The 56,097-nt window shown below is 62.2% G+C and carries 51 protein-coding genes; 13 read left to right on the top strand and 38 right to left on the bottom strand.

Translation table 11 applies throughout. The features are described from left to right. Positions 1–88: 88 nt before the first annotated feature. From ACMI1Q_RS04755 to murD, 4 genes are read right to left on the bottom strand one after another with little or no spacing between them, the layout of a single operon-like run. On the bottom strand, positions 89–1,282 hold the full coding sequence (locus ACMI1Q_RS04755) for a YcxB family protein (protein ID WP_419502974.1): 1,194 nt from the start codon (positions 1,280–1,282) through the stop codon (positions 89–91). Between the two features lie 57 nt (positions 1,283–1,339). Then, positions 1,340–2,605, bottom strand: coding sequence for an aminotransferase class I/II-fold pyridoxal phosphate-dependent enzyme (locus ACMI1Q_RS04750; RefSeq protein WP_419502973.1), 1,266 nt, complete (start codon positions 2,603–2,605; stop codon positions 1,340–1,342). Between the two features lie 20 nt (positions 2,606–2,625). Further along, positions 2,626–3,411 carry a GNAT family N-acetyltransferase gene (locus tag ACMI1Q_RS04745; RefSeq protein WP_419502972.1) on the bottom strand — a complete coding sequence of 262 codons (786 nt, stop codon included), beginning with the start codon at positions 3,409–3,411 and terminating at the stop codon, positions 2,626–2,628. Continuing rightward, positions 3,411–4,802 carry a UDP-N-acetylmuramoyl-L-alanine--D-glutamate ligase gene (murD, locus tag ACMI1Q_RS04740; RefSeq protein ID WP_394978659.1) on the bottom strand — a complete coding sequence of 464 codons (1,392 nt, stop codon included), beginning with the start codon at positions 4,800–4,802 and terminating at the stop codon, positions 3,411–3,413. Before murD ends, ACMI1Q_RS04745 begins: the two co-directional genes overlap by 1 nt. 254 nt (positions 4,803–5,056) lie before the next feature. Here murD and ACMI1Q_RS04735 point away from each other — a divergent pair, with 254 nt between their 5' ends. Then, positions 5,057–6,700 (top strand): ABC transporter substrate-binding protein, encoded by a 1,644-nt coding sequence (locus tag ACMI1Q_RS04735; RefSeq protein WP_419502971.1) that lies wholly within the window; start codon positions 5,057–5,059, stop codon positions 6,698–6,700. A gap of 19 nt (positions 6,701–6,719) precedes the next feature. Further along, a complete protein-coding gene (locus ACMI1Q_RS04730; RefSeq protein ID WP_419502970.1) occupies positions 6,720–6,980 on the top strand; it encodes a metal-sensitive transcriptional regulator in 261 nt (86 codons plus the stop codon). 193 nt (positions 6,981–7,173) lie between these two features. On the opposite strand, the gene ACMI1Q_RS04725 is transcribed toward ACMI1Q_RS04730, so the two are convergent. Beyond that, positions 7,174–7,605: a hypothetical protein gene (locus ACMI1Q_RS04725; protein WP_419502969.1), complete on the bottom strand. Its 432-nt coding sequence runs from the start codon at positions 7,603–7,605 to the stop codon at positions 7,174–7,176. Positions 7,606–7,954: 349 nt separating this feature from the next. On the opposite strand from ACMI1Q_RS04725, the gene tnpA reads away from it, so the two are divergent. Then, on the top strand, positions 7,955–8,461 hold the full coding sequence (gene tnpA / locus ACMI1Q_RS04720) for an IS200/IS605 family transposase (RefSeq protein ID WP_087181272.1): 507 nt from the start codon (positions 7,955–7,957) through the stop codon (positions 8,459–8,461). A gap of 119 nt (positions 8,462–8,580) precedes the next feature. On the opposite strand, the gene gltX is transcribed toward tnpA, so the two are convergent. Continuing rightward, positions 8,581–10,032, bottom strand: coding sequence for a glutamate--tRNA ligase (gltX, locus tag ACMI1Q_RS04715; RefSeq protein ID WP_419503038.1), 1,452 nt, complete (start codon positions 10,030–10,032; stop codon positions 8,581–8,583). A 190-nt stretch (positions 10,033–10,222) separates the two neighbouring features. On the opposite strand from gltX, the gene ACMI1Q_RS04710 reads away from it, so the two are divergent. The 4 genes from ACMI1Q_RS04710 (at position 10,223) to ACMI1Q_RS04695 (ending at position 14,251) form a co-directional block, all read left to right on the top strand. Continuing rightward, positions 10,223–11,641 carry an MBOAT family O-acyltransferase gene (locus tag ACMI1Q_RS04710; RefSeq protein WP_419502968.1) on the top strand — a complete coding sequence of 473 codons (1,419 nt, stop codon included), beginning with the start codon at positions 10,223–10,225 and terminating at the stop codon, positions 11,639–11,641. A 15-nt stretch (positions 11,642–11,656) separates the two neighbouring features. Next, positions 11,657–12,754, top strand: coding sequence for a hypothetical protein (locus ACMI1Q_RS04705; RefSeq protein ID WP_330057132.1), 1,098 nt, complete (start codon positions 11,657–11,659; stop codon positions 12,752–12,754). A gap of 82 nt (positions 12,755–12,836) precedes the next feature. Continuing rightward, positions 12,837–13,844, top strand: a complete 1,008-nt coding sequence (gene trpS, locus ACMI1Q_RS04700) for a tryptophan--tRNA ligase (protein WP_419502967.1) — start codon at positions 12,837–12,839, stop codon at positions 13,842–13,844. Positions 13,845–14,008: 164 nt separating this feature from the next. Beyond that, on the top strand, positions 14,009–14,251 hold the full coding sequence (locus ACMI1Q_RS04695) for an AbrB/MazE/SpoVT family DNA-binding domain-containing protein (protein ID WP_330057129.1): 243 nt from the start codon (positions 14,009–14,011) through the stop codon (positions 14,249–14,251). Positions 14,252–14,346: 95 nt separating this feature from the next. Here ACMI1Q_RS04695 and ACMI1Q_RS04690 read toward each other — a convergent pair whose 3' ends face one another. Beyond that, complete coding sequence (locus tag ACMI1Q_RS04690; protein ID WP_419502966.1) at positions 14,347–15,033, bottom strand: helix-turn-helix domain-containing protein; 687 nt, start codon at positions 15,031–15,033, stop codon at positions 14,347–14,349. 348 nt (positions 15,034–15,381) lie between these two features. On the opposite strand from ACMI1Q_RS04690, the gene ACMI1Q_RS04685 reads away from it, so the two are divergent. Then, positions 15,382–16,029: a histidine phosphatase family protein gene (locus tag ACMI1Q_RS04685; protein ID WP_419502965.1), complete on the top strand. Its 648-nt coding sequence runs from the start codon at positions 15,382–15,384 to the stop codon at positions 16,027–16,029. Positions 16,030–16,088: 59 nt separating this feature from the next. Here ACMI1Q_RS04685 and ACMI1Q_RS04680 read toward each other — a convergent pair whose 3' ends face one another. Then, positions 16,089–16,976, bottom strand: coding sequence for an AEC family transporter (locus ACMI1Q_RS04680; RefSeq protein ID WP_419502964.1), 888 nt, complete (start codon positions 16,974–16,976; stop codon positions 16,089–16,091). Positions 16,977–17,192: 216 nt separating this feature from the next. On the opposite strand from ACMI1Q_RS04680, the gene ACMI1Q_RS04675 reads away from it, so the two are divergent. After that, the gene (locus ACMI1Q_RS04675) at positions 17,193–17,873 is read left to right on the top strand and encodes a GntR family transcriptional regulator (protein ID WP_330057120.1); all 681 of its coding nucleotides are present in this window, start codon (positions 17,193–17,195) and stop codon (positions 17,871–17,873) included. A 189-nt stretch (positions 17,874–18,062) separates the two neighbouring features. Here ACMI1Q_RS04675 and ACMI1Q_RS04670 read toward each other — a convergent pair whose 3' ends face one another. From ACMI1Q_RS04670 to ACMI1Q_RS04645, 6 genes are all read right to left on the bottom strand, one after another. Then, positions 18,063–19,487, bottom strand: a complete 1,425-nt coding sequence (locus tag ACMI1Q_RS04670) for a GntP family permease (protein WP_419502963.1) — start codon at positions 19,485–19,487, stop codon at positions 18,063–18,065. Between the two features lie 98 nt (positions 19,488–19,585). Further along, positions 19,586–20,749 (bottom strand): UxaA family hydrolase, encoded by a 1,164-nt coding sequence (locus tag ACMI1Q_RS04665; RefSeq protein ID WP_177521403.1) that lies wholly within the window; start codon positions 20,747–20,749, stop codon positions 19,586–19,588. 5 nt (positions 20,750–20,754) lie between these two features. Next, entirely contained in the window at positions 20,755–21,057 is a 303-nt protein-coding gene (locus ACMI1Q_RS04660; RefSeq protein WP_177521404.1) for a UxaA family hydrolase, read from the bottom strand. 21 nt (positions 21,058–21,078) lie between these two features. Beyond that, positions 21,079–22,356 (bottom strand): nickel-dependent lactate racemase, encoded by a 1,278-nt coding sequence (larA, locus tag ACMI1Q_RS04655; protein WP_419502962.1) that lies wholly within the window; start codon positions 22,354–22,356, stop codon positions 21,079–21,081. A 268-nt stretch (positions 22,357–22,624) separates the two neighbouring features. After that, a complete protein-coding gene (locus ACMI1Q_RS04650; RefSeq protein WP_419502961.1) occupies positions 22,625–23,866 on the bottom strand; it encodes a glycerate kinase type-2 family protein in 1,242 nt (413 codons plus the stop codon). A gap of 192 nt (positions 23,867–24,058) precedes the next feature. Then, positions 24,059–25,027, bottom strand: coding sequence for a DUF4349 domain-containing protein (locus ACMI1Q_RS04645; protein WP_419502960.1), 969 nt, complete (start codon positions 25,025–25,027; stop codon positions 24,059–24,061). Between the two features lie 172 nt (positions 25,028–25,199). Between ACMI1Q_RS04645 and ACMI1Q_RS04640 the strand changes: the two genes are divergently transcribed. Further along, a complete protein-coding gene (locus ACMI1Q_RS04640) occupies positions 25,200–26,423 on the top strand; it encodes a 6-phosphofructokinase (protein WP_419502959.1) in 1,224 nt (407 codons plus the stop codon). A gap of 63 nt (positions 26,424–26,486) precedes the next feature. Here ACMI1Q_RS04640 and ACMI1Q_RS04635 read toward each other — a convergent pair whose 3' ends face one another. From ACMI1Q_RS04635 to ACMI1Q_RS04555, 17 genes are all read right to left on the bottom strand, one after another. Continuing rightward, the gene (locus ACMI1Q_RS04635; protein WP_419502958.1) at positions 26,487–29,282 is read right to left on the bottom strand and encodes an AAA family ATPase; all 2,796 of its coding nucleotides are present in this window, start codon (positions 29,280–29,282) and stop codon (positions 26,487–26,489) included. Then, entirely contained in the window at positions 29,279–30,406 is a 1,128-nt protein-coding gene (locus ACMI1Q_RS04630) for an exonuclease SbcCD subunit D (RefSeq protein ID WP_419502957.1), read from the bottom strand. The genes ACMI1Q_RS04635 and ACMI1Q_RS04630 overlap by 4 nt, the downstream gene beginning before the upstream one ends. A 21-nt stretch (positions 30,407–30,427) precedes the next feature. After that, complete coding sequence (locus tag ACMI1Q_RS04625; RefSeq protein ID WP_419502956.1) at positions 30,428–33,394, bottom strand: phospholipid carrier-dependent glycosyltransferase; 2,967 nt, start codon at positions 33,392–33,394, stop codon at positions 30,428–30,430. A 102-nt stretch (positions 33,395–33,496) separates the two neighbouring features. Further along, positions 33,497–34,891, bottom strand: a complete 1,395-nt coding sequence (gene cysS, locus ACMI1Q_RS04620; RefSeq protein WP_177522248.1) for a cysteine--tRNA ligase — start codon at positions 34,889–34,891, stop codon at positions 33,497–33,499. A gap of 182 nt (positions 34,892–35,073) precedes the next feature. After that, positions 35,074–36,018, bottom strand: a complete 945-nt coding sequence (locus ACMI1Q_RS04615) for a magnesium transporter CorA family protein (RefSeq protein ID WP_419067117.1) — start codon at positions 36,016–36,018, stop codon at positions 35,074–35,076. Positions 36,019–36,334: 316 nt separating this feature from the next. Next, complete coding sequence (locus tag ACMI1Q_RS04610; RefSeq protein WP_394980921.1) at positions 36,335–37,378, bottom strand: 3D domain-containing protein; 1,044 nt, start codon at positions 37,376–37,378, stop codon at positions 36,335–36,337. Between the two features lie 420 nt (positions 37,379–37,798). Then, positions 37,799–38,614 carry a histidinol-phosphatase HisJ family protein gene (locus ACMI1Q_RS04605; RefSeq protein WP_419502955.1) on the bottom strand — a complete coding sequence of 272 codons (816 nt, stop codon included), beginning with the start codon at positions 38,612–38,614 and terminating at the stop codon, positions 37,799–37,801. Next, on the bottom strand, positions 38,611–39,261 hold the full coding sequence (hisIE, locus tag ACMI1Q_RS04600; RefSeq protein WP_419502954.1) for a bifunctional phosphoribosyl-AMP cyclohydrolase/phosphoribosyl-ATP diphosphatase HisIE: 651 nt from the start codon (positions 39,259–39,261) through the stop codon (positions 38,611–38,613). Before hisIE ends, ACMI1Q_RS04605 begins: the two co-directional genes overlap by 4 nt. A 20-nt stretch (positions 39,262–39,281) precedes the next feature. Then, complete coding sequence (gene hisF, locus ACMI1Q_RS04595) at positions 39,282–40,043, bottom strand: imidazole glycerol phosphate synthase subunit HisF (protein WP_419502953.1); 762 nt, start codon at positions 40,041–40,043, stop codon at positions 39,282–39,284. Beyond that, a complete protein-coding gene (gene hisA, locus ACMI1Q_RS04590; protein ID WP_419502952.1) occupies positions 40,040–40,756 on the bottom strand; it encodes a 1-(5-phosphoribosyl)-5-[(5-phosphoribosylamino)methylideneamino]imidazole-4-carboxamide isomerase in 717 nt (238 codons plus the stop codon). Before hisA ends, hisF begins: the two co-directional genes overlap by 4 nt. Continuing rightward, positions 40,753–41,382: an imidazole glycerol phosphate synthase subunit HisH gene (gene hisH / locus ACMI1Q_RS04585; protein ID WP_419502951.1), complete on the bottom strand. Its 630-nt coding sequence runs from the start codon at positions 41,380–41,382 to the stop codon at positions 40,753–40,755. Before hisH ends, hisA begins: the two co-directional genes overlap by 4 nt. Beyond that, the gene (gene hisB, locus ACMI1Q_RS04580) at positions 41,382–41,969 is read right to left on the bottom strand and encodes an imidazoleglycerol-phosphate dehydratase HisB (protein WP_177521969.1); all 588 of its coding nucleotides are present in this window, start codon (positions 41,967–41,969) and stop codon (positions 41,382–41,384) included. The genes hisH and hisB overlap by 1 nt, the downstream gene beginning before the upstream one ends. A 3-nt stretch (positions 41,970–41,972) precedes the next feature. Then, positions 41,973–43,037, bottom strand: coding sequence for a histidinol-phosphate transaminase (gene hisC / locus ACMI1Q_RS04575; RefSeq protein WP_419502950.1), 1,065 nt, complete (start codon positions 43,035–43,037; stop codon positions 41,973–41,975). A 16-nt stretch (positions 43,038–43,053) separates the two neighbouring features. Beyond that, the gene (hisD, locus tag ACMI1Q_RS04570; RefSeq protein WP_419502949.1) at positions 43,054–44,331 is read right to left on the bottom strand and encodes a histidinol dehydrogenase; all 1,278 of its coding nucleotides are present in this window, start codon (positions 44,329–44,331) and stop codon (positions 43,054–43,056) included. Next, a complete protein-coding gene (gene hisG / locus ACMI1Q_RS04565; protein WP_419502948.1) occupies positions 44,328–44,975 on the bottom strand; it encodes an ATP phosphoribosyltransferase in 648 nt (215 codons plus the stop codon). Before hisG ends, hisD begins: the two co-directional genes overlap by 4 nt. Beyond that, positions 44,972–46,069: an ATP phosphoribosyltransferase regulatory subunit gene (locus ACMI1Q_RS04560; RefSeq protein ID WP_419502947.1), complete on the bottom strand. Its 1,098-nt coding sequence runs from the start codon at positions 46,067–46,069 to the stop codon at positions 44,972–44,974. The genes hisG and ACMI1Q_RS04560 overlap by 4 nt, the downstream gene beginning before the upstream one ends. Before the next feature lie 150 nt (positions 46,070–46,219). Next, entirely contained in the window at positions 46,220–50,146 is a 3,927-nt protein-coding gene (locus tag ACMI1Q_RS04555; protein ID WP_419502946.1) for a suppressor of fused domain protein, read from the bottom strand. Between the two features lie 35 nt (positions 50,147–50,181). On the opposite strand from ACMI1Q_RS04555, the gene ACMI1Q_RS04550 reads away from it, so the two are divergent. Both ACMI1Q_RS04550 and ACMI1Q_RS04545 read left to right on the top strand, forming a co-directional pair. Continuing rightward, entirely contained in the window at positions 50,182–50,370 is a 189-nt protein-coding gene (locus ACMI1Q_RS04550; RefSeq protein ID WP_419502945.1) for a hypothetical protein, read from the top strand. A 264-nt stretch (positions 50,371–50,634) separates the two neighbouring features. Beyond that, entirely contained in the window at positions 50,635–51,024 is a 390-nt protein-coding gene (locus ACMI1Q_RS04545) for a TnpV protein (protein WP_419502944.1), read from the top strand. On the opposite strand, the gene ACMI1Q_RS04540 is transcribed toward ACMI1Q_RS04545, so the two are convergent. From ACMI1Q_RS04540 to ACMI1Q_RS04515, 6 genes are all read right to left on the bottom strand, one after another. Next, positions 50,984–51,445: an RNA polymerase subunit sigma-70 gene (locus ACMI1Q_RS04540; protein WP_419502943.1), complete on the bottom strand. Its 462-nt coding sequence runs from the start codon at positions 51,443–51,445 to the stop codon at positions 50,984–50,986. The genes ACMI1Q_RS04545 and ACMI1Q_RS04540 overlap by 41 nt on opposite strands. A gap of 167 nt (positions 51,446–51,612) precedes the next feature. Next, positions 51,613–52,440, bottom strand: a complete 828-nt coding sequence (bcrD, locus tag ACMI1Q_RS04535) for a bacitracin resistance undecaprenyl-diphosphatase BcrD (RefSeq protein ID WP_002576322.1) — start codon at positions 52,438–52,440, stop codon at positions 51,613–51,615. After that, positions 52,440–53,189 (bottom strand): ABC transporter permease, encoded by a 750-nt coding sequence (locus tag ACMI1Q_RS04530; RefSeq protein WP_002576323.1) that lies wholly within the window; start codon positions 53,187–53,189, stop codon positions 52,440–52,442. Before ACMI1Q_RS04530 ends, bcrD begins: the two co-directional genes overlap by 1 nt. Then, positions 53,182–54,099 carry a bacitracin ABC transporter ATP-binding protein BcrA gene (gene bcrA, locus ACMI1Q_RS04525; RefSeq protein WP_002576324.1) on the bottom strand — a complete coding sequence of 306 codons (918 nt, stop codon included), beginning with the start codon at positions 54,097–54,099 and terminating at the stop codon, positions 53,182–53,184. Before bcrA ends, ACMI1Q_RS04530 begins: the two co-directional genes overlap by 8 nt. A gap of 180 nt (positions 54,100–54,279) precedes the next feature. After that, positions 54,280–54,894, bottom strand: a complete 615-nt coding sequence (bcrR, locus tag ACMI1Q_RS04520; RefSeq protein WP_419502942.1) for a bacitracin resistance transcriptional activator BcrR — start codon at positions 54,892–54,894, stop codon at positions 54,280–54,282. Continuing rightward, positions 54,884–55,081: a helix-turn-helix domain-containing protein gene (locus ACMI1Q_RS04515; RefSeq protein ID WP_009246557.1), complete on the bottom strand. Its 198-nt coding sequence runs from the start codon at positions 55,079–55,081 to the stop codon at positions 54,884–54,886. Before ACMI1Q_RS04515 ends, bcrR begins: the two co-directional genes overlap by 11 nt. A gap of 165 nt (positions 55,082–55,246) precedes the next feature. On the opposite strand from ACMI1Q_RS04515, the gene ACMI1Q_RS04510 reads away from it, so the two are divergent. Then, positions 55,247–55,600, top strand: a complete 354-nt coding sequence (locus ACMI1Q_RS04510) for a helix-turn-helix domain-containing protein (RefSeq protein ID WP_002576326.1) — start codon at positions 55,247–55,249, stop codon at positions 55,598–55,600. An 80-nt stretch (positions 55,601–55,680) separates the two neighbouring features. On the opposite strand, the gene ACMI1Q_RS04505 is transcribed toward ACMI1Q_RS04510, so the two are convergent. Further along, positions 55,681–55,977: a hypothetical protein gene (locus tag ACMI1Q_RS04505; protein ID WP_002576327.1), complete on the bottom strand. Its 297-nt coding sequence runs from the start codon at positions 55,975–55,977 to the stop codon at positions 55,681–55,683. Positions 55,978–56,097: the final 120 nt, after the last annotated feature.

Raw genomic sequence — 56,097 nt, 5'->3', positions numbered from 1 at the left:
GGCGGCTCCGCCTCGGGACGGAGCCGTCACAGTCGCGAAGACCTATTATACTCGGTTTATGCAGGAACGCAAGAGCGAAGTTTGATTTTCACTGCCCCAATCGTCCGCTTTTTTGTTCCGACAGCTTCTGCCGGAGGAAGGCAAAGGCGGCCGCCGCCTGTTCGGGGCTTTCAAAACCGCGCTTGGGGATGGCGGTGATCATGTTGCCCTCAAAGCGCAGGAAGATGTAATTTTCGTCCTGGGCCACCTTGTTCAGGCTGGAGTAGGGCCGGTAGCTGCACAGCGCGCCGCTGGTGTCGGTGAAGCCGTTCTGGCCCAGCACCACCCAGCCGGGGGTGGTCAGGCGCTGGGTCTGCTCCCCCGCCAGCTGCCGCTTCATCAGGCCCCGCTGAGCAGCGGGCGAGCGACCCCCCAGCAGCAGCGCCATGACCGCCGCCATGGCGGCCATGGTCACCGCCAGGGCCGCGTCGCCGGTGGCCACCGCGACCGCCGCCTCCAGAACAGAGGCGATCAGCAGCACCCACAGCAGCACCAGCCGGCCCTTGCCGATGGGGTTCAGCAGCCGGTTGGCCGCGCAGTAAGCGGGCAGCACCTCTTCCGGGCGCAGCATCTGGGGCGCGGCGTACATCTGCGTCTCCCCCTCGGGCAGCGGCGGGCAGGGCGGCAGAACGCGCCCCTCCTGCTCCCCTGCCGTCTGCCGGGCCGATTCCTCATACAGGCGGGCCTTGGCCAGCGCGGCGCACCGCTCGAACTCAGCGGCGGCGGCCTTCATCGCGTCCGGCCCTTCAAAGGCGGGCGCGGGCAGCGCCAGCATCTTTGCGCCGCCGTAGAGGTAGACCAGCAGGCCCTCGGGGTACTGCTCCACCTTCTGCACCACCGACGGATCGCTGGACTCCTGAATCCCGGCCCGCACGGTGACCAGCTTTTCCTCGTCCAGATGCACCCGCCACTGGCCCAGGGGCGAAGCCCCCAGCTTCTTCTGCTGACGCAGCACGGCGGCAGCAAGGCCCCGGGTGCGGCTTTTCCAGAACACCAGAATGGAAAGCACCAGCAGCACCGCGGCCAGCACCACGTACAGCGCGCCGCCCACCGGGTCAAATTCGTCGTAGAAATAGCCGGGGCGCAGCATGGCCTGCCCCGCCTCCATGGCGAACCACAAGCCCACCGCGACGCCAATGATGCCGAGCGCACGCAGCAGACGGCCGGAGGCCTTTTCCTGGCGGTACTTCTTGGCATAGAGCGCCAGCGCCGCCTGTTCGGTCAGTTCAAAATTCCAATCCATCGGTTTTTCCCTTCTTTCCTTTCGGCGGCTCTTGCGCCGCCGGTCATGTTCGTTTGCTTACAGTTCCCTGCCAAAGGCCCGCTGCACCGCCAGCAGCACCCCGGCGCGGCTGGCCGCAAGGTTCAGCCCGCCCTGGAGATAGACGGTGTAGGGCGCGCGCATCGGCCCGTCGCAGGAGAGCTCGATGCTGCTGCCCAGGGTGAAAGCGCCGGCGGCCATGATGACCTGGTCGGTGTAGCCCGCCATGGCGTAGGGCTCGGGGGCAACGTAACTGTCCACCGGGCTGCCCGCCTGCACCCCCTGGCAGAAGCCCACCAGCGCTTCGCCGGTGCCCGCCTCGAAGCTGGTGATGATGTCGTTGCGAGGCTCGGTGTAGCGGGGGATGGGGTTCTTGCCCAGCAGTTCCAGCAGACAGCTGGAGTAGATGCTGGTCTTCACCGCCTCGGCGGTGACGCCGGGGGCATAGTAGAGGCCAAGGTACAAACTGCGCAGGGAGTCCAGCGTGCAGCCCAGCTCCCGGCCGGTGCCGGGGGCGGTGAGCCGGTGGCCGCATTGTTCCACCAGGTCGGCCCGGCCGGCGATGTAGCCGCCTGTGGGGGCGATGCCGCCGCCGGCGTTCTTGATGAGGCTGCCCACGATGAGGTCTGCCCCCACGCTCACCGGCTCGGCGGTCTGGGTGAAGGTGCCGTAGCAGTTGTCCACCAGCACGATCACGTCGGGGTTCGCGCTCTTGGCGGCCTGCACCACCTTGCCGATGGTCTCCAGGTCAAAGGCGGCTCGGCTGGAATAGCCCCGGCTGCGCTGCACATGGCACACTTTTGCGTTCACGGCCTTCTTCGCGATGGCCTCATAGTCGGGCACGCCGCCCTCCAGCAGCGGCACCTCGTCGTATTTCACGCCGAACTCCGCCAGGGTGCCGCAGCCCTTGCCCGCGTCGCCGATGCCGATGACCCCTTCCAGGGTGTCGTAAGGGCGGCCGGTGGCGGCCAGCAGGGTGTCCCCCGCCCGCAGCACGCCGAAGAGGGCCACCGCCAGGGCGTGGGTGCCGGAGAGGAAGTGGGGCCGGCAGAGGGCGTCCTCGGCCCCCACCACCTGGGCGAAGAGGGCGTCCAGCTTGTCCCGGCCGGCGTCGTCGTAGCCGTAGCCGGTGGTGCCCACCAGATGGGTGGCGGCCACCTTCTGGTCGGTGAAGGCCTTGAGCATCTTCACCTGGTTGCAGTCGCGGATGGCGTCCACCTTCTCAAAATAAGGCCGGCAGAGCTCCATTGCCTGCTTGTCCAGCTCCAGAAGGCGGGGGGAAAAGTCGAAAAATTCTTCCAGCATTTTAGTATGTACAGTCCTTTTCAGTCGTTTTCGGGGGCGGCGTGACCGTAGGTCAGCCCCCGCTGTTCAAAACCAAGTTTTTCATAAAAACCTTCCACGCCGGGGCGGGCCACCAGACAGACGGCCTTGCCCTGTTCGCAAAACCGCCGGGCCAGGGCGCACACCAGCGCGCCGGCGCAGCCTTTGCCCCGGAAGGCGGGCGCTGTTTCCACCGCGCTGAGCAGGGCGGCGTTCCCGGTGACGGCGTAAGCGCCGGCGGTGGCCGCCGTCACGCCGCTTTCTTCCAGCGTCCAAATTTCCGCCAGACCCCGGTTGCGCATGGTGCATATTTCGGAGTAAAAGGTGTCGGTGCTGCGGCGGTCGTGGTGGGCGGTCATGCTCTCGCCGCCCCACAAAAACTCCGTCACCCCCAGCAGGGAGGGCGCTTCGTTCAGCCAAAAGCCCTCCGGCAGGGGCCGTGCCTTTGGACCGCCCGCCGGGGCGTGAAAGACGCGGAAGGCCGCATCCTGCCGCCAGCCGGGCAGCGGGTCGGGCCGGGCGGTCTTGAGCCGCTGCGCCCCCAGGACCTTCAGCAGCAGGGCCGCTTCCTCGCCATCAGCGCTGCCGCAAAGCAGAGCGGAGGCCCCCCGCACCGCCAGGGCGAAGGGTCCCTCCCCTTCCCCGCCGGTGTAGAACTTCCAGCCGCTGCCGGGCAGCCCGGAAAAGGCGGCAAAGCGCACCGCCGTCTCCACCGCCACCGGGTCCTGTGCGTCCGCCAGCGCCGCCGCAAAGCGGGCAGCGTCGGCGGGGCTTTCCACCAGCCGCATCACAGGGCGTTCACCAGTTCCTTGAAGTGGCGGCCCCGCACCTCAAAGTTGGGGTAGAGGTCGAAGCTGGCGGAGGCGGGCGAGAGGCTGACGATGTCGCCGGGTTTGGCGGCGGCGCGGGCTTCGTCCACCGCCTCCTTCATATCCTTTGCGTGGAGGATGACAAGGCCACTCTCGGCAAAGCCGGGGCATTCCCGCACGGCCTTTTCGATTTTGGGGCCGGTGGCCCCCATCAGCACCAGGACCTTCACGTGCTCCAGAATTTCCGGGGCCAGGGGCTCGTAGGGGATGTTCTTGTCGTAGCCGCCGGCGATGATGATGATCTTCTGGTCAAAGCTGCGCAGGCCGGCGATGGTGCGGGTGGGGCTGGAGGCGATGGAGTCGTTGTACCACTGCACCCCGTCCAGCAGGCGCACCGGCTCGATGCGGTGCTCCACACCGGTGAAGGTGCGGGCAGTCTCGGCCATGGCGCTCACCGGCACCCGGCCCCACACCGCGGCGATGGCCGCCAGCAGATTTTCGATGTTGTGCAGGCCCCGCAGCTTCACCTCGTCCTTCGAGACCACCGGGGTGACCGTGCCGTTCTCGGCCATGCAGAGCATGCCGTCCGCGCGCAGGAACGCGCCGTTGTCGGTCTCGTGCAGGCGGGTGAACCAGCACTGGCTGCCCTTGCAGTCGGCGGCCATGGCGCGGGTGATGTCGTTCTCATAGCCCAGCACCGCCTTGTCCGCCGGGGTCTGCCACAGCAGGATGTTGCGTTTTGCGTCCACATACTCTTGCATGTCCTTGTGGTGGTCCAGGTGGTTCGGGGTCACGTTGGTGACCACTGCCACCCGGGGGCTCTTGCGCATGCTGATGAGCTGGAAGCTGGAAAGCTCCACCACCGCTTCGTCGCCGGGGTCGATCTCGGCCAGGATGGGCAGCAGCGCCCGCCCGATGTTGCCGCCCAGATGCACCTTTTTGCCCGCCGCGGTGAGCATGGCCGCGATGAGGCTGGTGGTGGTGGTCTTGCCGTCCGAGCCGGTGACGGCGGTGATGTGGCAGGGGCAATAGTCGAAGAACAGTTCCATCTCGCTGGTCACGATGCTGCCCGCCGCCTTTGCCGCCTGCAAGGCCGGAGTATAGTATTCAAAGCCCGGGGTGCGCATGATGACCTGCTGGCCCGCGAGGCCGTCCAGATAATGTTCGCCCAGAGACAGGCGCACGCCCAGCTGTTTGAGCGTTTCGGCGTAGTCGCCGAAGTCCTCCAGCTGCTTTTTATCGCACAGGGTCACCTCGGCGCCCATGGCGCAGAACTGCCCGATGAGGGTCTTGTGGCTGACCCCCGCGCCGATGAACGCAACCTTCTTGCCCCGCAAAAACGCGGCCAGAGCCTCGCTGTCTTTCTGCATCTTCGCAACACAGCCTTTCCTTCTCAAAAAGTGCCGCCGGGCGGCGAAAACGCCCGGGAACGGTTATCTTATTTATTATAGTCATTTTTGGCCGCAGGCGCAACCAAAGCGGCCCGCAGCGGGGCAAAAAAGGGGGCCGCGAAGCCCCTTTTTCAGCGGTTTTCGGCCCACCGGCGAAAAAAGAGTGAAAATTCGCGGCCCGGTTTGAATTTTCCGCAATTTTTTGATAGGATTAAAACGTATATCCTCGGGCGGTGAAAACATATCCATGTTCTGATCGTCTTACATTAAAAAGAAGAAAGGGGGCGCGCCCCACGAAAAAGCTCAAACTGCTTTTGCTGGCCGGCCTTGCCGCGCTTTGCCTCACCGGCTGCGGCAGCCAGATCGAGTTCACCTGGGCCATGGAGCGGGTGCCCAATAACCTTGACCCTCAGCTTGCGTGGGAGAGCCCCGAGCTGATCGCGGTGACCAACCTTTACAGTGGGCTGTTCCGCCTGGACGACGCGGGCGAGCCGGTGCCCGACTGCGCCGAGAGCTACACCGTGAGCGGGGACGGCCTCACCTACACCTTCACCCTGAAAGAGGGGCTGGGCTACACCCAGAACCGGGGCGACGAATCGGAGTACGAGCTGACGGCGGCGGACTTTGTGTTCGGCCTGCGGCGGGTGTTCCGCGCCGAGACGCGCAGCCCCTACACCAGCACCTACGCCGCCATCAAAAACAGCGCCGAAGTGCTGGCGGGCACCATGGATGAGACGGCCCTGGGCGTGAGCGCGCCGGACGAGCGCACGGTGGTCATCCAGCTGGACCAGCCGGACCCCCAGCTGCTCTACAAGCTGGCGCTGCCGGGGGCGATGCCCTGCAACGAGGAATTTTTTGAGAGCACCGAGGGCTCCTACGGGCTGACCCGCGCCGCCACCATGGGCAACGGCAGCTTTTACGTTTACAACTGGAACGACAACGGCCTGTTTTTGCGCCGCCCCGCAAACGGGGACGCGGTGACCGCCCTGCGGCTGGTCATCAACGCCACCGGCGAGACCGCCGATTCCAGCGGCAGCTCCTCCACTGCCGGCGAGACCCTGTGGGGCGAGGCGCTGGTGAAGGAGGGCGGCGCCACCGCGGCCCTGAGCGAGACCTTGAGTGCCGACGGGCTGGACTCCATCCCCTACACCGCCACCACCTGGGTGCTGCTGTTCAACTGCGGCGACGAGACCCTGGCCCAGCCCCTCATCCGCGAGGCGCTGGCGACCAGCGCCCGGGGCGCGGCGGTGGAGCTGCCGGAGGGCTTTGAGACCGCCGACGGGCTCATTCCCCCCGCCGTGACCGTGCAGGGCGAGAACTACCGGGAGGCGGCGGGCAGCATTCAGCCTGCCTTCGGCAGCGCCGTGGACCTGTGCCGCGAGGGGCTTGCCGCCCTGAGCCTCTCCCGCTTTGAGAACATCACCCTGCTGGTGCCGGAGGGCAGCGACTACCTGCAGCTGGCCCAGTCCGTCAACCAGCAGTGGCAGAAGGACCTGGGCGCCTTCTCCGCCTACTTCCCGGTGGAGCAGGCCTCGCTGGAGGAAGTGAACGCCCGGGTGGCCTCGGGGGATTACCAGATCGCCCTGCTGCCCCTCTCCCTTTCCAGTGATTCCGCCGCCGAACTGCTGCGTCAGACCGCCAGCCTTGCCGATTGGAGCGACAGCGGCTGGCAGCGCCAGCTGGACGCGCTGTTCAACGACGGCACCCACACCGCCGATGACGTGGCCGCGCTGGAGCGCACTCTTTTGGAGAGCGCCTGCGTCACGCCCCTGTGGTTCCAGACCAAGGCCCTGCTGGTGCAGCCGGGGGTCCAGGGGCTGGTGTTCCGGCCCTTCGGCCCGGTGCTGGACCTGACAAACGCCACCATCGCCCAGTGACCAAAGGAGGAAAACCGCCATGGACTGCAAACATTCCGCCGACGTGAACCGCCGTCTGGCCCGCATCAGCGGCCAGGTGAACGGCATCCGGGAGATGGTGAACGAAGGCCGCCCCTGCGACGAGCTGCTCATCCAGCTTTCCAGCGTGAGCAGCGCCGTGACCCAGGTGGCAAAGCTCATCCTCACCGAGCATCTGACCCACTGCGTGTTGTCCGACTGCGACGAGGGCACCCTGGCCCGGCTGGAGGAAGCCATCGACCAGTTCGCAAAGCTGAAATAAAAACAAAAATGGCCCATAGGGGGCCATAATACCAGCAGCGCCTGAAGGCGCGCAATGAGTGACGCCAACCGCACTTGGCGTCACTTTTTGTTTTGCTGTGCTGCCGGTCGCCACTTTTGGCGGACCGCCGCCATCAACCCCTGCATTTTGATAGGGCCTTCCGATTCTTTGACGCTTGGCGGCTCACGATATGTTACTCTTGTATGTTATTCCGCAGATCTGCCATGCGCAGGTAACCGTTCTCGTCTTCTACGTTCGCAGCAAGTATCTCCATCACTTCAATGATCTCTGCAATGTGTTTTTGGCTTTTTTCCGGCGAAAGGACCAAGCATCCATAAACTTCATTACAAAACGCATAATTTGAAGATTTATTTGTCCCCTCTGTCAGCAAATGATATGCCTGTTCAAAAGACCTGAATGCAGCGACGCCATACCAATAACTGCTTGCTTCTCCATTCGCCTGATACTCGACAAATTGTGAGTAGGCATCAGCGGCGCTCGCCTGGGCCAGCTGTCGTATATCGTCTTTACTGTTTGCGGCTCTCTGCCACAAAACAGCAAACAACAGTGAGGAGATGGCGAGGCAAACAATCAAAACAGCGGCTAATTTCTTTTTCATCCCCATATGTTTCTCCAAAACGTTCTATGCTTACCTTTTCGTTTTCATCGGCAAATGGACTATTGGCATTATATCATATGCATACCGTATGAATCCACCCTTTACCGTCTTCCCCGGTCAGCGGATATTTGCCGCAAGGCCTTGTGGGCTTCATAGCGTCATTCCCGCTCCGTTCCCTTGCAACAAAAAGAGCCGCTCCCTGTGAGGGGAACGGCTCTTTTATTCATATAAGAACCACAAGCTATGCTTGTGGACGAGAAGAGCACGAGCGTTGAAACGGTAAAAAAGAACCTCCTTTTGCTACAATAGAAGCGGGTAACGCTAACCGCACTAAAGCAAAAGGAGGTTCATCCATATGGACGAAAAAAGTTTATCACATACGAGTTGGAATTGCAAATATCACATTGTGCTAGTGCCAAAGTATCGCAGAAAGGTGATTTACGGGAAATTAAGAAAAGATATTGGAAAAATCCTGAGGATGCTTTGTGATTACAAACATGTGGAAATCATTGAGGGACATGCAATGCCAGACCACATTCACATGCTTGTATCAATACCGCCGAAATTGGCGGTAGCAGATTTTATGGGGTACTTAAAAGGCAAGAGTACACTGATGATTTTTGAGAGGCATGCGAATCTAAAGTACAAATATGGAAGAAGAGTGTTTTGGGCAAAAGGGTACTATGTAAATACGGTTGGAGGAAATGAGGCAAAGATTCGCAAGTACATCCAAGAACAGGAAATGCAAGATCAGATGAGCGATCAGCTGAGCTTCAGAGAATACGAAGATCCGTTCAAAAATATAGCGGATCTTGATGATGATTCACCGGAGATCCCAACCGACAGCAGAAGGAAGAAGTGAAAAGCAACGCCAAGTGCGGTTGGCGTTGCTCATTACGCACCTTTAGGTGCTGCTGGAATAATGGCCCTTATAGGGCCGTTCTGCAAACCCCACGTTTAACGTGGGGTTATGATTGCTTATTACAGGGCGGCCAGGGCGGCGTCCAGGCGGGCGAGGGTCTCCTCCTTGCCCAGCATGGCGGCCAGATCGGTGCCGCCGCCGGGAGTGCGCTGCTTGCCGGAGAGGGCGATGCCCAGCGGGTAGAGCAGCCAGCCGTTCTTGACCTCCATCTGCTCGGCCAGGGCTTTGCAGGCTTCGAAGATGGCGTCCTTGTTCCAGGAATCCAGCCCTTCCAGGACCGGCTTCAGGGCCTCAAGGGCGGTCTTGGCAGTCTCCGGGGTGGTCTTCTGCTTCTTGTTGGCGTAGAGCTCGGGGCCGTAGGGCAGCACCGCGTCAAAGAAGTCCAGCTGCTCGGGAATTTCGCCCAGCACCTCGCAGCGGGGCTGGAGGTTGGCGCACAGCAGGTCCCGGTCGATGGGGCGGTGCACCGCCTGGTCGATCCAGGGGTCGGCCATCTTGCGGAACTGCTCCGGGGTCAGGCGGCGGATGTACTCGGCGTTGATGGCCCGCAGCTTGAGCGGGTCAAAGATGGCCGGGCTCTTGCTGATGCCGCTCTCGTCGAAAATTTTGCACATCTCTTCCAGGGTGAAGATCTCCTGCTCGCCCTTGGGGCTCCAGCCCAGCAGCAGGATGTAGTTCAGGATGGCCTCGCTGAGGTAACCCTTGGCCACCAGATCCTGGTAAGACGCGTCGCCGTTGCGCTTGGAGAGCTTGTTGTGGGCGTCCTTCATCACCGGCGGGCAGTGGATATACACCGGCACTGGCCAGCCGAAGGCCTCGTAGAGCAGGTTGTACTTGGGGGTGCTGGACAGATACTCCGAGCCGCGGATGACGTGGGTGATGCCCATCAGGTGGTCGTCCACCACGTTGGCGAAGTTGTAGGTGGGCATGCCGTCCGCCTTGATGAGGATCTGGTCCTCCAGCTCGGCGTTGTTCACCTCGATGTGGCCGTAGACCGCGTCGTCAAAGCCGGTCACGCCCTCGGTGGGGCACTTCTGGCGGATGACGTAGGGGGTGCCCGCCGCCAGTTTTTCCGCCACCTCTTCGGGGCTCAGGTCCCGGCAGTGACGGTCATAGTGGCCCACCGCCTCGCCGGCGGCCTTCTGCTGCTCGTGCAGCTGCTCCAGACGCTCGGTGGTGCAGAAGCAGTAATAGGCCTTGCCCTCTTTCACCAGCTGCTCGGCGTACTGCTTGAACATGCCCATGCGCTCGCTCTGCACATAGGGGCCCACCGGGCCGCCCACGTCGGGGCCTTCGTCCCAGGTCAGGCCGGTCTGGCGCAGGGTGTTGTAGATGATGTCCACCGCGCCTTCCACATAGCGGCCCTGGTCGGTGTCCTCGATGCGGAGGATGAACACCCCGTCGGGGGCGCTGCGGGCCTTGAGGTAGGCATAGAGGGCGGTGCGCAGGTTGCCCACGTGCATGTAGCCGGTGGGGCTGGGGGCAAAGCGGGTGCGGACGGAATTGTTCAGCATGATGCCATTACTCCTTTTGAAAACGGCGGCGCTGTGCGCCATGCCGGGCTTTTCTCTGTTTCATTCTAATCGCTGGGAGGCGCTTTGTCAATTTGCCGATTTGCAAACAGGCCATCTTTTCCTTATAATAGGTATGTTCCCGTGCGGCCCGCCGGGCCGCCTCCCTCTACGACAGGAGTTTTGACCGATGAATTTTATCTCTCTTTCCTTCCTGGGCTTCGGCGTTGTGCTGTTCGCCCTGTGGTGGGCGCTGCCCGGCCCCTTTCGCCCCTGGGTGCTGGCGGCGGCCAACGTGTACTTTGCGTTGAGCTTTGGCGCCCAGGCGCTTACGGCGCTGGTGCTCATCACCGCCGCCGGCTGGCTCTGCGGCCTGTGGATGGCCCACGGCGGCGGCAAGGCCGCCCTGGCGGTGGGCGTGCTGGCCGGGGTGCTGCCCCTGGCGGGCTACAAATACCTGCCCGCGCTGGCGGGCCGCTGGCAGGCGCTGGCCGCCTTTGCGGACCTGCTCATGCCGGTGGGCATCAGCTTCTTCGTGTTCAAGAACATCACCTATCTGGCGGCGGTGTACAAGGGGAGCCTTGCCGCCGAGAAGAACCCCCTCTACTGCTTTGCCTACACCGGCTTTTTTGCCCAGCTCACCAGCGGGCCCATCCAGCGGGCCGAGAGCCTGCTGCCCCAGCTGAAAAGCCCGCCCGCCTTTGACCGGGCGCTGGCGCTGAACGGCTGCGTGCGGCTGTGCTGGGGCATCTTTCTGAAAAAGTGCCTTGCGGACCATTTTGCCGCCTACTACAACGCCCTTTACCAGCCGGACCACTACTACGCCTTGAGCATCGTCTGGTCGCTGGCGGCTTATTCTCTCTACATCTATTTCGACTTCGCCAGCTATTCCCAGCTTTCCATCGGCGTGGCGAACCTGCTGGGGCTGCGCTGTGACGAGAACTTCCTCAGCCCCTACCTCTCCCGCAGCGTGGGCGAGTTCTGGCGGCGCTGGCACATCAGCCTTTCCAGCTTTCTGCGAGACTACATCTACATCCCCCTGGGCGGCAGCCGCAACGGCGTGCCGGTGCTCATCCTTGCCACCATGGTCACCTTCCTCGTCTCCGGCGCGTGGCACGGCGCGGCGCTGGGCTTCGTGGTCTGGGGCGGGCTGCACGGCGTTTACCTGCTGGCCGGGCGGGCCACCCGCGGCGTGCGGGAAAAGGCCTGGGGCCTTCTGCGCCAGAAGCCGGGCAGCCTGGTGCGCAGCGTGGTGAGCTGGGCCGTGACCCTGGCGCTGGTCTGCTTTGCCTGGATCTTCTTCTTCAGCGGCGATGTAAACCAGGTGCGGCTGCTGATGAGCTATCTGCTCCAGCCCATGCCCCTCAGCGCCCAGTACCTGAAAGAGAGCTTCACCCAGCTGGGCTACACCACCGCCGTTCTGGTGCGGCTGGGCCTGTTCGCCCTGGCGGCCTTCGGGGTGGACTTTGCCGCCCGCAAAGAGGGCTTTGGCCGCTGGGCCGCCGCCCGCAAGGGCTGGGTGCAGGTGATCTTCTGCTACGCCTGCATCTTCGCCACCCTGTTCTGGGGCGCGGCGGGCACCTTGCAGAACATCTATTTCCAGTTTTAAAAGGAGGCGCGGGATTTGAAACGTTTTCTCTGCATCGTGGCGCTGTTCCTCGCGCCCGTCGTTCTGTTCGTGGGCCTCTTCGCCGGCGCCATCTACGCCAGCGGCGAGTGGCGCACCGAGGAGGAGATCGCAGGCCGGGTGGCGGCGGGCGAGCCGGCCTTTCTGGGCCTTGCCTACCGGGACAACACCCGCTACTACAAGCATCTGGTGGCCAATGAGCTGGGGGCCGACCTGCTGGTGCTGGGCACCAGCCGCAGCATGCAGTTCCACAGCGAGTTCTTCACTACTGACAGCTTTTACAACGCCGGCGGCGGCGCGGGCTATGTGAACGAGTTCCAGTACTTTCTGGAGCAGCTGGACGAGGACAAGCTGCCCTCCACCCTCATCATGGTGATGGACCAGTACTTCTTCAACGGCGCCTGGGTGGGCACCGGCAGCATGCCCGAGACCTTCGATTACAGCCACTATGAATTCTCGCTGAAATCGGCGCTGCCCGAGGCCATCCGCGGCTGGGTACAGGGCAAGTTCACTCTGCGGCAGGCCTACGGCAGCCACCCTGACGTCTACGGCATGGCCGCCGTGGGCCGGGGCAGCGGCTTCAACCCGGACGGCAGCTACTGCTACGGCTCGCTGCTGGACCACCCCGAGACCGGCACCGACGTGGGCTTCCACGACACCTTTGACCGCATCCTGAAGGGCATCGACCGCTTTGAGTACGGCGAGTACGTCCACGAGCCCAGCACCTACACCATCGAGTCACTGCTGGCCTGGTGCAACGACCACGACATCGAGGTGGTGCTCATCGTGCCGCCCTACGCCCCCAGCGTCTATGAGCGGATGGCCGAGAGCGGCAACTACGGCTACTTCGACTGGATCATGCCCATCCTCACCGAGCTGTGCGAGCCCTACGGCTATGAGGTGTACGACTTCTCCTACATGCCCGACACCCTGGACGAGGAATATGTGGACGGCTACCACGGCAGCGACCGGGTCTACGCCCGCCTCGCGCTGCATCTGGCCGAGGAGAGCGAGACCCTGGCGGGGCTCATCGACACCGACTATCTGAACGCGGCCCTGGCCCCCTCTTCCAGCCCCCTGCGGCTGGCCGAATAACACCCTTGCACTGCCGCTCCGGCAGGTATATAATGTATAGCAATCTCCCGGGCATGCCCGGCGCAGAATCGAGGTTTTTTCAATGAGTGAACAAGCAGAACGCAAAAAGCGTATTCTTTCCGGCATCCAGCCCACGGGCACCTTCACCCTGGGCAACTACATCGGCGCGGTGCGCAACTGGGGCAGCCTGCAAGAGGATTTCGAGTGCCTTTACATGGTGGCCGACCTGCACTCGCTGACCGTGCGGCAGGAGCCCGCGGCCCTGCGCCGCCAGACCCGGGAGGCCGCCGCCATGCTGCTGGCCGCCGGCATCGACCCCAAGGTGAGCCTGCTCTTTGTGCAGAGCCATGTGCCCGCCCACGTGCAGCTGAGCTGGATCCTCAGCTGCAACACCCAGTTTGGCGAGCTGTCCCGCATGACCCAGTTCAAGGACAAGAGCGCCAAGCACGCCGACAACGTGAACGCCGGTCTGTTCACCTACCCCGCCCTGATGGCCGCGGACATCCTTGTCTACAACGCGGACCTGGTGCCGGTGGGCGTGGACCAGAAGCAGCACCTGGAGCTGGCTCGCAACGTGGCCCAGCGGTTCAACAACCTCTACAGCCCCACCTTCACCCTGCCCGAGCCCTACATCGGCAAGACCGGCGCCAAGATCATGAGCCTGCAGGAACCGGACAAGAAGATGAGCAAGAGCGACACCAACGCCAACAGCTTCATCCTGATGACCGACGACGCGGACACCATCCTGCGCAAGTTCAAGCGCGCCGTGACCGACAGCGACGGCGTGGTGCGCGCCGGCGACGACAAGCCCGGCGTGACCAACCTGATGAGCATCTACTCCTCCCTCACCGGCAAGACCTTCGCCGACATCGAGAAGGAGTTCGACGGCCAGGGCTACGGCGTGTTCAAGGAAGCGGTGGCCGGCAGCGTCATCGACGCCTTCCGCCCCATCCAGGCCGAATACGGCCGCATCCTGGCGGACAAGGAATATCTGGACGGCGTGCTGAAAGAGGGCGCCGCCACCGCCAGCCGCATCGCCGACCGCATGGTGGCCAAGGTCTACAAAAAGGTGGGCCTTGTGCAGCTGTAAAACACCGCTCTTTCGCCGCGCTCCGCCCCGGAGCGCGGTTTTTGTTCACAAAAATTTCGCATTATTCCATTTTTACCATATATTGACATTTTGCTCCTTTTGCGGTATAATTATGTCACAAAATTCCTGAAAGTATATTAAACCCGCTGTAAAAGGAGAAAACCATGAAATCCACCGGTATCGTGCGCAAGATCGACGGCCTGGGCCGCGTGGTGTTGCCCATCGAGCTGCGCCGCCTGATGAACCTGGAGGACAACGCCTCTCTGGAGATCTTTGTGGACGGGGACGAGATCGTGCTGAAAAAGTACCAGCCCGCCTGCATCTTCTGCGGCGAGGCCAAGGGCGTGGTGGCCTTTGAGGGGCGCAACATCTGCCCCGCCTGCCGCAAGAAGATCGGCAGCCTGTAAAGCGGCCGGCCTTTCCCCCCAAGAAAAGCAGAAAACAGCCCCCCGCCCGCGCGATGCGGGCAGGGGGCTGTTTTTGTTTTGTGCTGCGGGGCTTTTCAGCGCACCCGGTCGATGCGGCTCTCGCTGTTCTTGACGAGGTTGAACAGGCTGGTGGCGTAGAGGGGATACTCCTTGGAGAGGCTCTCGGTGGTCATGGCAAAGCAGGAGGTATCCTTGAGGGCCGGGCCGCTGCCCATGTTCTCGCCCTCCAGCGCCGCCTTCACGTTGGCGTGAGCGGCGCTCATGGCGGCGGCGGAATAGCCCTGCCAGCGGCCCCGGCTCACCCGGAACATGCTCTCGGCGTTCTTGGGCGCCGCGGAATAGACCAGGCGGAACATGTTGTAAACAGCCAGCATCAGATAGGCGCTCACCTCGCTGACCAGCCCCTTGTCCGGGCAGGCGGCCAGCTTGCTGAACAGGATGTTCAGGCTGTTGGAGATGAGCTTTTTGTTCAGCGTGGGCAGCACGCTGCCCTTGTAGACGCTGTCCTTCGCGGTCTCGGGGTTGGGGATCTCCTCCACCGTGAGGGTGAGACCGCTGCGGTCGGCGCTGCGGCCCAGAAGATAATCGCAGGATACGTCGTAGTAATCAGCCACACGCACCACAAAGTCCAGCCCGCACTCGCGGATGCCCTTCTCATAGTGAGACAGCAGCGCCTGAGAGACCCCCAGTTCCGCCGCGGCCTGTTTTTGGGTGATGCCCCGCTCCTTGCGAAGAAGGGTGATGATGCGATTGAATTCCATGATGTCCTGCTCCCTGTCTTTACTCCGGCCGCCCGCCGCGCCGCCGACCCGTCAAACGCCGCAAAGGGCATGACAGCGCGGTTTTCGGGGCGCTTTTCGCCCGCCGGGGGGCCATTACATATCGTAAATTATAAATCAGCGAAAACGCGTTGTAAATACGAAATTCGCCAAATTCCCCCAGCCTTTTTCGTGTGATTTGTCCATGCTTGACTTTAAAAACTATATGTACGATAATGGTGCCGGGCTCTTTTCTAAATATAGTGTTCGTGCCCGCTGAAACATTCCAGCTTGTTACTATTTTGTAATATATTTCAACATCGAGAGCGCCTCTCTGCGGGCGCGGGAAGGATGAAAAACACCGTGAAGACCTTTAAGCTGCATCTGATCCGCCACGGGCTGACCCGGGGCAACCTGGAAGGGCTGTATGTGGGCGGCGGCACCGACCTGCCCCTGTGCGACGAGGGCCGCCAGGACCTGGAAGTTTTCAAAAGCCGTTTTGTCTACCCCGCGCCGGACACGGTGTTCACCTCGCCCCTGGCCCGGGCGGTGGAAACGGCGGACATCCTCTTCCCCGCCGCCACCCACCGGCTGGTGGTGCCCCAGCTGCGGGAGGCAAACTTTGGCGTGTTCGAGGGGCGCAAAATGGAGGATCTGGTGAAGGACCCGGAGTTTGCCCGCTGGATGGACCCAACCTCCGGCTTTGTGCCCGAAGGGGCGGAGCCCACGATGGACTTCCACGCCCGCTGCGCCGACACGCTGCATAAGCTGCTGGAATACATGATCCGCTCGGAGGTCACCGAGGCCGCCTGCGTGACCCACGGCGGCGTCATCATGAGCATGCTGGCCCAGAGCGCCCTGCCCCGCCGCCCGGCCCAGCAGTGGATGGCCGACCCGGGCTGCGGCTACACCGTGCAGACCGACGTGGCCATGTGGATGCGGGACAAGCTGGTGGAAGCGGTGGCCGTCCAGCCCGCGGGCTATATGGACGAAGAGTGAGAAAAAGCGGGCCGGCAGAGGGCAAAGCCTTCTGCCGGTCCGCTGTTTTGTGTGAAGGGTCAGGCCACGCCCAGCATCGCCAGCGCCGCCAGCATGCCCACCACGCCGCAGAGGATGGTGATGGAGTTGATGCAGCTGGCAAGGCCGCCGTCGCCGCCGCACTTGGCGGTGAAGGCGGGCGAGATCACCGAGGCGGGGGCGAACACCATCACCGCCAGCACCTGCCGGATCTCCAGCGGCAGCGGCGCGAAGTGGTAGACCGCCAGGGCCACCAGCAGCGCCGAGGCCAGCCGCAGGCCCACCACCTGGCCCACCCGGCACAGGTATTCGGGGCGCAGGTCCATGTCGAACATGGCACCGATCATCAGCATGGCCACAAAGGGGTTGGCCGCCGCGATGGGGCTGATGAACTCCACCAGGCCCCCGGGCAGCTGCACCCCCGCCATCACCAGCACCAGCATGGTGACGTAGGTGACAAAGGGCACCGAACTGCCCAGCTTTTTGAGAACGTCCACCGGGCGCAGGGGCTTGTCGCCCACATGGAGCACGCTGCTGGCCCAGGCATAGCTGCCGCCGGTGCAGATGATGGCGTTGCCCACATCGAACAGGCAGGCGGCCACCACCGCCTCGGGCCCCAGATAGCTCTGCACAAAGGGCAGCGCGAAGGCCCCGATGTTGTAGCCGGGGCAGTTGATCATGAACAGCGCGCGGGTGCCGCTGTCGCTCCGGCGGCTCAAAAACTGGCCCAGCAGCATCATGACGCAGCACAGGGAAAAGCCCAGCACCGGCAGCATCAGAAGGCTGGTGCGCCACTCCATGGAGGCGAAATTTGTGATGACCGCCGCAGGCAGCGTGACGCACAGTACCACCTGGGTGAGCACCTTGTAGTCCTGTTTGCCAAACACGCCCACCCGCTTGAGGAAATAGCCCAATGCGAGGATGAACACATAAGACGCGGAATGCCGCAAAACTTCCGCCAACGTCCCTCAGTCCTTTCATCGTTACAGATGCGGCATCTGCCGCACCTTATGTAACCCTATCACAAACGGGGCCAAAAGGCCAGCGCCGCCGCGAAAAAAATCTTTTTTTGGCAATGGGCACAAAAATATGCAACTATGGTATAATAGTAGCTGAAAGATTACCCCACGTGGGAGATGTGCTGTATGTTTGGGAAAGAAAACGCTGTGGTGAATATCCGCACGCAGGTCTACAACGCCATCAAGGAGAACATCTGCGACGGCCGCTACGAGCCCGGCCAGCGGCTGAACGAAGTGGAGCTGGCACGCTCGCTGAGCGTCAGCCGCAGCCCTGTGCGGGAGGCTTTGCGCCGTCTTGCGGCGGACGGCCTGGTGGTGGAATTGCCCAACCGGGGCGTTTTCGTGCGCGAGTTCACCCCTCAGGACATCCAGGAGATCTTTGACGTGCGCGTGCTTTTGGAGAGCTACTGCATCCAGCGCTCGGTGCAGTTCATGACCACCGAGCACAAGCAGGAGCTGATGCGCTGCCTGGATCAGATCACCTATTACCACGAGCGGCAGGATATGAAAAAGCACATCGAGGCAGACTGCCAGCTTCACGGGCTCATCATCCGCATCGGCGGCAACCGCCTGGTGGAAGATATGTACCAGCGGATCTCGGCCCAGGTCCAGCAGTTCCGCATCTACTCGCTGGAGTCAAAGCGCCGCTTCCGCGAATCGCTGGTGGAGCACACCACCGTCGTCCACTGCCTGCTCACCGGCAACGTGGAAGAGGCGGACCGGGTGAACCGCCGCCATCTGGAGCTGGCACGGGACAAGATCAACGAGTACCTCATCAGCAAGCAGACCAACCAGCCTCTGGAATAAGGCGCGAACACATCAAATGCGCCCGGCGCGCTTCCCTTTCGACAAGCGCGCCGGGCTTTTTGCAAAAATGGCCGGCCCCCCGCCCCAGGGTTCCGTAAACCCTTGAGCGGGGGGCCGGCGCGCATTACACATTCCAGCAGATTTCATCTTTTGCGCATCTGCGATGCAAAAGATGCAGTTCAACTTCTCTTAGTGAATGAAGATGCTGGCAATGATCAGGATGATCGAGCCCACGATGGGCACCAGGATGGAGCCGATGCTCCAGGTCTTCAGGCTGGTCTTGATGTCCAGGCCGCTGAAGTTGGTGACCACATGGAAATAACTATCATTCAGGTAAGAGGGGCACATAGCGGTCATGCAGATGGCAAGGCCGGCGATGTAGGGGTTGACGCCCAGGGTGGCGACCATCGGGCCCACAATGGCGGAGCCGGTGATCATAGCGGTGGTGCCGCTGCCCTGGGGGAAGCGCATGATGGTGCCGATGAGCAGAGGCACAGCGATGCCGGGGATGCCGGTGGCAACCAGCCAGTCGGCGATGATGCCGGCAGCGCCGGAGGCGTTGACGACGGCGCCCAGCGCGCCGTCGGCGGCGGTGATGTACACGATGGGGCCGGCGTCCTTCAGGGCGTCGTTCATCATGTCCACAACGGTCTTGTTATCCAGATCGCGGGCCAGCACGAAGGCGCCCAGGCACAGGGAGATGAACAGAGCGATGATGGGCTGGCCAAGGAAGGTCAGGATATCGCCGGGAAGGGTGCCCACCAGAGAGGTCTGGCTGACAACGGTGTTCATAAGGATCAGCAGGACGGGCAGCAGCAGCATGGTGAAGCTGATGCCGGCGCCGGGCAGCTTTTCGGTGCTCAGCAGCTCTTCAAAATCGGAGTTTTCCAGCTCCTTGCCGGCCTTGGTCTTGGCCTCGATGCGGTCCAGGACCGCCAGCTGGGCTTCAGTGTACTTGGAGCGGTCGATCTCGGAGGGAACGATGAACTCGGGGTGCTTGCTGCCGAACCAGCGGAACAGAGGAACCGCGAAGATGAAAACGGGGATGGACAGCAGCAGGCCGTAGATGATGAACATGCCCAGGTCAACGTTCAGCCCGTTATCCTGGAAGGTGCCCACAACGGCCAGAGGGCCGGGGGTGGGGGGAACCAGGAAGTGGGTGATGTACAGGCCCATTGCCAGGATGCCGCCCAGGCCGACCATGGACTTCTTGGTCAGACGGCTGAACTCTTTGGCCAGGCTGGACAGGATCACGAAGCCGGAATCGCAGAACACGGGGATGGACACCACGAAACCGGTGAGGCCCAGCACCACGTCGGCGCGCTTGACGCCCACGATCTTCAGGATGGTCAGCGCCATGCGCTTGGCGGCGCCGCTTCTTTCCAGGAAGATGCCCATGATGCAGCCGAAGCCGATCACAATGCCGATGCTTGTCATGGTGGAGCCGAAGCCGCCGGTCACGGTGGAAACGACCTGGGACAGGGGGATGCTGTTGGAGAGCACGCCGATCAGCACAGCGGAGATGATCAGCGCCGGGCATGCATGCATCCGGGTGAAGATGATCAGGACCATCATAACGACGATACCGATCAACATCGCCAATACTGGATTCATATGATTCACTCCTTCTCAAACAATCAAATGAATTTTGCCATTGGGAATGTGTAACATATCAGCTGGCGCGGCCCCGCGCCGGGAAACGGGAAAAAAGGTCAGATGACCGGGCCCAGGCAGTGGATGTCGATGGAGCTGACGTACTGGATGGCCTCGTTCTTGGTCATCTCGCCGGAGAGGGTGCGCAGGGCCTTGGCGAAGGCTTCCTCGCCCACCTGCTCGATGGTCTTGTCGCCGGTGATGATGAGGCCGGCGTTCAGGTCCATATCCTGCTCCATGCGGGGGTAGGTGATGGGGTTGCCGCAGATCTTGACCACGGGCATGCAGGGGAAGCCCTGGGGCGCGCCGCGGCCGGTGCTGAACATCATGAACTGGGCGCCGGTGGCGGCCATGCCGGTGAGGATCTCGGGCTCGCGGCCCGGGGTGTCTTTGATCCACAGGCCCTTCTGGTCGGTGACGAATTCGGGGTAGTCCAAAACGCCCTGGATGGGGCGGGTGCCGGATTTCACAATTGCGCCCAGGGTCTTTTCCTCGATGCTGGACAGGCCGCCGGCAATGTTGCCGGGGGTGGGCTGGCCTTTGCGCATGTCGCAGCCGATGGCTTTGGCACGGTTCTCCATGTCGTTGACGATCTTGAAGATCTTGTCGCCCACTTCCTTGGAAACGGCGCGGCGGGCCAGCAGATGCTCGCCGCCGATGAACTCGGTGGTCTCGCCGAAGATGACGGTGGCCCCAAGGTCCACCAGCTTGTCGGCCACATAGCCGATCACGCAGTTGGAAGCCATGCCGCTGGTGGTGTCGGACGCGCCGCACTTGATGGCCATGACGATGTTGGACACATCCACCGGCTGGCGCTGCAGGCCGGACGCCTCGATGACCAGACGGCGGGCGATGTCGGTGCCGGCCTGGATGGCCTTGGACACGCCGCCCAGCTCCTGGATGTGGATGATCTCCACATGCTTGCCGGTGGCGGCGATCTCCTTGACCATGCGCTCATGGTCGGTGCCTTCGCAGCCCAGGCTGACCACCAGCACGCTGGCCAGGTTGGGGCTCTTGCCCAGGCTGATGAGGGTGTCGGTGACCCGCTCCAGATCGGGCGGCATCTGGCAGCAGCCCTGGTGATGCAGGAAGGACACGGTGCCCATGACCTGGCGGCAGATGGCCTGTGCCACGTCGTTGGCGCAGGTCACGCTGGGGATAACGCCCACATAGTTGCGCGCGCCCACCTTGCCGTCCGGACGCACATAACCCATAAATTCCATATCGCTTACTCCTTCCAGTCGCCGCGGCCGCGCATGCTGTCCAGATTGTGGATGTGCACGTATTCGCCTTTTTTGATCTCTTTGGTGGCGATGCCGATCTCTTCGCCGTACTTCATGATCAGCTCGCCCTTGTGGATGTCCCGCACGGCGATCTTGTGGCCGAAGGGCACGTCGCCGATGACGTGCACCTTTTCGCTGTCGCCCCGCTTGTCGCGGATCTCCACCTCGGTGCCGTCCACGATGCCGTCGGCGAAGATGGTGGCAACGTTGTCTTTGTCGCTGACTTTCAGCGCAAGTTTCAGATCCATAGCTGTTCTCCTTTGCTCAATTCAGCCTTTCACGGCCATCACGCTCACGCCGTCGGGGATAACGACGACGCTGGCGTCCTTGCCCTTGATGCCATAGGCGATCTCCAGCGCCTCGTCCGGGGTGGAGGCGGGGATCATGTTGGCCTTGCGCACCTCTTCGGGGTCCAGGTACGTGGTGACCAGGATCACCTTGTGGTGACGCAGGATGCGGGAGTAGATCTGGGGGCACCACTGCTCGGAGATGGTCTCCTTGGGCGGGATCTTGGACAGATAGCTGTCGATCTCGTCCACGGTGCCCAGGGTGATCAGCCGCTCGAAGTTGGTGCCGCCCATGCCGTCGCAGCAGGAGCAGCACATGATGATCACGCCGTCCTCACCGGCGCAGGCCTCGGCGGTGGCAACCGCCTTGGGGCTCTGGTAGAGGTTCTGGTCCAGCGGATAGCCGCCGTTGGAGGTGATGACGATGTCGCCCTCGATGCTGGGGCACTGGCTCTGCTCGCGGATGAACTGCACGCCGGCGGCGTGAGCTTCTTCCAGATCGCCCGCCCAGGCGGCCACGACCTTCTTCTCACCGTCCAGCGCCACGTTCATGATGAACTGCACGTTCACCGCGCGGGCGGCGCAGACCATGTCTTTGTGGATGGGGTTGCCCTCCAGCACGCCGGTGACCGAGTGGGGATCGGCGATGGCCTTGTAGCTGTGGTTCTCGTTGACGGTGGCGGCGTTGCAGATGCCGGGCAGGATGCTCTTGCGCCCGCCGGAGAAGCCGGCGAAGAAGTGAGGCTCGATGAAGCCCTCGCAGATCAGCAGGTCGCAGTCCACGGCGATCTTGTTGCAGAAGAACTCGGCGCCGCTGGGCAGGTCGCACACCTTGACGAAGTCGTTCGGCTCAAAGGCGTTGTTCACGGCGATCTTCTCGTTGTCCACGATGGCGTCGCCGAACATGCGCCGCTGCTCCTCCTCGGTGGTGGGCCGGTGCAGGCCGGTGGCGATGAGGATGGTGATGTCCGCGTCCGGGTTGCCGGCGCGGATCTCCGCCAGCAGGATGGGCAGGGTCAGCTTGCTGGGCACCGCGCGGGTGTGGTCGCTGGTGACCAGGGTGACCTTCTTCTTGCCCACGGCCAGCTCCCGCAGGGTCTTGGAGCCGATGGGATGCGCCAGGGCGTCCTTCACCAGTTCCGCCTCGCTCTTCGCGGGCTTGTAGTCGTGCATCTTCGCGGTGACGACCGCCTTCAGATTGGCCTCGTCCACATGCAGGTCCAACGTGGAGGTGTAGTAAGGAATTTTGATGGTTTTCATCGTTTTCCTCCTTCTTTCACATGCAAAAAAAATATTATGTTGGGAAGTTTTTCGCAAATTGCATTTTGTATACAATTTTCGCTCCGACACCCTAACTTTAACCCCTGATTTGTCATATGTCAACAATTTTTCACAAATTTTAGCATTTTGACCATGGGAATCGTGCAATTTCACAATGCATTATATGAACGAATCGTGAATAAAAGAACAAGCGGCGGAGCCAGTGCTCCGCCGCTTGGGGCCGGATATTTTTTCGTTTGTGAGTGAATTAAATTTCACGCTTGAGCAACAGCACCGCCACGTCGTTCACGTTGGTGCCGGTGGGACCGGTCATCACAAGGCCGTCCACCTTTTGCAGCGCGTGGTAGGCGTCGTTGTTTTTCAGGACCTCGAAGATGTCCACGCCCTGCTCCTTCAAACGGGAGGCGGTGGTGTAGTCCACATAGCCGCCGGCGGCGTCGGTGGGGCCGTCGGTGCCGTCGGACCCGACGCTGAACACCGCCGCGCCGGAAAGGCCGGCGATGCCCTGAGCCGCGCCCAGCGCCAGCTCCTGGTTGCGGCCGCCCTTGCCCGTGCCGGTGAGGTGGACCACCGTCTCGCCGCCGGCGATGAAGGCCAGGGAGTGGTCGGCCTCGGAATGGGTGCGGGCGATGGCGCCCAGGAAGGCGCCGGCTTCCCGTGCCTCGCAGGCAAGGCAGTCGGTGAGGACCACCGGCTCGTAGCCCAGCTTCTGGCAGGCAGCCTTTGCGGCGGCGCACAGCTGCCGCACGCTGCCGGTGATCCTGGTGGTCACATTGTCCAGCTGCTTCGGGGTCTCCACCTCCATCAGCCCCAGGGCCGACTCGCTCATCTTAAGGCCGTATTTCGCGATGATGGCCTTGGCGTCGGCGGCGGTGGAGGAATCGGGATAGGCGGGGCCGGAGGCGATCATGTCCAGCGGGTCGCCCAGAATGTCGGACAGGACGATGCTGTACACCTGGGCCGGGGCGCAGATCTGGGCAAACTTGCCGCCCTTCACCGCAGAAAGGCGCTTGCGCAGGGTGTTGATCTCCACGATGTCCGCCCCGCAGGCCAGCAGCTGCTTGGTGATGTCCGCCAGCTCCTCGCCGCTGACCAGCGTCTTTTCAAACAGAGCCGAGCCGCCGCCGGAGACCAGGAACAGCACCGTGTCCTCGGCGGTGAGGTCCTTCACCAGGTCGATGGCCGCCTGCGCGCCCCGGAAGCTGTTTTCGTCCGGCACGGGATGGCCGGCCTCCCAGATGTCGAAATTGGCGATGGGGCCCATGCTGTGGCCGTATTTGGTCACCACAACGCCCGCCTCGATGCGGCTGCCCAACAGGTCGCTGGCGGTCTTTGCCATCTGCCATGCCGCCTTGCCCGCGGCCACCAGCCGCACCCGGCCGCCGCTGAAGGTGTGCCCTTCCAGCGCCTTTTTCACCGCGTTGTCAGGCAGAGCGGCTTCCAGCGCCGCCTTGATGATCTTGTCCGCGTCTTCGCGCAATGTGGCCATAGATTTCTTCCTCCTTCGCTGCCTCAGGCCGGCGGGACCGGCCCGGGATTGTATACAAAACCCATTGTTAGTTCATTATTAGCACGATTTGCCCCGGGACGCAACTGGCGTTTTTCATAAGATTTTTGGGCAAAAATCTCCACTATGCAAAAAAAGCAGGGCATGCGGCGCATGCCCTGCTTTTGGCAGTTTTTACTGTTCGGGGCCGTATTTGGGTGCGGGTCTCTCCCCCGCCGCCGCTGTGCCGGGGGCCTGCGCCGGGGGCGCGGGCGGCGGCTGGATGGGCTTTTGGGGCCGGCGGCGGCGCGCCGCGCGCAGGATGGCGAACACCGCCAGCACGATGACCGCCAGCACCAGCAGCACCGGCAGCAGGTAGATGAAGCCGATGACCACGTCCTGCACGCCGTTCGCAAAGTTGTGCCAGCTCTCCTTGAAGGCGGTGACGGCCCGGGAGCCGAAGTTGTTGCTCACGGGGGTGAGCAGGCGCACCTCGTTCAGCGAAACGTCCACGGTGGAGTAGGTCAGCAGGCTGTCGTACACCCGCTGCTGGCCGGTGTAACTCTCAATTTCATAGCGCACCTGGGCCAGCTGCTCCTCGATGGCCAAAAGGTCCGCCAGGTCCCCCGCCTGCTGGGCCAGCTCCAGGAGGCGGGCCTCCTGGGTGCGCAGGCTCTCCAGCCGCGCCTCCAGGTCCACATAGTCGGCGGTGACGTCCTCGGTGGTCTCGCTCTTGTAGGTCACGCTGCCCGCGGCGGCCGCGTCGTTGAGAAAGTCGGCGTAGCTGTCGCTGGGGACCCGGAAGGTGTATCGCACCCAGCGGCTGCCGTTCTCGGCGCTGCCGCCCTCGTCGCTGCTCTGCACCCAGGCGCCGGCGCCGGAGGCGGCCTCCAGCAGTTTGTCGCGGGTGGCGTCGAACTCCTCGGTCTCCATCTCCAGCGAGGCGTTGTAGATGATCTTGCGCCCGTCATTGGGGGAAAGGCGGTCGGCCTCGGTGCCGGAAAGGCCCGCGTCGGCGGTCTCTTCACTCACGGCGTAGTCCATGCCGTTCTCATAGGTCTCCGGCGAAGCGGCGGCGGTGGTGCCGCCGGAGCCCGCCCCGCATCCGGTCAGCAGCCCGGCGGCCAGCGCCAGCGCCAGCAAAAGGCTGGTTGCTCGTTTCATGGTGGTCCCTCCTTTTTTGTGCCTGTGTGCCCCGGCCGCGCGGCCGCGGGCGTCTCTGCTTTTTAAACGAAACGGCGGCGGCAATTATTGCGCCTGCCCTTTAAATACAGTATAATGGACGAGGACGCGCCGGCGCAACAGCCCGGCGCAAAGCAACGCAAGCAAAGGATGTGTGCCGATGAATTTCATGGTAGGTCAGAGCGGCGGCCCCACCGCCGTCATCAACGCCAGCCTCGCCGGCGTGTTTGAGACCGCCCGCAGCAGCGGCGCGGTGCGGGTGCTGGGCATGCAGCACGGCATCGAGGGGCTTTTGAAGGGACAGGTCGCGGACCTGACCCGCCTGTTCGACAGCGATCTGAAGATCGAGCTGCTCAAGCGCACCCCTTCCTCCTATCTGGGCAGCTGCCGCTACAAGCTGCCCGCGCCGGTGGCGGGGGACGAGGTGTACGAAACGCTGTTTGAGCTGTTCGCCCGCTATCATGTGGACGCGGTGCTCTACATCGGCGGCAACGACAGCATGGACACCATCGCCAAGCTCTCCGCCTACGGCGAGGCCATCGGCAGCCCCATCCGCTTTGTGGGCGTGCCCAAGACCATCGACAACGACCTGGTCTGTACCGACCACACCCCGGGCTTCGGCTCGGCGGCGAAGTACATCGCCACCATCATGAAGGAGGTCATCCGCGACTCCAACGCCTACGACCTGCGCAGCGTGACGGTGGCGGAGATCATGGGCCGCCACGCCGGCTGGCTGGCTGGCGCGGCCAGCCTTGCCAAAGGGGACGACTGCGACGGGCCGGACCTCATCCTGATGCCGGAAGTGCCCTTTGACCCCAAGCTGTTCCTGCGGCGGGTGGACCGGCTGCAAAAGCAGAAGGAGAACGTCATCATCGCCGCCAGCGAGGGCGTGAAGGACCGGGAAGGCCGCTTCTTGTGCGATCTCGCGGGCGACGGCGGCACGCTGGACGCCTTTGGCCACAAGGCCATGCTCTCGGGCACCAGCCGGTATCTGGCGGGGCTCATCCAGAGCGAGCTGGGCTGCAAGAGCCGGGCCATCGAGCTCTCCACCCTGCAGCGGTGCGCCGGGCATCTGGCCAGCCGCACCGACATCAGCGAGGCCTACCGGGCCGGCGGCGCGGCGGTGCAGGCGGCGCTGGAGGGCCGCACCGGCTGCATGGCCGCCCTCAAGCGGCTGAGCGACCAGCCCTATCTGTGCGGCACCGAGCTGGTGGACGTGCAGAAGGTGGCCAACGCGGAAAAGACCGTGCCGCTGGAGTGGATCGAGCCGGACGGCATGCATGTGAACGCCGCCTTTGAGGCCTATGCCCGGCCGCTGATCCAGGGCGAATTGACCCCCATGTTCGTGAACGGCGTACCCCGGCACATCACCCTTTAAAAGACAAACGGCCGCCCCGGCGGAAGGGACTTTCCTTCCCCGGGGCGGCCTTTTTGTGTTTTTTCAAAGCTCCCGCAGGGCGATGTGGCTGCCCCGGGGGGTCTTGGTGACCAGCACCTGTTTTTCCAGCCGCTGGCGCAGCTCGGCCACATGGCTGATAACGCCCACCAGCCGCTTGCCGTCGGCAAGGGTCTGCAGGGTGGCGATGGCGTTTTCCAGGCTGTCGGCATCCAGGCTGCCGAAGCCCTCGTCCACGAAAAGGGTGTCGATCTGCACCCCGCCGGCGTACTGCTGGATGGCGTCCGAGAGGCCCAGGGCCAGCGCCAGCGCCGCCTGGAAGGTCTCGCCGCCGGACAGCGAGCGCACGCTGCGCCGCTTGCCGGTGTAGTTGTCCAGCACGTCCAGGTCCAGGGCGCTCTGGCCCCGGCTTTGGGCCGCGCCGTGGCAGAGCAGCTGGTACTGGCCGCCGGTCATGAAGGCCAGCCGCCGGTTGGCGGCGGCCACCGCGCTCTCGAAGTAGGCCACCAGCACATACTGCTCGAACTGCTGTTTGCCAAGGCCCCCGGTGAGGGTGCCGCCGGCGGTGCGGTGGAGATTGTCGGCCACGCGGGCCCGGCGGCGGGCGGTGTCTGCCTGCTTTGCCAGCGTCTTCACCCGGACGGCCGCGTCCCGGTTGGCCGAGAGGCGGGCGTTGAGGGCCCGCCAGCGGTCTTGCAGGGCGGTGCGCCGGATGTTCACATCCGCCAGTGCGGCGGCCAGGGCCTGCTCTTCGGCGGGGTCGGCGGCCCGGGTCAGGTCCTCTTTGCGCTGCTGCGCCAGGGTGCGGGCCGCGGCCAGCTGCTCGCTGAACCCGCTCCAGGCTTTCTCCCCTTCTTTCACCCGGTCGGAGAGGTCCTGCGCTTTCCTGCGCAGTCCGTCCAGCGCCCGCCGGGCCTCGGCCTCGCTGGCGAAGGGCAGGCTGGTCCCCAGCTCCTCTTCCAGGGTGCGGGCGGCGGCCAGCTGCGCCGAGCACCCGGCGCTTTCTTCCGCCCGCTGTTCCTGCATTTTGCGGCAGGCCTCCAGCTTCTGCTGGCATCGGGGCAGGTCCTGTTCCGCCTTCTCCCCCGCCTCGGCGGCCGTTCGGGCGGCTTTGGCCTGGGCCTCGGCCTCGGCGCGGGCGGCTTCGCCTTTCGCCTTTGCCTCTTTCAGCGCGAGGGCAGCCTCCCGGGGCGCGTCGGGGGCCTGCCCGCCCCACTGGGTCAGGGCCGCGGCGGCCAGCCGCAGAAATTCCTCCCGGGCGGCCTCATCGGCCGCCTGGGCCGCGCCGCTGGCCTCGGCGGTCTTTTGGTATTCCGTGTGCAGTTTTTCCAGTTCTTTTTTTGCCGCCTGCAGGCTGGCCCGGTCGGGCGCGCCCTGGGCCTGCTTTGCGGGGGCGGGATGGTGCAGACTGCCGCACACCGGGCAGGGGGCGTTCTCGGTCAGGCCGGCGGCCAGCAGGCCCGCCTGCCCCTGCCAGAACAGGGCCTCGGCGGCGTCATACTCGCCCTTGGCCCGGGCGTATTCCCCCTGGGCGGCGGCGAAGGCGGCGGCCGCGTCCCGGGCGGTCTGCTGCACGCCCCGCAGGCGGCGGGCGGCGTCCAGCGCCGTGCCGGTCTGGGCAAGGCGAACATCCAGCGCGTCCCGGGCGGCTTCGGCGGCGGCCTGCCGCTGGCGGGCCTCCTGGGCCCCCTTGGCCTGTTCGCCAAGGCGGGCGCTCTCCTCTTCCAGCCGCTTTTGCTCTTCGGCGGCGGCGCGGCGGTCCGCTTCGCAACGGTCCAGTTTTTCTTCCAGCTGTTTTCGCAGGGCGCGCTGTTCCTCCCGGCGCTGGTAGGCGGGCAGCTGAGTCTCCTGCTGGCGGGCCTGCAATTCCGTCTGTTCCAGCGCGGCGCGCACTTCGCCGAGGGCGGCGTGGCGCTCTTCTTGTTCCTGCTGCTGCCCTTCCAGTTCCGCCAGTTTCCTGGCGGCTTCGGCGGCAGCGGCGTGGAGGGCGGCGGCCTGCCGGACGGCCTCCAGCTTGGCGGCGGCCGTCTCGGCCTCTGCGTCCAGGGTCTTGCTCTGGGCTTCGGCGGCGGCGCAGGCGGCCTCGTCGGCGGTGCAGAGGGCCGCGGCCTGGGCCAGCACCTCGTCGCAGCGCCAGACGGCGGCCTCATCGGCCAGGACGTCCCGCAGGGGTCGGGCCGCCGCGTCCTCTTCGGGCAGCTTGAAGGCGGCGAAGGCCTGCCGCAGGGCGGCATCCTGCTGTTCCACAGCGCGGGCGGCCTCGGTGGCGGCGGCGCGCAGCTTGTCCTGCACGGCGCGGCAGCCGGCGGTGCCGAAGATCTGCCGCAGCACGGCGCTGCGCCGCTCGCCCGGGGCGTTGAGCAGCTCGGTGAACTGGCCCTGGGCGATCATGGCGATCTGGCGGAACTGCTCGCCGTCCATGCCCAGCAGCTCCCGGATGGCCGCGTCCACCTCCCCCACCTTTTCCACCGGCGGGCGGCCCGGCGCGAGGAAGAGGGCGGTGGCCGCCTGGGTCACCTGCCCCTCGCCCCGCTTTTTGGGCCGCTGGTACTGGGGGGTGCGGCGCACGGTGTACTCTTTGCCCCGGTGCAGGAAGGTCAGTTCCACAAAGGTCTCCCGGTCGGGCTCGGCGTAGTCGCTGCGCACGGTGTCAAGGCTGCGCACCCCGCCGGAAAGCTGGCCGAACAAGGCATAGCTGATGGCGTCAAACAGGGTGGTCTTGCCCGCCCCGGTGTCGCCGGTGACGAGGAACAGCCCGCTGGAGCCCAGTTTGTCCAGTTCCAGCGTCTCCTCCCCGGCGTAGGGGCCGAAGGCCGAAAGGCGCAGATGCAAAGGTCTCATCCTTCCGCCTCCTCTCCCAGCACGTCGTTCAGAAAGGCTTTTTCTTCGTCATCCAGTTCCCTGCCGTGGACGCTCTGATAAAATTCCTCGAACAGCTGCCGGGGCGTGCGCATGGCGATCTCGCGCAGGGCGGGCGCGTCGGCCGCAGGAGCATCCGGCAGAACGAACTCCAGCCGCACCAGATTGGGGTAGACGCTGCGCAGCCGGGCGGCGGGATCCAGCGGCGGCGTTTTGTCGGTGAGGCGGGCATAGATGTAATCATTGCTGGGCACGGCGCTTTGCAGCAGGGCTTCCAGCGGGCCCTGCACCCGGCGCAGGGGGCGCAGGGGCGACAGGGGCACCTGCTTCGTGCTCACCTGCCCCTTGGGGCCCACGTCCACCACCGTGACGCTCTTCTGGCCCAGCGCCTCGCTGACGGAATAGGCCAGGGGCGAGCCGCAGTAGCGGACCTCTTCCCGGCCCACCTGCTGGGCGGCGTGGATGTGGCCCAGGGCCACATAGTCGAAAAGGTCAAAGGCGGAAGCGTCCACATTGTCCAGGGTGCCCAGGTTCAAAAGTTCCGAGCCGCTGGCGGCGGGCGAAGCGGACCCGGCGGTGACGAACTGGTGGGCGATGAGGATGTTCCGCCCGCCCGCGTCCGGGGCGGCGGCGCGCACCAGGGCGGCCGCCGCGTCGGTGTAATTTTCGATGGCTTCGTCCGGCAAAAAGGCGCGCACCGCCGCCGGGCGCACAAAGGGCAGGGCCCAGATGGTGAGGGGGCCGTGCTCGTCTTGGGTCTCAAAGCGTTCCATCCGCCCGGAGAACACCGAGGCCAGATGCACCCCGCTGGGCTCCAGCAGCCGCCCACCGAAGGCAAGGCGCTCGGCCGAGTCGTGGTTGCCGCTGATGGCCCACACCGGCAGATGGTTCTCGCACAGGGCGGTGAGGAAGTGGTCCCACAGGTTCACCGCGCCCACGCCGGGCACGCCCTTGTCGTAGACGTCGCCCGCCACCAGCACTCCCTGCACCCCTTCGGAGAGGGCGATGGAGACGATCTGGTCCAGGATATATTTCTGGTCCTCAAAGAGGTCGGCCTCGCACAGGCGGCGGCCCAGGTGCAAATCGGAGAGATGAAGCAGCCGCACGGCGCTTGCCTCCTTTCAAATTCAGAACATCCAGCTGGGCAGGATGCGCAGGGCGTTCACATAAGACTCGGCCACCGGCAGCCCGCTGATGACCGGGTAGTAGCAAACGAAGAACAGGCCCGCCGCCACCGCAAGGCCGATGCACAGGCCCTTGACCAGCGCCGGGCGGTGCCCGTAAAAATGCGCCGCAACCAGCGCCAGAGCCGTCACCGCGAACCACAGGCTGGGGAAATAGTGGTAGAGGAAGGTGCAGCGGCTCACCAGCACCCAGGGCAGGAACTGGGCCAGGAACAGTACCGACACAGCGCCGGTGGCCCCACTGCCTTTGCCGGAAAGCTGCCGCCAGCCGCACCAGCCCAGGCCCCCCAGCGCCGCCAGCCACAGCGGCAGGTTGCCCAAAGCGGCGATGGTGCCCCGCATGCCCTCCGGCAGGCCGGAGGCAAGATAGTACCACACCGGGCGCGTGCTGACCGGCCAGGTGTACCAGCGGGACTCATAGGGATGGGTGGCCTCCAGGCCGCTGTGGTAGCGGTACATGTTCACCTGGCACTGCCACCACTCGGCGAGGGAGAAGCCGCCCTCCCGCCAGAAGTAGGGGATATAGCTTGCGAAGTAGATGATGAGGGGCAGCGCCACGAAGAAGACGATGCCGCCGCAGAAGGCGGTGGCCGCCTCCTGTTTGAGGCGGGGCGGCTTCTGCTTTGCCCGCTGCCACAAAACGCCGAAGTAGAGCACCGCCAGCCCCGCGCCGGCGTAGATGCCGGTCCACTTGCTGGCAGCGCCCAGGCCAAAGGCAAGGCCCGCCAGCGCCATGGGCAGAACGCTTTGCTCCACCCCTTTTTCCAGCACGCTCTGGCAGTACCAGACCATGAAATAAGCGGCCAGCAGGATGAAGAAGGTGCCGTAGATGTCGATGGTGGCGATGCGGCTCTGGGTAAAGCGCAGGGTGTCGAAGGCCGCCAGCACCGCCGCGAAGAGGGCGAAGGCGGGCTTGCGGCACAGGCGGCGCACAAAGAGATAGAGCACCGGCACCAGCGCCACGCCGAAGACCGCCCCGGCCACGCGCCAGCCGAAGCCGGTCATGCCGAAGAGGGCCACTCCCAGCATGATGAACACCTTGCCCAGCGGCGGGTGGGTGGTCTCGTAGACCGGCATGCCGTGGAGATGCTCATAGGCGGTGCGGCCGTGGTAGATCTCGTCGAAATACATGCTGTTTTTGTAGCTGATGGAATCAGGCACCAGCTGCTGCTCGTCAAAGAGGGCGCTGTCGGAAGAAACGGCCACCTGCGCGCCGTTCTCGTCCCGGAAGGCGGCCTCCATCACCTCGGCGTTGTTCACCATGAGGGTGAGCGGCCCTTCAGCGGGGGCGGAGAGGCCCACTTTCAGCCACTGGAACACCGTGCTGCCGCTCAGCTCCACGCCGGCCAGCTGGTTGCCCGCCTCGTCGTACACGGTGAGGCTGCCGCCCCAGCTGACGCCGGGATAGACCCAGAGTTCCGTTGCGCCAAAGGCCAGCTCCACGTCCACCTGAGTGGTCACGCCGTCGCTGTCCAGCGGGTTCTGGGGGGCGGTGAAGTCTCCCAAATTCCACAAGCTCACCACCGCCACCGCCAGGGTGAGCAGGGCCAGGGTGAGGCGCTCTTTGCGGGTCCAGGCCGGCTGGGGCGCGGGCACGGCGGGTGCGGCGGGCGCGGCGAGGGCATACTCCCGCACCGCTTCGCCCCGGCACAACGCAAAGACGGCCCAGGCCAGCAGGGCAAAGCCCGCCGCCTCCACGGCGCTGACGGCGCGGATCATCACCACCGCCGCGGCGCTGGAGAGGAACTGGTCCTCGGTGCCGTTGCTGGTGAGCACCATGGCAAGGTTCACCAGAGAGGAAAGGCTGAGCAGGCCGAAGGCGCCCAGCAGCCGCTTGTCGCCCCAGCGGGCGGCGGCGGCCAGCACCAGCAGCAGCGCGGGGATGATGTACCGCTCGTGCATGCGGTGGCTCAGGGTGAACACCGCCACCCCGTAGAAGGCGGCCAGCAGCAGGGGCGAAAAGCACCCGGCCTTCCAGCTGCGCCAGGAGAGACAGACAAGGGCCGCCGTGGCGAGAACGATGCCCGCCGCGCCCAGCATCTGCCAGGTGACGGGGCCCAAAATGGGCGCGTCCTGGGGCTGCCAGTTGGCCCCGAAGAGGGTGAGCAGATTGTAGCCGTTGACGCTGGCGTAGGGGTAGCTGGAGGCGGTGGAGGTGTATTTCTCCCACAGCCAGCCGGCGTCCTGGCTGCCCCAGAAGGGCAGCGCGCAGGCCAGCACCGCCGCCAGCGCCAGCGCGGCCCCCGCCGCGCCCCGGCCAAGGGCGGTCAGGGCGGGCCGCCGCTGCCGTGCCGCCAGCAGCGGGGCCAGAAAGGCCGCGGCCAGCACCGGCCCGAAGAGCAGGGCCTGGGGCTTCACCGCCAGGGCAAAACCGTAGAGCACCGCGGCCGGCAGCCACTTTTTCTCCTCAAGGAGCAAAAAGGCGGCGACGAGCAGAAGGCAGAACACGCCGTCCACCTGTTTCCAGACGGCGGTGTCGTACAAAAGGGCCGGGCAGAAGGCGGCAAAGGCCGCAAAGCGCAGCGCCCTTTGCTCGCCGAAGCGCCGCCGGGCAATGGACCAGAGGAGGGCCGAAAGGCCCAGATCGCACAGGATGGGCACAACGCAGATCAAAAAGCCCATCGCTTTGCCGCCCGCTTCCAGCTCCAGGGCGCGGGCGATGAGGCCCACCGGCCAGAGCAGCAGCATGTAGCCGGGGGGATAGTCGGCAAAGTAGTCCGGGGCATAGAATTCGCCCGGCCCGTTTTCGGCCAGGCGCAGCGCCCAGGCGGAAAAACAGGCCACATCGCTGGAATAGCCCTCGCTCACAAGGGCGAGGCCGCAGCGCACCGCCAGCGCCGCCAGCAGCACCGCCGCCAGCGGCAGCCACCGGGCGCGGCGGGCCGAAGAAAAAGCAGAAGGTCTGGGCATAGCGGGTCCTCTCAGAAAACAAAATCAAACGGGCCGCGGGGGGCTGTCGGCTAAAAACAGCGTTCCTCGCGGCCCGTGCCGGTCAAAAGGGATGCGCGCGGCTCAGGCGCGGGTCACCTTGGGGCCCTGGGGAGTGTCCTCCACCACATAGCCCATCTCGGTGATCTTGGCGCGCAGGGCGTCGGCGGTGGGCCAGTCCTTGGCCTTCTTGGCCTCGGCGCGCTGGTTCACCAGGTCCATCACCTCGGCGGGGATCTCGTCGGTCTTGCGGTTGTAGAGCAGGCCCAGCACACCGGTGAGCTCGTCGAAGGTGGTGGCGGCGGCCTTCAGCGCGTCAACGCTGGCGTCCGCGCCCAGGGTGTTGATGTCCTTCACCAACTCGAACACGGCGGCCAGCGCGTCGGGAGTGTTCAGGTCGTCGTCCATGGCGGTGTTGAACTTCACCTTCGCGGCGGCGGCCTTCTCCGCCAGCAGGTTGCTCTCGCCCTTCGCGTTCTTGATGAGGAAGTCCAGGTTGTCGCGGCAGGTGTACAGACGCTCCAGGCTGGCCTTACAGCTGTTCAACAGCTCCACGGTGTAGTTCAGGGGCATGCGGTAGCCGGCGGTGAGCAGGAAGTAGCGGATGGGCTCGTAGCCAAACACTTCGGCGATCTCGCGCACGGTGAAGAAGTTGTTGGCGCTCTTGCTCATCTTGTGGTTGTCGATGTTCAAAAAGCCGTTGTGCATCCAGTAGCGGCTGAAGGTGCAGCCGTTGGCGCACTCGGACTGGGCGATCTCGTTCTCGTGGTGGGGGAAGATCAGGTCCTGGCCGCCGCAGTGCAGGTCGATGGTCTTGCCCAGGTGCTTGCGGGCCATGGCGCTGCACTCGATGTGCCAGCCGGGACGGCCCGGGCCGTAGGGGCTGGGCCAGGCGGGCTCGCCGGGCTTGGCGGCCTTCCAGACGGCGAAGTCGGCGGGGTCCTCTTTCAGGTCGTCGTCCATCTGGCTGCGCAGCTCGCGGTTGCCGCTCTCCAGCTCTTCCAGGTTCAGGTGGCTGAGCTTGCCGTACTCCTTGAAGGCGCGGGTGCGGAAGTAGACGTCGCCGTTCTTGGCCACGTAGCCGTAGCCCTTGTCCAGGATGTCCTTGACGATGTCCAGAATTTCCTCGATGTGCTCGGTGGCGCGGGGGCGCACGGTGGGGGTCTTGGCGTTCAGGCCGTCGCTGTCCTTGATGAACTCGGCCTCGAACTTCTCGGCGACCTCTTTCATGCTGCAGCCCTGCTCCTGGGCCTTTTTGATGAGCTTGTCGTCGATGTCGGTGATGTTGGAGACAAAGTAGACCTTGTTGCCCCGGTACTCAAGATACCGGCGCAGGGTGTCGAACACCACCACGGGACGGGCGTTGCCGATGTGGATGTAGTTGTAGACGGTGGGGCCGCAGACGTAAATGCGGTACTCCCCCGGCGTTTGGGGGATAAACTCCTCTTTTTTGCGGGTCAGCGTATTGTAGATCTGCATACTGCACGCTCCTTTTAACGCGCCGGCGGCGGGATATGGGCCCGCCGGGGCGCAGTATGTTCATTTTTATCATTATACCCAAAAATGCCACCGGGCGCAACAAGGCCACACAGAAAACCCACACTTTTTGCCATAATACAAAAAGCGCGGCGGGCTTTTTGCCCGCCGCTTGGCGCAGTTTTTCAAAGCCAGCGCTTGAGTTTGGCCAGCAGGATGGCCCCCAGGGTGGCAAGGCCCGCCACGCCCAGCACGATCCAGAAGCCGAAGGGGCTGCCCTCGAAGGGAACGGGCACGTTCATGCCCCACAGGCTGGACACGATGGTGGGCACCGTGAGGATGATGGTGACCGAAGCCAGCAGCTTCATGACGATGTTCAGGTTGTTGGAGATCACCGAGGCGAAGGCGTCCATGGTGCCGGACAAGATGTCCCGGTAGATGCCGCTCATCTCCATGGCCTGCTTGTTTTCCACGATGACGTCCTCCAGAAGGTCGGTGTCTTCGGGGAAGTCCTTCACAAAGTCCATGCGCAGCAGCTTTTCCAGCACCAGCTCGTTGCTCTTCAAAGAGGTGGAGAAGTAGACAAGGCTCTTCTCCAGGCCCAGCATCTGGATGAGCTCCTTGTTCTTCATGCTGATGTGCAGCTCGTTCTCCACGCGGGTGCTGGCCTTGTCCACCTGGCGCAGGTAGAACAGGAACAGGCTGGCGTTGCGGTAAAGCATCTGCAGCGCCAGGCGCTTGAACTTCTTGGTGCTGCAGCCCTTCACCAGGCCCTCCATGAAGGCGCGGGGCAGCGCCGTCTCCCGCAGGCAGACGGTGATGACGTTCTGGGGGGTGAGCACGATGCCGAAGGGGATGGTGGAGTAAACGAAGGTGTGGCCCTCGGTCTGCACCAGAGGCGTGTCCACCAGGATCATGGTGCAGGGGGTGCCGTCTTCGTCCTCCACCTCGATACGGCTTCGCTCCTCTTCGTCGAGGGCGGCGCGCACAAGGTCGGGGTCCACATGGAGCTGGGCGCACACACGCCCGATCTCCTTCTCGTTGGGGTCGCACAGGTGGATCCACGCGCCGGGGCAGATCTGATCCTGCTCCAGCATGCGGCCACCGTCGCTGAGGTAAATCGTGATCATAATTTTACACCTGCTTTCTTCCTGGCGGCGCACAAAGCCCGCCCCGCGCAGGTGTCAGCGCACGGGGAACAGAAAGGCAGAAGCGCCGCATATGAAGGTCTTACACGTTCGACTACCGGGGTCGCCGTCCATGCCTTTCATCTCCTTGTTCGCAAAAAATTCGGGGCGGTCACGCCCTTTCTAAGTGTATGTCCTGCGCCGGGGGTTTGTCAAGCGCCTGGGGCGAAAAAACCTTGTAAAAAAACGCCCCCGCCCGGCTTTGGCCGGACAGGGGCGAAACACCTGTTATCTGTTTGCAAAAGGGGCGCGGCAGGCTTTAGCCCACAACGTAGACGTTCACCTGCTGCACGCCGTTCATCAGCGCCTCGCTGTAAGTCTCGTAGAACAGGTCCACAAGGCAGCTGCCGTTGAGCAGCGCGCCGCCGGTGTCGGTGGCGATGGCGTAGCCGTAGACAAATTTGCCGTCGGTGCTGGTGATATAGAGTTTGGTGCCGTAGGGGATGAGGTTGGGGTTCACGGCCACGGTGCCGTAGCCCAGGCCCAAGCCGGAAGCGCCCCGGCCGCGGCTGGCGGAATAGCCGGTGGCACGGCCGGTGTAGACGGCGGTGTAGCTGGAGGGCACGCCGTTCACCACCTCGGGGCCGGCAAGATCGCTCACCGGCGCGCCGGCCTTGTAGGCCTTGATGATGGTGTTCACGGGGGCCTCGGTCATCACCACGCTCACCACCTGGCTGGACTCCACCTCGCCGTCCACGATGCGCAGGCGGTGGGTGATCTCGTTGGTGCCTTCCCTGCCCTGCTGCACCGTCATGGTGCGGCTCTTGTTGCGGTAGAACAGGCTGGTGTAGACGTATTCGGTCTCGTAGGGGATGCTCTCATAGGTCACGGTGTCCTGGTATTCCACCCGGTGCACCGTGATGGGTTCGTCCTCGCTGACGACAGTGTGCAGGCTGGGCTCGGTGTAGTCGTGCTCGCCCAGCTCGATGCCGCAGGCGGCCAATGCCTCGGCCACCGTGCCGCCCGCCAGCTTGGTGACGTGTTCCTCGCCGTCGGCGTGGACGGTGATGGGCACCGCCCGCTGGATGCTCAGGCTGGCGAGGTTGCCGTTGAAGGCGGTGAAGTAGACGCTGTCTTCCTCCTCGGCCACGATGCCGGAGAGGTCCATCAGCTCCTCGGGGTCCTCCACCCGGGTGATCAGCATGCGGCTGGCGCCGTGGGAGTCGGACACATAGACGATATTCAGTGTGGAAAAAAGCGCAAACAGGGTCAGTGACAGGCAGCACAGGGTGAGCAGGATGACGTAGCACTTGGCCGGGATGGCCAGAATCCGCCGCCGCAGATGTTCTGTGAATTTTGTCATAAACACTCCTAACGTTCCATGTTGTAGGGCATTCGATGCAGCCGAAACATGGGCACGGCCGCGCCCTTCCTTGCAGTGCGCCCGCCTTGCGCCGCTCCCCTGCGGCGCATCGGGCACTTGAGGCATTGTAGCAAATGCCCGCCGCCGCGTCAAACCCCCTCGGCGGGCGGTTTTGGGGCAAATTGGCCGTGTTTTGGCGTTTTGCAAAAAACATGCACGTGTTGCTCTCTATCCCGACCTGTGGCTCGCAATCGCTCCCGTTTACTTCGATTTTTGCCCGGATTTTTACCGTTTTGTCATTTTTTGACTCCATTCCCGCTTGTGCTTTTTGCCCAAATAAGCGTCTTTTGCTATGTGCATTTTGCATATTCGAAGGGGTTTTTGACGAAAAAAAGAGGCCGCCGCGGCGGCCCCTTCGGTTCACGGGATTTGCGGCAGAGGCCCCTCCTGAAAGCCCTGTTCGGTGAGGTACCAGCAAGAGGAAAAACCGCAGTCTTCCAGCAGGGCTTTCGCCTGTCCAAAGCCGGTGAGCAGGGCGTCGGCGGCGTGGCTGTCGCCGGTGATGCACACCCGCGCTTTTCTGCGGCGCATCTCCTTTAATAAGAAGGCCGCCGGGTAGGGCGCGCTGCGCCAGCCGCGGGAGATGGCCCCGGTGTTCACCTCAAAGAGAACGTCCCGGGAGGCAAGGGCCTCCAGCGCCTCCAGCGCAAGAGTGCGCAGGCGGGGGCTTTCCGGGTCGAAGAAGCGGTTCCCCTCGTTGAACTTGGTCACCAGATCGAAGTGGCCCAGGATGTCACAGCCGGTGCGCGCCGGCGTTTGGGCCAGCAGGCGGTAATACTCCCGCAGAAGGCCCTCCACGCCGCCGCAGCGGTCCGCCAGCCGGGCGAAGGCCTCGGGGCTTTCGTCCACCGCATAAAGCCGCCCGTCCAGCCGCAGGCCGTGGACCGAGCCGATGAGGTAATCGAAGGCCCCTTCGGGCGGGGGACTGAAGAAATCCTGTTCGAGGCCCAAGAACACCTGCATGCGCCCGGCGTACTTTTTGTGCTCGGCCTCCACCGCCGCCCGGCAGGCGGGCAGGTCTGCCGGGGCCATGCACCATTCCTCCCCTTCCAGCGGGGAATGGCCGGAAAAGCCGATGGCCCCAAGGCCGGCGGCAAAGGCTGCGGCGGCCATTTCGGCGGGGGTGTTTTTTCCGTCGCAGAAGGTGGTGTGGGTGTGCAGGTTCTGGGGCTTCATGGGGTCATCTTCTCCTGTTTCACTTTGTGGTCGATGATGTGGCGGGAGGCCAGTTCCTGATAGACATCCTCCACCGAAATGCCCATCTCCACCATCAGCACCATCACGTGGTACATCAAATCGGCAATTTCATAGATGGTCTCGGCCTTATCGCCCCCTTTGGCGGCGACGATGACCTCGGTGGATTCCTCCCCCACCTTTTTCAGTATCTTGTCCAGGCCCTTCCGGAAGAGGTAGGTGGTGTAGGAGCCTTCGGGCAGGGTCTCTTTGCGGCCCTCCAGCAGTTTATAGAGGCCCTTCACGGTGAAGGGCTGGCCTGCCTCGCCGATGTACACCGGCTCAAAAAAGCAGCTCTCGGCGCCGGTGTGGCAGGCGGGGCCGTCCTTGTCCACCGCCACCACCAGAGCGTCCCGGTCGCAGTCGGCGGTGATGGTGCGGATGTGCTGCACGTTGCCGGAGGTCTCCCCCTTGCGCCAGAGGCACCGGCGGGACCGGGACCAAAAGCAGGTGCGGCCTTCGGCCATGCTGATGGCAAGGCTCTCCCGGTTCATGTAGGCCAGGGTGAGCACCTTGCCGTCCGCCGCGTCGGTGACGATGGCGGGGATGAGGCCGTTTTGGTCGAATTTGAGTTCATCCATGGAAATCATCGCATGTTCTCCTTGCTTTGTCAAATGAGGCGCACGGGCACGCCCGCGGCGGCCAGGGCACGTTTCAAATCGGGGATGGCCACCTCGCCGAAGTGGAAGATGGAGGCGGCAAGGCCCGCGTCCACCTTTGGCAGGGCCTTGAAGAGAGTGACAAAATCCTGAACGCCCCCCGCGCCGCCGGAGGCGATGACCGGCACGTCCACCGCGTCGCAGACGGCGGCGAGCATTTCCAGGTCGAAACCCTGTTTCACGCCGTCGGTGTCGATGCTGTTCAGGACTATTTCGCCCGCGCCGTCCGCCACGCCCTTGCGCACCCAGTCGATGGCGTCCAGGCCGGTGTCCTCCCGGCCGCCCTTGGCGAACACATGATAGCGGCCGTCCACCCGCTTCGCGTCCACGCTCAGGACCACGCACTGGTCGCCGTAGCGGCGGGCGGCGGCGGCGATGAGGCCGGGGTCCCGGATGGCCCCGGAGTTGACGCTCACTTTATCCGCGCCGCACTTGAGCACCCGGTCAAAATCCTCCACCGTGTTGATGCCGCCCCCCACCGTGAGGGGGATGAACACGGTGGCGGCCACCTTTGTGAGCACGTCGGTGAAGAGGGCGCGGCCCTCGGCGGAGGCGGTGATGTCGTAGAACACCAGTTCGTCCGCCCCGGAGGCGCTGTAGAAGGCGGCCAGTTCCACCGGGTCGCTCACATCCGCAAGACCCTGGAAGTTGACCCCCTTCACCACCCGGCCGTTCTTCACGTCCAGGCAGGGGATGATGCGCTTTGTGATCATGGCTGCACCTCCCGCACCGCCCGGGCCAGATCCATTTTCTCGGCGTAGTACGCCTTGCCCACGATGGCCCCGTAAAGGCCCATCCCGGCCAGCTTGTTCAGGTCCTCGTTGGAGGAAACGCCCCCCGAGGCGATGATGCCGCAGCCCACCGCCTGCTGCAGCGCCGCCAGCCTTTCGAAGGGCGGGCCGGAGAGGGTGCCGTCGGTGTCGATGTCGGTGAAGATGAGAGTGGCCGCGCCGAGAGATTCCATCCTGCGGGCAAACTCCAGCCAGTCAAGGCCGCTGTCCGCCTGCCAGCCGGCGGTGCGCACGCTTTGGCCCTTCACGTCCAGCCCCACGGCGATACGCTCCGGGCCGAAGCGCTTCACCGCCTCTTGCACAAGGCCGGGGTCGGCCACGGCGGCGGAGCCGATGACCGCACGCCGCACGCCTAACTCAAACACCGCTTCCAGGTCGGCCAGGGTGCGGATGCCGCCCCCCAGCTGCACCGAAAGGCCGGCGGCGGCCACGGCGGCCACGATGGCGCCGTTCTGGCGCGTGCCGCTGCGGGCGCCGTCCAGGTCCACCATGTGCACCCACTGTGCCCCGGCGGCCTGGAAGGCGCGGGCGGTCTCCACCGCGTCGCCGGCCACCGGATGGGCGGTGGAAAACTCGCCCTTCACAAGGCGCACCACCCGGCCGTCTTTTAAATCAATGGCGGGAAAGAGCTTCATCCGCCCACCTCCGTTTCGCAAAAGGCCCGCAGGATGGCAAGGCCCACGCTGCCGCTTTTTTCCGGGTGGAACTGCACCCCCAGCACATTGCCCCGGCCCACCGCGGCGGTGAGGGGCGCGCCGTACTCCGCCGCGGCCAGCACGTAAGGCGCGGGGCTGGCCGCCCAGTAGGAGTGGACGAAGTAGACGCAGTCCCCTTCCTTCGTGTTTTTGAACAGGCCGCAGGCGCGCCCCTCCTGCGTGAGTGCAAGGGCGTTCCAGCCGATGTGGGGCACCTTGAGCCCTTCCGGGATGACCTCCCGGATGGGGCGCACCTCGCCGGGGATAAGGCCGAGGCCTTTGTGCTCGCCGTACTCAAAGCTCTTTTCCAGCAAGAGCTGCATGCCCAGGCAGATGCCCAGCAGAGGCTTGCCCGCCTCGGCCGCTTCCAGCACCGCCTTGTCCAGCCCGCTTTGGCGCAGAGCCGCCGCCGCGTCGCCGAAGGCTCCCACCCCCGGCAGCACCAGCCGGTCGGCTTTGGCCAGAAGGTCCGGGTCGGCGGTGGCCACCGCCTGCTGGCCGATGGCGGCGAAGGAAGAGCGCAGGGAGAAGAGGTTGCCCACCCCGTAATCCACAATGGCGACCATCACAGGACCCCCTTGGTGGAGGGCACCTCCCCCGCGGCGGCGGGGTCGATGGCCACGGCGGTGCGCAGGCTGCGGGCAAGGCTTTTGAAGGCCCCCTCGATGATGTGGTGGCTGTTGGCCCCCGCCAGCTGCTTCACGTGCAGGGTCAGGTCCGCCCGGCGGGCGAAGGCGGCAAAGAACTCCCCGGTGAGCTGGGTGTCAAAGGTGCCCACCTTCTCGGTGGGGATGGCCAGGTCATAACACAGGAGGCCCCGGCCGGAGAGGTCCACCGCCGTGAGGATGAGGGCCTCGTCCATGGGCAGGATGGTGCTGCCGTAGCGGGTGACGCCCCGCTTTTCCCCCAGGGCCCGGGCGAAGGCGTCGCCCAGGGTGATGCCCACGTCCTCCACCGTGTGATGGTCGTCCACCCAGGTGTCGCCCTTGGCCTGCACCGTCAGGTCAAAGCGGCCGTGGCGGGCAAACAGGATGAGCATATGGTCCAGAAAACCGCAGCCGGTGGAAATTTCGCTTTTGCCGGTGCCGTCCAGGTCCAAAACGACGGCCACGTCGGTCTCGCCGGTGGTGCGGCGCAGCTTTGCGGTGCGCATGGTTCATCTCTCCTCTCGAATGTCGTCCAGCGCCGCCAGGAACACGTTCATCTGCTCCTGGGTGCCGATGGTCACCCGCACGAAGGGGCGCAGGCGGGGCTTATCCCACCAGCGCACCAGCACCCCCCGGACCTTGAGGGCCCGGTAGAGTTCGCCCCCATCCAGCCCCGGGCAGGAGGTGAACAGGAAGTTCGCCAGGCTGGGCAGGGTGACAAAGCCCCGCCGGTCCAGCTGCTCTTTGGTGCAGGCGCGGGTCTCCATGATGCGGCGGCAGTTGTCCATATAATAGCCGTCGCCGGCGATGGCCGCCGCCCCGGCGGCCAGGGTCAGGCTGTTGATGTTGTAAGGATTGGTGGAGCAGCGGATGGTCTCCAGGTCCGCGATGAGCGCCGGTTGGGCCAGGGCGAAGCCCAGCCGCGCCCCCGCCATCGAGCGGGACTTGGAGAAGGTCATGCACACCACCAGATTGTCGTATTGTTCCACCAGCTTCGCGCAGCTTTCGGCCCCGAAGTCCACATAGGCTTCGTCCACCACCACCACGCTGTTCGGATTGCGGCGCAGGATGTCCTCCACCTGCTCCGGGCGGATGGCAAGGCCGGTGGGGGCGTTGGGGTTGGCGAACACGATGAGCCGGTCAAGGCCGTAATAGTCCTCGGGGCACAAGGTGAAGTCCTCCTTCAGGGGCACTTCCAGAAGGGGCAGGCCGTGGAGGGCGGCGAACACCGGGTAAAAGCCGTAGCTGATGTCCGGGCAGGCGGCCCCTTTTTCCGGCGAGGCGAAGGCGGTGAAGGCGAAGTTCAAAATTTCGTCCGAGCCGTTGCCCAGCAGCACCTTCTCCGGCGAAAGGCCGTAGCGGTCGGCCAGGGCCCGGCGCAGTTCCAGACCCGCCGGGTCGGGGTAGAGGTTGAGCCGCCGCACGGCGGCGGGGCTCACCGCCTGTTCCACCGCCGGGCAGGGCGGATAGGGGGATTCGTTGGTGTTCAGCTTCACATACTCCATCTCCCGGGGCTGTTCGCCGGGGACGTAGGCCTCCAGGGAGGCGAGGCGGGGGGCTAAAAATCTGCTCATGGTGTGCCTTTCTGTTTCACAGGGTCTCGTCAAAGCGGCTGAGCACGCTGCGGGCGTGGGCTTCCAGCCCCTCCTGCCGGGCGAAGCGGGCCACCTTGGCCTGCACCTTTTCCAGCGCGGCGGCGGTGTAGTAGGTGAACTGGGTGCGCTTGACGAAATCGTCCACCGACAGGGGGCTCATGAACCGGGCGGTGCCCATGGTGGGCAGGGTGTGGTTGGGCCCGGCGAAGTAGTCGCCCAAAGCCTCCGGGCAGTTGCGGCCCAGGAACACCGACCCGGCGTTGCGCACCGCGTCCAGGTAGGCGAAGGGGTCGTCCACGCAGAGTTCCAGGTGCTCGGGGGCAATTTCGTTTGCCACCTCGATGGCCGCCCGCAGGTCTCGGGTGAGGATGATCTTTCCGTTCGAGTCGATGGAGGCGCGGGCGATGGCCGCCCGGGGCAGCAGGGGGATCTGGCGCTCCAGCTCCGCCTGCACCGCCTTGGCAAGGGGCTCGCTGTCGGTCACCAGCACGGCGGCGGCCCGCGTGTCGTGCTCCGCCTGGCTGAGCAGGTCGGCGGCCACCTGGCGGGCGTCGGAAGCGCCGTCCGCCACCACCAGAATTTCGCTGGGGCCGGCGATCATGTCGATGGCCACCCGCCCGAACACCTGGCGCTTGGCCTCGGCCACCCAGGCGTTGCCGGGGCCGACGATTTTATCCACCCGGGGCACCGTCTCGGTGCCGTATGCCAGCGCCGCCACCGCCTGGGCCCCGCCGGTGCGGAACACCCGGTCCACCCCGGCGATGCGGGCGGCGGCCAGGATGACCGGGGAGATGTCGCCGCCGGTGGGGGGCGAGACCATCACAATTTCCCGGCAGCCGGCGATTTTTGCAGGGATGCAGTTCATCAGCACACTGGAGGGGTAGGCCGCCGTGCCGCCGGGCACATAGAGGCCCACCTTTTCGATGGGCATGACCTTCTGGCCCAGCACCACGCCCTCCTCCTCGCTGACCACAAAGCTGTTGGTCAGCTGGCGGCGGTGGAAGGCGGCGATGCGGTCGGCGGCCTCTTTGAGCAGGTCGGCAAGGCCCGGTTCCAGGCCTGCCACCGCCGCGTCCAGCTCCGCCCCGGTGACTTCCAGGGCGGCGAGGTCCGCGTGGTCGAACTGTTTGGCAAAGCGGAAGAGGGCCTTGTCGCCCTCGGTCTTCACCGCCTCGATGATGCCCCGCACCGCCTCGGCCACATCGGCGGAGTCGTCGGTGCGGGCGAAAATTTCCGCCGGGGAGAGCTTGTCGAAATCATAAAGCTTTATCATGCCTGTTCCTCCTTTTGGGCCGCGGCGTTTTCGGCCAGCAGCCGGGCCATGCGCCGGATGGCGTCGTTTTTGAACTTCCAGCTCACCTTGTTGGCGATGAGGCGGGCGCTCACCGGAACGATCTCGGCCTTCACCTCAAGGCCGTTCTCCGCCAGGGTGCGGCCCGTCTCCACGATGTCCACGATGACGTCCGAAAGCCCCAGCAGCGGGGCCAGCTCGATGGAGCCGTTGAGTTTTATCACGTCGATGTCCCGACTGAGGGAAGCGTAGTAGCCCCGGGCGATGCGGGGGAACTTGGTAGCCACCCGCAGGGTGCGTGCCCCGTCGTCGTGAAAGTCGGCCTTGGCCGCCACGCACATGCGGCATCTGCCCACGCCCAGGTCCGCCAGTTCATAGACGTCCGGCCGGTATTCCAGCAGGATGTCCTTGCCCGCCACCCCCACGTCGGCGGCCCCCCGCTCCACATAGATGGAAACGTCCGAGGGCTTGACCCAGAAGTAGCGCACCCCGGCTTCGGGGTTTTCAAACACAAGCTTGCGGTTTTCCTCCTCGATGGAGGGGCAGGCGTAGCCCGCCGCCTTGAAGCTGCGGTAGACAGTTTCGCCCAGGCGGCCCTTGGGCAGGGCGATGTTCACCATGTTCATTCGCCGCCCCCCTCCTTTCGCAGGTCCAGCAGGCGCTTGTAGCCCGCCTCCGGCTTCTGCCGCTCGGCCCGCACCGTCTGCCCCGCGGCCACCAGCGCGTCGGTCTCGGCGGCGACCTTCGCCGCGCTCACCGAGTCGTCGTAGAGCACCAGCACGTCCACCTCGTCCTGGGCGGGGGCGCCGAAGCGCTCCAGCTGGTCCAGATAGACGGCGAAGCCGATGGCCCCGCCCTGCCGGCCCATGCGGTGGAGCAGGTGGTCGTAGCGCCCGCCCGCCAGCACGCCGGCGGCAAGGCCGGGCACAAAGCCCCGGAAGATGACGCCGCTGTAATAGTTCATGTCGTTGGCGATGGAAAAATCCAGCCGCAGGTGTTCCGCAAGGCCCCGCTGCTCCATCAGCGCGCAGAGCTCTTTCAGCTCCCGCAGGGCGGTGGCCATCCGCTGGTTTTCCGCCAGGGGTTCCAGCGCCGCCAGCGCCGGGGCGGGCCTGTCGTAGAGAAGGGCCAGCCGGCTCAGGGTCTGCGCCGCTTTTTCGGGCAGCTGCCCCTCGGCGGCAAGACGCTCCAGCGCGGGGGTGTTCTTCGCCCCCATGGCCGCCAGCGCCCGGCGGCGGGTCTCGTCGGGCAGGTCCAGCCCTTCCAGCAGCCCCGCCACAAAACCCTGGTGGCTCACGTCCAGCAGGTATTCCGGGCCGATGACCGCGAGACTCTTTGCCGCCAGCATCAGCACCTCGCCCTCGGCGGCGGCGTCCAGGCTGCCGATGCACTCAAGGCCCGTCTGGGGTATCTCCCGGAAGCCCCCGGCGGTGGCGGAGGGCCGGTAGACGTTCTCGCTGTAATACACCTTCTGCAGCCCCGGCCCGCCGCGCCCGTTCTTTAAAATGGAGAGGGTCACGTCGGGCTTCAGGGCCATCAGCTTGCCGTCCAGGTCGGTGAAGGTGAGGATGTTCTCGCTGAGCAGAAAGCTCTTGTTGCGCACATAGAGGTCGTATTCCTCAAACTTGCTCATTTTGTACGGCTGGTAGCCGTAGCTGCGGTAAAGCCCCCGCAGCCGGAAGGCCGTCTCCTCGTTTTTCTGCAAAAGGCCGCTGTTCATGCCGGGCTCCCCTCCCCTTTTGCCCGCCGGGCGGGCAGTTCGCTTTAGTATGATAACATAATAAAGCAACAGTGGGGCAATGTCAAGGAAATTTCTTGTGAAAAAAACCGCCCTGTGAGCAAAACTCACAGGGCGGCAGGAGAGATTTTATTAGAGGGTCAGCCGAACGGGCCGCCGCCCGGCAAGGGCCAGGGCCAGACGGTCGCGGTCGGAAAGGGTGGTTTTCGGCGGAACATCGGGCAGGGTGAACTCCACCCAGCCGAGGCCCAGGGCGGCGGGCACCGCGCCGTACTGCTGGTACCACCGGCGGGCCAGCGCGGCAAGGCGGGGGCCGCTCTCGCCCAGGGGCAGCTTTTCAAAGACTTCCCAGGGGGCCGACGCGGGCACCCGGGCCAGCACCACCGGGCGGGTGAGGCCGTCCTCGCCCCAGAGGCGGGCAAAGGGCTTGGTGCCGGCCGCGGGCTCCTGCGGCAGGGGCAGGTCCCGCAGGCTCTGCCACAGGCCGTCTTCCGCCGCCAGAAACAGGGGGATGTAGCCGTCCCGGATGGCCTGCCGCCGGGTGTAGCCGAAGTCCGCCAGCAGGGGGTCAGGGTCCTTCATGGGCGGGAAGTAACAGTTCTCCCCTTCCAGCTGTTCAATCAGGGCGGCCGCCGCCTCGGGGAGCTGGCCGTCCCCCGGGATGTCCTGGGCCAGCCAGCTGGCGCGGCGGCGGTCCATCATCGCGGCCATGCCCTGATAGTAGTCCTCGTTGAAGGGCACGAAGAGATAGGCCTCGTCCTGGAACTCGTCGGACTGGTAGCGCACCGGCCCGAAATGGTCCAGGGACCAGTTGTCGATGTCGCTGGGGAAGGAGGGCGCTTCGTTCTCTCCATAATAATAGGAAGCGAAGGCCTGCCCCTCCTCGCTGAACAGGTTCGACCACAGCTTGCCGCCCAGCGCGTCCCGGACGAAGGGGCGCAGGTCGGTGCCCGCGCCGTCCTGCCGGACGGCCCCCGCCAGCGCGCCGTGCTGGGCCAGGAACTCCCCGCTCATCAGGCCCCGCTCGATGCACCAGCGCAAATAGATGGCCATATGGTCATAAACGGCGATGGGCTCCACCGCCAGATGCTTCCGGCGCAGGCTCTGCAGGTGCCATTCGGCGTTGTCCAGCAGAAAGGCGCCGGCGGGCTGTTCTTCCAGGGCGGCGCAGGACCGGTCGGGCATCACCACGAAGCTGACGCCGTTCATGTGGTCCAGCAGGGCCTCGGCGCCATTTTCCTGCTTGTATTCCATCTCCGCCCGGTAGAGGGGGATGACCTGGTAGATGTTGATCTCGTCCCCGTCGGGCAGGGGGCAGACGTCGCCGCCGGGCAGCGCCCCCTGCAGGCCCACCAGCAGCGCGGCGCACAGGCCGGTGTCCGGGGCGTAGGGCTCCTGATTGTCCACCGTGTGGCCCCAGCCCAGCCAGGTGTTGCAGGCGCCGGGCAGCCGCGCCAGGCTTTTCAGCAGCCGCAGCGGCCAGTACCAGCGCTCGTCCTGCAAGGACTCCTGGTCCAGCTTCCAGTAATCGGGCAGGGCGATGGCCAGCTCCGCCCGCTCCAGCCGGTGCTCGGCCAGCTCGGGAGGCACGTTCATCCGCCGCGCGCCCATGCCCATGGTGATGATGGTGTAGAAATTGCGGTCGTCATCCGGCGGCACGACGCACAGGTCCACGTGGATATCCGGCGAGACCAGCTCGTGCAGCACCTGGTCGAAGGGCCCCACATGGCGGCGGATATGCTCCTCCACCAGCTCCATCTGGTGCTCGGTGTAGACCCACTGGGGCGTGGGCTCTTCCTCATCTTCCGGCTGCTCCGGCCGGTTCATCCACTCGCAGGAGACGGCATTGCCCGCCTCGTCCAGAACGGTCTGGAAGCGGCCGTCGGCGTTGCCCTTGGTGTGGCCCAGCAGCCGCACGCTGCGGTCCAGCCCGAAGAGCACCGTTTCCAGCCTGCCCGGTTTGCCCTCCGGGTCGGTGAGGTCCAGCCATTCGCCGCTGTCCAGCCGGTCCCGCTGGCAGCGCAGCCAGTCCCGCCCCAGCTTGGAGAGGCCCGCCTCGTTCATCAGGAACAGCACGTCCAGCCGGCGGCCCCGCACCGTGCGGTGGAAGGAGCAGTAGGGGGCGTTGGGGGTGTAGTCCTCTTCGTCGGGGGCGAACAGTTCAAAGAAGGCCTCAAGACCCGCCTTGTCCAGCACGATGCAGGAGATGGCCTGCAGCTTGGCCGCCGCGCCTTCGTCCTGCCCGGCCTGCAGCTTCTGGTCGAAGTCCGGGTCGATCCAGTGGTTCTCCATCTGTTCCAGCGTCGCGCCCGCCTCGATCTCCCGGCGCAGGGTGAGGAACTCGTAATCGCCGGGCACCAGTTCAAGGCCCTGTTCCACCGCCGCCAGGGCAGCCTCCTTCTCGCCGAAGTGGCTGCGGAGTTTGGCCGTCAACAGCCAGGCCCAGGGGTAGTCCGGCTCCTCCACGGTGCCCTGCTCGGCGTACTTTCGCGCCTCTTCCAGCCGCCCGCAGTACATCAGCGAGGCGGCGTAGCGGTAGTACCAGGTGCCGCAGCCCTTGGCCGCCGGCTCGGAGTCGGGCATCCACTGGGAGGCCCGGTAATAGTATTCGTACTCGTCCACGTTCAGGCAGGCGTAGGCGTACCACAGGGCGATCTGCAGGTCCCGCCGGGCCTGACGCTCGGTGAAGCGGCCTTCCTTCTTGCCCTTTTCGATGAAGTCGGTGAGGTATTGCAGCACCTGATAGAAGTAGCCGCTGCTGGCCTCCAGATAGCTCTCCATGGTCTCGATGTCCTGGGGGGAGAGCAGCGAGCCGGTCTCGGGGTGCACCTCGGGTTCCTTTTCGTCCTCGGCGTTCCACAGGCGCACGGTGCCCACGTCCCGCCGGAAGGAGTGGAAGGACCCCCAGGCAAGGCCGGAGGCGGCGAAGAAGGCCGCCGCCGCGTCCAGCACGGCGGGCAGGTCCCAGGCGATGAGGTCCAGATAGCCGCAGAACAGGCCCATGGCCCCGCCCAGCAGGGTCACCTTCTCTTCGCCCAGGGCGGCCAGGGTCTCTTCCAGCTGCCCGCGCAGGGCAAAGGCCTGCTGTCCCCGCTCCTCGGGCGAAACGCCCTCCAGCGGCCAGCAGATGAAGCCCGCCGCCGCGCCGTCGTCGTGGAGCAGGTCCACCGCGGCGCTCTCCCCCGCCAGATACTGGCGCACCAGCGCCGGGCAGCGGGTGGAGCCGGCGATGACGTCCAGCCGCCAGTCGGCGTCCGGGTCCTCGTTGGGCTCCAGGTGATAGGTGACGTAGCTGTTTTCCAGGCAGGGGGCGGGGTCCGCCGTTTCGCCCTGTTCCGGCGCGCCGGGCACATCCTCCATGGAGGCAAGGTCCACCAGCACCTTCCACTGCCGGGCCAGCGGCGGGGGCGTTTGACGGACAAACCGGATCAGCTGGAACAGCCGCGCCCGGTCGCCCTCGGGGGAGAGGATGAGCTCATACCCTTCGCCCCGGCGCAGGGAGAAACAGGGCTTGGCAAAGGCGCAGCACAGCGCGCCCTCCGTCAGTGCCCGGGCCTCGTTCTGCTCCCCCGCGTCCAGCAGGCAGCGCACTTGCTCCTCACGGCGGGCAAACTCCGCCCAGGCTTCGATGACACGGCGCTGGAAGGGCCGTTCGAACCGGGGCAGGGTGAGCCGGCGGCGGCAGTCGTCGATGAGCTGGCGCACATCTTCCCGGCTGTTGAGCTTGGGCGAATCGCCGGGGTGCAGTTCCAGCGCCCGCTCCAGATAGCCGAGGGCCGCGCCCTCCCGGTCAAGATAATAGCAGGCGTAGCCCATGCGGAAATTCCAGCTGTAAGGGTCGGGGCAGTCGGACTCGTGGGCGGCCATCAGCCGGATGGCCCGCCGCAGCAGCTCACGGCCTTCCGGCTCGGCGGGCTGGGCCAGATTGTTGTAGGCCCGGGCCAGTTCCATATCGGTGGCGGCGGTGCGCTGCTCTTCGGGCAGCGCTTCCAGCGCCTGGACGATCTTCTCGTGTTCCTCCGCCTCATGCCACAGGCGGCACTGTTCCAAAAGGTCCATGGGGGTGCGGTCCTCCTTTTTGCCCGCAGCGGGGCGTGTATTCTGATTTCGATTATATCGAAACCGGCGGCAAAACACAATGGAGCAAAAAGACAAAATTTTTCGATTGTTTTTATTTTGCGGCGCACGCCGGCCCTTTGCCCGGTTTTGCAGCGAAAAAATCCCCGGAACCAAACGGTTCCGGGGATTTTGAAGCAAAGGGTTCTGAAATCAGCGCTTGCTGAACTTCAAGGGTCTGGTGCTGACCCTGCCAAACACCCGGTGATTTCTTCGCTTTCCACCTGATTTATGGCTCTATACTGCGGTTTTTCCGCACATCATGTTCTAATTTTCATTCCCGTGTATAGTGCACGAAAAGCAGGTTTTGCTCCTTATATGTGCCTTGCGTATCGCTGCCCAGGGCGACGCAGGACAACAGTAGGGAAAGAAACCTGGTTGCTGTTCTCGTCATCACCTCAAAATTAAATTTCCACACGGAGGACAGCATAATGGAAAAATACATCTTCGATCAGTGCAATGGCCTTTGGTATGAACTCCAAGGCAACTACTATGTCCCCTGCTTAGTGCTGGATGAAGCGGGGACATCTCCTATTGGTATGTGGGGCAGGAAGCACCAGCAATACCTGAAAGAGCATCGTCCTATGCTTTATTCCGACCTTGTTCTCAGCGGAAAATTGTACAGCTATCTGGCTGACATTGACACTCAGGCACGAAACAAACTCCATCTGCTTGTAACACAGCTGGCAGAGAAAGAGGGTATCAATGAGCAGCTGAAAGCGCAGGATCAGATGGCATGGGTCGGAGCCATGAATAACATCCGAAACCGGGCGGAAGAAATCATCCTTCAAGAGCTGATCTATGGGGAGGATACCGTATGAGAATTCTGGAAGAATTTTGGTATGGAAACATTGAACCGACCGAATACGACACAAACGCCTGCAAGGAATATAGCTCCAAATCTTTCTTCGACAGCTTCTTCAATCTCAACAGTAGTTGTTCGTTTTCCACCGAAGCCAACCATCCATATCGCGTTTGATCAATCTTATCAACATCCCATTGATAAGATAACGATGCAAACTTTCGGAACAGCTGTGATTGACCACATACTTCATCATATTGTTCACAAGGTATTGGTTGCGTATGGTTTTGAAAAACCCTTTGACTGCAAAACCATGCCCAGTCATATTCTTTCATGGCAGCAATCTGTTCTTCGCTCATCCCTGCATCACAATACTCAACTTCTAAACGCTTCCATCTACTATCAAACTTCTTTTTCTCATATCCATAATTAAATCCCATTATTAACCTCCTGTAGATTCAATTTGCAAAATTCACCATGCAAACTAAAATCAGGAGGAGATCGACAACGAGAATCTCTGGGTTGTTTTCCATCCCCAGAAACAAAAATGCCAGCTGATCTTAAGGACCAACTGGCATTTTTATTCGCGCACAAAGAAAACGCATTATTAAGATTTTATAAGTACAACAAGTATACCAAGCACAATTCGATACCAACCAAACACCTTAAAATCATGTTTTTTGATAAAGTTCATTAGGAATTTAATTACTAAGACAGATACCGCAAATGCCACAGCCATACCGAGAACAAGAGCGAGCAGTTCTGCACTTGTAAATTCAAACCCGAATTTTAACAGCTTAAAAGCACTTGCTCCAAGCATAGTAGGTACTGCGAGGAAAAAAGTAAACTCTGCTGCTGCCACTCGTGAAACTCCTATGAGTAAAGCACCTATAATCGTTGCTCCCGACCGTGATGTGCCGGGTATAAGTGATAACACTTGAAATGCCCCTATCAAGATTGCTGTTTTATAGCTGATGTCAGAAAGTGCCATAGTAGTAGGAGTACGCTTTTTATTCCAATTTTCTATGAGAATGAATAACAAACCATAAAAGATTAACATGATTGAAATCACAATGGGGGTTTGGAGGTAAGCATCCAAATAATCATCAAATAGAATCCCCATAATAGCTGACGGTACACAAGCTACCGCAACCTTGAACCACAACGAGAAAGTATCCTTTTTAACAATTGACTGTGCTTTGTTCTTAAATTGAAAGGGAAACATCTTGTTCCAAAACATTACAACCACTGCGAGTATAGCTCCAAGTTGAATAACAACAAAAAACATTTCTTTAAATGCTTCGCTCATATTAAGTGTGATAAATTCGTCCACAAGAATCATATGTCCTGTGCTGCTGATAGGTAGCCACTCAGTAATACCCTCAACAATTCCAAGAAAAATAACTTTTAAAATTTCTATAAAATCAAGTACCATTATTTCAAATCCTCCTTTTTAAAATGATGAAAGGTCATAAGAAAACCAACTGCTGATACAAGAATAATAATAGATACAGACAGCAGTGTAGGATAGCCGGTACTCTGAAGTTTACCCTGCACCAAGAAATAGGTGGCTGTCCACGGATACAACGCTCCCCATTCTTGATTTGAAAGTGCGGCACTTCCCATGACAATCACGGCAGAGCCAATCATCGGGGCGACAAATCCTTTTGTTTTCATAGCAACAAACACAAAAGGAGAAACTGTTAAAAACATCAGGATACTGCCAAACAAAAACTTGGGGAGCCATACTATTGCCACTAGTAAGCTATATCCCTCCAATGTAAAGACAGCGTCATATAGCCCACAAACGATAAATATACCTGCCCATGTTACAAGGGTTAGCATAACAATCCAAAGAAGCAGGGTGCAAAATTTTCCAATTAATAGTTTTGTCCTTGAAATGGGTATGGGCAATATGGTTTTGAGGGTGCTTTCTGTGTACTCTCTGCTAAACAAGTAAGCTGCAATTGCCACATATATCATAATGTTTACCAGCAGCATGATATACAGTACACTGTCGCTGTATATGTCAGACAAGGTAAAGATAATCTCCGGCTTATCAAAATGTGTTTGCAAGGCTTCTATTAACATCAAAAGTGGGGTAGATAATACCCCTGCCACACTAATTAGCACCATTTTTGAACGCTTTAGTTTTAATAATTCACAAGAAATAAGATTAAGCAATACCGCCACCTCCAATCAGTTTAGAAAAGTAGTCCTCTAAGTTTTCCTCACTATCATTTATCCTTGTCACGAGCAGTCCATTTCGTGCAAATTCTCGATTGATTTCTCCAACACTTTGGCTAAAGTCATAAATTCTCACCGTACCGTCCTGCACTGTAAAATCCGTCATGTGGTAGTGGTTTTCTAAAATCTTTCCGGCTATCTCACTGTCAGATAAATCAAATTGAATGTATTTTCGATTCCTTTTGTGAAGCTCGGATATATTCACTTCCTCTACTAAATGCCCCTCGTGCATAACGCCGATAATATCTGCTATCTGTTCAATCTCGCTTAAAACATGGCTTGAGATAAAAATGGTAATGCCATGATTGTGACTAAGTTCAGATAAAAATGAGCGTATTTCAACTATTCCAATGGGGTCAAGTCCGTTAATCGGTTCGTCAAGTATTAAAAGCTCCGGCTCGTGCATAATGGCGGCGGCAATACCAAGCCGTTGCTTCATTCCGAGGGAATAATCGGAAAAGACTTTTCTTTTCTCCTTATGCAGCCCCACAACTTCAAGAGCTTTTTCTACTCCACTTTTAGATACTCCCCCTCGCAGTTTAGCGAGAATTTGCAAATTCTCATACCCTGTTAAATTACTGTAAAATCCCGGTGTTTCGATAATAGAGCCTACTTTGCTATAAAGGGTATGGATATTTTCCTTATAGTTTGTGCCAAACAAGCGTACCGTTCCCTCCGTTGGGAAAGCAAGCTGCAACATCATTTTCATTGCTGTGGTTTTGCCTGCTCCGTTTCTGCCGAGCAAACCATAAATTTTGCCCTTTGGCACATGAAGATTTACCTTATCGACAACGGTGGCTGTTCCGTATCGCTTCGTAAGATTTTCTGTTTCAATGATATAATCCATATTTGATTCTCCTTTCCGTGGGTTGCTGTTCTTGTTTTCGCTGACCACAATCTTATTATCCACGAGTATTGCATAGAAGCCAAGAAATCTACCGTCACAATGCCGACACAATAGATGTCAGCACGAAAAAAGCTCCGACACTTATCGTGTCAGAGCCTATTTTAAAGGGTTTATGGCATTTTACTTTGTTTGGGTTTGCTTTATCCAGACAAATATTTTAGCAACAAATAGCAGAAACATAAGGGCGGTTACATAGGGTTGTCTTGCCGCAGCGAAGAAGCAGATAAAAAGCGTACTCAGCACGAGAGAGCATTTTGTGATTATGTTGCTCCATGATTCCTTTTCAAAACGAACACACATCAGTTTCGCTATCCCAAGTGCAATCAAAACAATAAAAACAATCCAATAGATTGCAAGATATATTGGGGTAGTGTCTGTAAATGAAAGTAGATTGACAGAATAAATATATCCGTCAACAAGGTTACCATACAACGGCAAAAGTATAAAAGTAACCGCCATCATATCTAATATTCCATAAATGAAACTGTAAATTTTTTTCAAGTTGGAACGATTTTCAGTTTCGGCAAGTGTAATCAGTTCTTCGCCCGATAGCAGTTCATCTATGGTCACAGAAAAGAATTTAGAAATACACTTGAGCGACTCAATGTTAGGGTAACCCTTGCCGCTTTCCCATTTTGAAATGGCTGTTCTTGATACATATAATTGCTCCGCAAGTTGTTCCTGCGTTAAGTTCTTTCCAGTCCTAAGCTGTTGTAGCTTTTCATTAAATTCCATGATTCTCCTCCTGTTTGTTCCTTGTTTTCATACGTCCATCAACGGGTTTTTCTGCATCTTTTGGTATCATCCATGCACGACCAAATTTTTCAGTTCCGTCAATGCGATTTTCCTCACATAATTTTTGTATCCGTCTTTCCGATATGCCCCATTTTTCAGAAGCGGCTTTCACAGAAATGTAATTCATAATATCAACTTCCTTTCGCAAAGAGTATATAATTATTATATACGGAATGACGAATAATAGCAAGTTTCTCTCCACTAATACGAAATTATACACTACTAAACATAAAATCATACTTCGTTCAAATATCATCACCCGAAATGTACAATGATATAGGATGATATTAAAATGTACCAAGATGAAAGAAAACTTGATTTTAAGCCGTTAGGTATAGCGATAAAAAAAGCTCGGGAAGCAAAAGGGTGGACACAGGAATATCTTGCCCAACTGGTAGACCTTACGCCACGCTCTATTATGTATATAGAGAACAGGGGGCAGCACCCAAGGCTTAACAAATTTTATCTCATTACTACCTTGCTTGACATCTCTGTAGACCAGTTCTTTTTTCCATGCAATGAAGATGGCGACAACAATCGCCGCAAACAAGTTGATGTACTGTTGAATGATATGGAAGAAAAGGAGCTTATCGTGATGGAAGCTACGGCTCAAGGCTTGAAAAAGGCAAGAGAAACTGCGGAATAATTAACGCTGTTTTCGTAAGCCAAGCCAACTGAAAAAAGTGCGACACCTACACAGGCTATCGCACTTTTTAGGTTATTTTTTTATTCTCCACACAAATCATAAAGCTGTTCACATCGGTTTTGAATATCTAAGATTTCTGTTTCGGTTAAACTCCTGCGGTTATGAGTAAGTTGTTGCTCTAAAAAATCACGATAGCCATCAAGTAAGGCATCCCGTAAAAGCTCGGGGGCTTTGCAATGTTCCACACCAAACCATTGCTCATCTTTTTCATCCCAAATCATAACGGTGTATCCTCGCTTAGTGTTCACCACCTCCAAAACACTATCTTTATTTAGGTAATCGTTGAATACTTCTAAAACCTTTTCAAAGGTCATCATTTTATCAGCCCTTTCATATTTTAGGTGCTTATATGTAAGTAGTTTATATACTTATTACGACTATGATAATAAAAGTAAATCATCGTGTAAAGGATACGGATATTGTTTGCGAACAAAAGT

It is taken from the genome of Candidatus Allofournierella excrementavium (assembly GCF_048526665.1).
In the GTDB taxonomy this organism is placed as follows: domain Bacteria; phylum Bacillota; class Clostridia; order Oscillospirales; family Ruminococcaceae; genus Allofournierella_A; species Allofournierella_A excrementavium.
Note: the sequence above shows the minus strand (reverse complement) of the source record. Positions and strands in the feature narration are given on the sequence as shown.

Bases quoted from the DNA above. Each gene is read 5' to 3' on its own strand.
- hisC (WP_419502950.1), bottom strand. From the start codon at position 43,037: ATGAGCAGATTTTTAGCCCCCCGCCTCGCCTCCCTGGAGGCCTACGTC.
- ACMI1Q_RS04695 (WP_330057129.1), top strand. From the start codon at position 14,009: ATGAAATCCACCGGTATCGTGCGCAAGATCGACGGCCTGGGCCGCGTG.
- ACMI1Q_RS04605 (WP_419502955.1), bottom strand. From the start codon at position 38,614: ATGAAGCCCCAGAACCTGCACACCCACACCACCTTCTGCGACGGAAAA.
- bcrR (WP_419502942.1), bottom strand. From the start codon at position 54,894: ATGGAATTTAATGAAAAGCTACAACAGCTTAGGACTGGAAAGAACTTA.
- ACMI1Q_RS04650 (WP_419502961.1), bottom strand. From the start codon at position 23,866: ATGGCCACATTGCGCGAAGACGCGGACAAGATCATCAAGGCGGCGCTG.
- ACMI1Q_RS04615 (WP_419067117.1), bottom strand. From the start codon at position 36,018: ATGATCACGATTTACCTCAGCGACGGTGGCCGCATGCTGGAGCAGGAT.
- ACMI1Q_RS04560 (WP_419502947.1), bottom strand. From the start codon at position 46,069: ATGAACAGCGGCCTTTTGCAGAAAAACGAGGAGACGGCCTTCCGGCTG.
- ACMI1Q_RS04555 (WP_419502946.1), bottom strand. From the start codon at position 50,146: ATGGACCTTTTGGAACAGTGCCGCCTGTGGCATGAGGCGGAGGAACAC.
- ACMI1Q_RS04645 (WP_419502960.1), bottom strand. From the start codon at position 25,027: ATGAAACGAGCAACCAGCCTTTTGCTGGCGCTGGCGCTGGCCGCCGGG.
- ACMI1Q_RS04710 (WP_419502968.1), top strand. From the start codon at position 10,223: ATGAATTTTATCTCTCTTTCCTTCCTGGGCTTCGGCGTTGTGCTGTTC.
- tnpA (WP_087181272.1), top strand. From the start codon at position 7,955: ATGGACGAAAAAAGTTTATCACATACGAGTTGGAATTGCAAATATCAC.
- ACMI1Q_RS04685 (WP_419502965.1), top strand. From the start codon at position 15,382: ATGAAAAACACCGTGAAGACCTTTAAGCTGCATCTGATCCGCCACGGG.
- ACMI1Q_RS04505 (WP_002576327.1), bottom strand. From the start codon at position 55,977: ATGATGACCTTTGAAAAGGTTTTAGAAGTATTCAACGATTACCTAAAT.
- ACMI1Q_RS04745 (WP_419502972.1), bottom strand. From the start codon at position 3,411: ATGCGGCTGGTGGAAAGCCCCGCCGACGCTGCCCGCTTTGCGGCGGCG.
- bcrA (WP_002576324.1), bottom strand. From the start codon at position 54,099: ATGGATTATATCATTGAAACAGAAAATCTTACGAAGCGATACGGAACA.
- ACMI1Q_RS04625 (WP_419502956.1), bottom strand. From the start codon at position 33,394: ATGCCCAGACCTTCTGCTTTTTCTTCGGCCCGCCGCGCCCGGTGGCTG.
- ACMI1Q_RS04660 (WP_177521404.1), bottom strand. From the start codon at position 21,057: ATGGATCTGAAACTTGCGCTGAAAGTCAGCGACAAAGACAACGTTGCC.
- ACMI1Q_RS04665 (WP_177521403.1), bottom strand. From the start codon at position 20,749: ATGGAATTTATGGGTTATGTGCGTCCGGACGGCAAGGTGGGCGCGCGC.
- bcrD (WP_002576322.1), bottom strand. From the start codon at position 52,440: ATGGTACTTGATTTTATAGAAATTTTAAAAGTTATTTTTCTTGGAATT.
- ACMI1Q_RS04515 (WP_009246557.1), bottom strand. From the start codon at position 55,081: ATGAATTACATTTCTGTGAAAGCCGCTTCTGAAAAATGGGGCATATCG.
- ACMI1Q_RS04750 (WP_419502973.1), bottom strand. From the start codon at position 2,605: ATGCTGGAAGAATTTTTCGACTTTTCCCCCCGCCTTCTGGAGCTGGAC.
- ACMI1Q_RS04610 (WP_394980921.1), bottom strand. From the start codon at position 37,378: ATGACAAAATTCACAGAACATCTGCGGCGGCGGATTCTGGCCATCCCG.
- hisA (WP_419502952.1), bottom strand. From the start codon at position 40,756: ATGAAGCTCTTTCCCGCCATTGATTTAAAAGACGGCCGGGTGGTGCGC.
- murD (WP_394978659.1), bottom strand. From the start codon at position 4,802: ATGCAGAAAGACAGCGAGGCTCTGGCCGCGTTTTTGCGGGGCAAGAAG.
- ACMI1Q_RS04730 (WP_419502970.1), top strand. From the start codon at position 6,720: ATGGACTGCAAACATTCCGCCGACGTGAACCGCCGTCTGGCCCGCATC.
- hisD (WP_419502949.1), bottom strand. From the start codon at position 44,331: ATGATAAAGCTTTATGATTTCGACAAGCTCTCCCCGGCGGAAATTTTC.
- ACMI1Q_RS04540 (WP_419502943.1), bottom strand. From the start codon at position 51,445: ATGGGATTTAATTATGGATATGAGAAAAAGAAGTTTGATAGTAGATGG.
- hisH (WP_419502951.1), bottom strand. From the start codon at position 41,382: ATGGTCGCCATTGTGGATTACGGGGTGGGCAACCTCTTCTCCCTGCGC.
- ACMI1Q_RS04675 (WP_330057120.1), top strand. From the start codon at position 17,193: ATGTTTGGGAAAGAAAACGCTGTGGTGAATATCCGCACGCAGGTCTAC.
- ACMI1Q_RS04510 (WP_002576326.1), top strand. From the start codon at position 55,247: ATGTACCAAGATGAAAGAAAACTTGATTTTAAGCCGTTAGGTATAGCG.
- hisIE (WP_419502954.1), bottom strand. From the start codon at position 39,261: ATGATTTCCATGGATGAACTCAAATTCGACCAAAACGGCCTCATCCCC.
- cysS (WP_177522248.1), bottom strand. From the start codon at position 34,891: ATGCAGATCTACAATACGCTGACCCGCAAAAAAGAGGAGTTTATCCCC.
- hisG (WP_419502948.1), bottom strand. From the start codon at position 44,975: ATGAACATGGTGAACATCGCCCTGCCCAAGGGCCGCCTGGGCGAAACT.
- ACMI1Q_RS04690 (WP_419502966.1), bottom strand. From the start codon at position 15,033: ATGGAATTCAATCGCATCATCACCCTTCTTCGCAAGGAGCGGGGCATC.
- ACMI1Q_RS04545 (WP_419502944.1), top strand. From the start codon at position 50,635: ATGGAAAAATACATCTTCGATCAGTGCAATGGCCTTTGGTATGAACTC.
- trpS (WP_419502967.1), top strand. From the start codon at position 12,837: ATGAGTGAACAAGCAGAACGCAAAAAGCGTATTCTTTCCGGCATCCAG.
- ACMI1Q_RS04755 (WP_419502974.1), bottom strand. From the start codon at position 1,282: ATGGATTGGAATTTTGAACTGACCGAACAGGCGGCGCTGGCGCTCTAT.
- ACMI1Q_RS04670 (WP_419502963.1), bottom strand. From the start codon at position 19,487: ATGAATCCAGTATTGGCGATGTTGATCGGTATCGTCGTTATGATGGTC.
- ACMI1Q_RS04725 (WP_419502969.1), bottom strand. From the start codon at position 7,605: ATGGGGATGAAAAAGAAATTAGCCGCTGTTTTGATTGTTTGCCTCGCC.
- hisF (WP_419502953.1), bottom strand. From the start codon at position 40,043: ATGATCACAAAGCGCATCATCCCCTGCCTGGACGTGAAGAACGGCCGG.
- ACMI1Q_RS04635 (WP_419502958.1), bottom strand. From the start codon at position 29,282: ATGAGACCTTTGCATCTGCGCCTTTCGGCCTTCGGCCCCTACGCCGGG.
- larA (WP_419502962.1), bottom strand. From the start codon at position 22,356: ATGAAAACCATCAAAATTCCTTACTACACCTCCACGTTGGACCTGCAT.
- hisB (WP_177521969.1), bottom strand. From the start codon at position 41,969: ATGCGCACCGCAAAGCTGCGCCGCACCACCGGCGAGACCGACGTGGCC.